General features: G+C 57.5%; 61 protein-coding genes, 1 tRNA gene and 1 pseudogene (2 of these 63 running past the window's edge). 38 read left to right on the top strand and 25 right to left on the bottom strand.

Annotated features, from left to right (window positions below; all coding sequences use genetic code 11):
* From hisB to tatC, 10 genes are all read left to right on the top strand, one after another.
* A protein-coding gene (gene hisB / locus CR159_RS09545; protein ID WP_102073780.1) for an imidazoleglycerol-phosphate dehydratase HisB crosses the window boundary here: on the top strand, positions 1-575 show its 3' portion. Its footprint begins 13 nt before the window's first position; 575 of the gene's 588 nt are visible here — the last part of the coding sequence; the start codon falls outside the window, past its left edge; the stop codon is at positions 573-575.
* A 23-nt stretch (positions 576-598) separates the two neighbouring features.
* On the top strand, positions 599-1,252 hold the full coding sequence (gene hisH, locus CR159_RS09540) for an imidazole glycerol phosphate synthase subunit HisH (RefSeq protein ID WP_102073779.1): 654 nt from the start codon (positions 599-601) through the stop codon (positions 1,250-1,252).
* A 52-nt stretch (positions 1,253-1,304) separates the two neighbouring features.
* A complete protein-coding gene (hisA, locus tag CR159_RS09535; RefSeq protein ID WP_102073778.1) occupies positions 1,305-2,048 on the top strand; it encodes a 1-(5-phosphoribosyl)-5-[(5-phosphoribosylamino)methylideneamino]imidazole-4-carboxamide isomerase in 744 nt (247 codons plus the stop codon).
* Positions 2,045-2,857 carry an imidazole glycerol phosphate synthase subunit HisF gene (hisF, locus tag CR159_RS09530; protein WP_102073777.1) on the top strand — a complete coding sequence of 271 codons (813 nt, stop codon included), beginning with the start codon at positions 2,045-2,047 and terminating at the stop codon, positions 2,855-2,857. The genes hisA and hisF overlap by 4 nt, the downstream gene beginning before the upstream one ends.
* Complete coding sequence (gene hisI / locus CR159_RS09525; protein WP_102073776.1) at positions 2,854-3,258, top strand: phosphoribosyl-AMP cyclohydrolase; 405 nt, start codon at positions 2,854-2,856, stop codon at positions 3,256-3,258. The genes hisF and hisI overlap by 4 nt, the downstream gene beginning before the upstream one ends.
* Positions 3,255-3,593 carry a phosphoribosyl-ATP diphosphatase gene (locus CR159_RS09520; protein WP_102073775.1) on the top strand — a complete coding sequence of 113 codons (339 nt, stop codon included), beginning with the start codon at positions 3,255-3,257 and terminating at the stop codon, positions 3,591-3,593. The genes hisI and CR159_RS09520 overlap by 4 nt, the downstream gene beginning before the upstream one ends.
* Before the next feature lie 80 nt (positions 3,594-3,673).
* Complete coding sequence (locus CR159_RS09515) at positions 3,674-4,042, top strand: histidine triad nucleotide-binding protein (protein WP_102073774.1); 369 nt, start codon at positions 3,674-3,676, stop codon at positions 4,040-4,042.
* Positions 4,043-4,056: 14 nt separating this feature from the next.
* Positions 4,057-4,287 (top strand): Sec-independent protein translocase subunit TatA, encoded by a 231-nt coding sequence (tatA, locus tag CR159_RS09510; protein ID WP_102073773.1) that lies wholly within the window; start codon positions 4,057-4,059, stop codon positions 4,285-4,287.
* A 3-nt stretch (positions 4,288-4,290) separates the two neighbouring features.
* Positions 4,291-4,737, top strand: a complete 447-nt coding sequence (gene tatB / locus CR159_RS09505; protein WP_102073772.1) for a Sec-independent protein translocase protein TatB — start codon at positions 4,291-4,293, stop codon at positions 4,735-4,737.
* The gene (gene tatC / locus CR159_RS09500; RefSeq protein ID WP_102073771.1) at positions 4,734-5,522 is read left to right on the top strand and encodes a twin-arginine translocase subunit TatC; all 789 of its coding nucleotides are present in this window, start codon (positions 4,734-4,736) and stop codon (positions 5,520-5,522) included. Before tatB ends, tatC begins: the two co-directional genes overlap by 4 nt.
* 23 nt (positions 5,523-5,545) lie before the next feature.
* On the opposite strand, the gene CR159_RS09495 is transcribed toward tatC, so the two are convergent.
* Positions 5,546-6,694 carry a S1C family serine protease gene (locus CR159_RS09495; protein ID WP_102073770.1) on the bottom strand — a complete coding sequence of 383 codons (1,149 nt, stop codon included), beginning with the start codon at positions 6,692-6,694 and terminating at the stop codon, positions 5,546-5,548.
* Positions 6,695-6,719: 25 nt separating this feature from the next.
* Here CR159_RS09495 and CR159_RS09490 point away from each other — a divergent pair, with 25 nt between their 5' ends.
* On the top strand, positions 6,720-7,496 hold the full coding sequence (locus CR159_RS09490; protein WP_102073769.1) for a Nif3-like dinuclear metal center hexameric protein: 777 nt from the start codon (positions 6,720-6,722) through the stop codon (positions 7,494-7,496).
* A gap of 28 nt (positions 7,497-7,524) precedes the next feature.
* Here the strand turns inward: CR159_RS09490 and mscL are convergent, their stop codons facing one another.
* Positions 7,525-7,983 carry a large conductance mechanosensitive channel protein MscL gene (gene mscL / locus CR159_RS09485; protein WP_102073768.1) on the bottom strand — a complete coding sequence of 153 codons (459 nt, stop codon included), beginning with the start codon at positions 7,981-7,983 and terminating at the stop codon, positions 7,525-7,527.
* Between the two features lie 124 nt (positions 7,984-8,107).
* On the opposite strand from mscL, the gene petA reads away from it, so the two are divergent.
* The 5 genes from petA to CR159_RS09460 all read left to right on the top strand — a co-directional run bounded on the left by petA (position 8,108) and on the right by CR159_RS09460 (position 12,322).
* A complete protein-coding gene (gene petA / locus CR159_RS09480) occupies positions 8,108-8,758 on the top strand; it encodes a ubiquinol-cytochrome c reductase iron-sulfur subunit (RefSeq protein WP_102073767.1) in 651 nt (216 codons plus the stop codon).
* 79 nt (positions 8,759-8,837) lie between these two features.
* The gene (locus CR159_RS09475; RefSeq protein WP_102073766.1) at positions 8,838-10,226 is read left to right on the top strand and encodes a cytochrome b; all 1,389 of its coding nucleotides are present in this window, start codon (positions 8,838-8,840) and stop codon (positions 10,224-10,226) included.
* A gap of 20 nt (positions 10,227-10,246) precedes the next feature.
* The gene (locus CR159_RS09470) at positions 10,247-11,101 is read left to right on the top strand and encodes a cytochrome c1 (protein ID WP_199173278.1); all 855 of its coding nucleotides are present in this window, start codon (positions 10,247-10,249) and stop codon (positions 11,099-11,101) included.
* Positions 11,102-11,243: 142 nt separating this feature from the next.
* A complete protein-coding gene (locus tag CR159_RS09465; RefSeq protein ID WP_102073764.1) occupies positions 11,244-11,852 on the top strand; it encodes a glutathione S-transferase N-terminal domain-containing protein in 609 nt (202 codons plus the stop codon).
* A 5-nt stretch (positions 11,853-11,857) separates the two neighbouring features.
* Positions 11,858-12,322, top strand: coding sequence for a ClpXP protease specificity-enhancing factor (locus tag CR159_RS09460; protein ID WP_102073763.1), 465 nt, complete (start codon positions 11,858-11,860; stop codon positions 12,320-12,322).
* Positions 12,323-12,408: 86 nt separating this feature from the next.
* Here CR159_RS09460 and hpaI read toward each other — a convergent pair whose 3' ends face one another.
* Complete coding sequence (gene hpaI / locus CR159_RS09455) at positions 12,409-13,170, bottom strand: 4-hydroxy-2-oxoheptanedioate aldolase (protein ID WP_102073762.1); 762 nt, start codon at positions 13,168-13,170, stop codon at positions 12,409-12,411.
* Between the two features lie 77 nt (positions 13,171-13,247).
* Here hpaI and CR159_RS09450 point away from each other — a divergent pair.
* From CR159_RS09450 to CR159_RS09430, 5 genes are all read left to right on the top strand, one after another.
* Positions 13,248-13,323 (top strand) — tRNA-Thr (locus CR159_RS09450).
* Between the two features lie 253 nt (positions 13,324-13,576).
* Positions 13,577-14,362 (top strand): HpcH/HpaI aldolase family protein, encoded by a 786-nt coding sequence (locus tag CR159_RS09445; RefSeq protein WP_143705455.1) that lies wholly within the window; start codon positions 13,577-13,579, stop codon positions 14,360-14,362.
* A gap of 3 nt (positions 14,363-14,365) precedes the next feature.
* Positions 14,366-15,388 (top strand): DctP family TRAP transporter solute-binding subunit, encoded by a 1,023-nt coding sequence (locus tag CR159_RS09440; RefSeq protein ID WP_102073760.1) that lies wholly within the window; start codon positions 14,366-14,368, stop codon positions 15,386-15,388.
* Between the two features lie 39 nt (positions 15,389-15,427).
* Complete coding sequence (locus CR159_RS09435; protein WP_102073759.1) at positions 15,428-15,913, top strand: TRAP transporter small permease; 486 nt, start codon at positions 15,428-15,430, stop codon at positions 15,911-15,913.
* Complete coding sequence (locus CR159_RS09430; RefSeq protein WP_102073758.1) at positions 15,910-17,184, top strand: TRAP transporter large permease; 1,275 nt, start codon at positions 15,910-15,912, stop codon at positions 17,182-17,184. The genes CR159_RS09435 and CR159_RS09430 overlap by 4 nt, the downstream gene beginning before the upstream one ends.
* A 156-nt stretch (positions 17,185-17,340) precedes the next feature.
* Here CR159_RS09430 and CR159_RS09425 read toward each other — a convergent pair whose 3' ends face one another.
* The gene (locus tag CR159_RS09425; RefSeq protein ID WP_102073757.1) at positions 17,341-18,234 is read right to left on the bottom strand and encodes a LysR family transcriptional regulator; all 894 of its coding nucleotides are present in this window, start codon (positions 18,232-18,234) and stop codon (positions 17,341-17,343) included.
* A 161-nt stretch (positions 18,235-18,395) separates the two neighbouring features.
* Here CR159_RS09425 and CR159_RS09420 point away from each other — a divergent pair, with 161 nt between their 5' ends.
* Together CR159_RS09420 and CR159_RS09415 are read left to right on the top strand one after the other, a co-directional pair.
* Positions 18,396-19,574 (top strand): CaiB/BaiF CoA transferase family protein, encoded by a 1,179-nt coding sequence (locus CR159_RS09420; RefSeq protein ID WP_102073756.1) that lies wholly within the window; start codon positions 18,396-18,398, stop codon positions 19,572-19,574.
* Positions 19,575-19,812: 238 nt separating this feature from the next.
* Positions 19,813-20,760, top strand: coding sequence for a serine hydrolase domain-containing protein (locus CR159_RS09415; protein ID WP_102073755.1), 948 nt, complete (start codon positions 19,813-19,815; stop codon positions 20,758-20,760).
* A 162-nt stretch (positions 20,761-20,922) separates the two neighbouring features.
* Here the strand turns inward: CR159_RS09415 and CR159_RS21820 are convergent.
* Positions 20,923-21,075: pseudogene (locus CR159_RS21820) on the bottom strand (IS110 family transposase); the annotation flags it as partial.
* A 98-nt stretch (positions 21,076-21,173) separates the two neighbouring features.
* Here CR159_RS21820 and CR159_RS09410 point away from each other — a divergent pair.
* Positions 21,174-21,707, top strand: coding sequence for an Xre family toxin-antitoxin system antitoxin (locus CR159_RS09410; RefSeq protein ID WP_233208241.1), 534 nt, complete (start codon positions 21,174-21,176; stop codon positions 21,705-21,707).
* Positions 21,704-22,198, top strand: a complete 495-nt coding sequence (locus CR159_RS09405) for an RES family NAD+ phosphorylase (protein ID WP_102073754.1) — start codon at positions 21,704-21,706, stop codon at positions 22,196-22,198. The genes CR159_RS09410 and CR159_RS09405 overlap by 4 nt, the downstream gene beginning before the upstream one ends.
* Positions 22,199-22,443: 245 nt before the next feature.
* Here the strand turns inward: CR159_RS09405 and lpdA are convergent, their stop codons facing one another.
* The 10 genes from lpdA to CR159_RS09355 all read right to left on the bottom strand — a co-directional run bounded on the left by lpdA (position 22,444) and on the right by CR159_RS09355 (position 33,628).
* Positions 22,444-23,835, bottom strand: a complete 1,392-nt coding sequence (gene lpdA, locus CR159_RS09400) for a dihydrolipoyl dehydrogenase (protein ID WP_102073753.1) — start codon at positions 23,833-23,835, stop codon at positions 22,444-22,446.
* A 7-nt stretch (positions 23,836-23,842) separates the two neighbouring features.
* Complete coding sequence (locus CR159_RS09395) at positions 23,843-25,126, bottom strand: pyruvate dehydrogenase complex dihydrolipoamide acetyltransferase (RefSeq protein ID WP_102073752.1); 1,284 nt, start codon at positions 25,124-25,126, stop codon at positions 23,843-23,845.
* A 1-nt stretch (position 25,127) separates the two neighbouring features.
* Positions 25,128-25,613 (bottom strand): VOC family protein, encoded by a 486-nt coding sequence (locus CR159_RS09390; protein WP_102073751.1) that lies wholly within the window; start codon positions 25,611-25,613, stop codon positions 25,128-25,130.
* Positions 25,614-25,623: 10 nt separating this feature from the next.
* Positions 25,624-27,825 (bottom strand): alpha-ketoacid dehydrogenase subunit alpha/beta, encoded by a 2,202-nt coding sequence (locus tag CR159_RS09385; RefSeq protein ID WP_102073750.1) that lies wholly within the window; start codon positions 27,823-27,825, stop codon positions 25,624-25,626.
* A gap of 31 nt (positions 27,826-27,856) precedes the next feature.
* Entirely contained in the window at positions 27,857-28,681 is an 825-nt protein-coding gene (locus CR159_RS09380) for an SDR family NAD(P)-dependent oxidoreductase (RefSeq protein WP_102073749.1), read from the bottom strand.
* A complete protein-coding gene (locus CR159_RS09375) occupies positions 28,678-29,403 on the bottom strand; it encodes an ABC transporter ATP-binding protein (protein WP_102073748.1) in 726 nt (241 codons plus the stop codon). The genes CR159_RS09380 and CR159_RS09375 overlap by 4 nt, the downstream gene beginning before the upstream one ends.
* Positions 29,400-30,179 carry an ABC transporter ATP-binding protein gene (locus tag CR159_RS09370; RefSeq protein ID WP_233208240.1) on the bottom strand — a complete coding sequence of 260 codons (780 nt, stop codon included), beginning with the start codon at positions 30,177-30,179 and terminating at the stop codon, positions 29,400-29,402. The genes CR159_RS09375 and CR159_RS09370 overlap by 4 nt, the downstream gene beginning before the upstream one ends.
* Positions 30,176-31,411: a branched-chain amino acid ABC transporter permease gene (locus CR159_RS09365; protein WP_102073747.1), complete on the bottom strand. Its 1,236-nt coding sequence runs from the start codon at positions 31,409-31,411 to the stop codon at positions 30,176-30,178. Before CR159_RS09365 ends, CR159_RS09370 begins: the two co-directional genes overlap by 4 nt.
* Positions 31,412-32,356 carry a branched-chain amino acid ABC transporter permease gene (locus CR159_RS09360; protein ID WP_102073746.1) on the bottom strand — a complete coding sequence of 315 codons (945 nt, stop codon included), beginning with the start codon at positions 32,354-32,356 and terminating at the stop codon, positions 31,412-31,414.
* A gap of 84 nt (positions 32,357-32,440) precedes the next feature.
* Complete coding sequence (locus CR159_RS09355) at positions 32,441-33,628, bottom strand: branched-chain amino acid ABC transporter substrate-binding protein (RefSeq protein ID WP_102073745.1); 1,188 nt, start codon at positions 33,626-33,628, stop codon at positions 32,441-32,443.
* A gap of 301 nt (positions 33,629-33,929) precedes the next feature.
* Between CR159_RS09355 and CR159_RS09350 the strand changes: the two genes are divergently transcribed.
* Both CR159_RS09350 and CR159_RS09345 read left to right on the top strand, forming a co-directional pair.
* On the top strand, positions 33,930-34,667 hold the full coding sequence (locus CR159_RS09350) for an SDR family NAD(P)-dependent oxidoreductase (protein WP_102073744.1): 738 nt from the start codon (positions 33,930-33,932) through the stop codon (positions 34,665-34,667).
* A 60-nt stretch (positions 34,668-34,727) separates the two neighbouring features.
* Positions 34,728-35,453: a FadR/GntR family transcriptional regulator gene (locus tag CR159_RS09345; RefSeq protein WP_102073743.1), complete on the top strand. Its 726-nt coding sequence runs from the start codon at positions 34,728-34,730 to the stop codon at positions 35,451-35,453.
* A 32-nt stretch (positions 35,454-35,485) separates the two neighbouring features.
* Here CR159_RS09345 and CR159_RS09340 read toward each other — a convergent pair whose 3' ends face one another.
* Positions 35,486-37,081, bottom strand: a complete 1,596-nt coding sequence (locus tag CR159_RS09340; RefSeq protein ID WP_102073742.1) for a GMC family oxidoreductase — start codon at positions 37,079-37,081, stop codon at positions 35,486-35,488.
* Positions 37,082-37,084: 3 nt separating this feature from the next.
* Positions 37,085-37,888, bottom strand: a complete 804-nt coding sequence (locus tag CR159_RS09335) for a shikimate dehydrogenase family protein (RefSeq protein WP_102073810.1) — start codon at positions 37,886-37,888, stop codon at positions 37,085-37,087.
* 137 nt (positions 37,889-38,025) lie between these two features.
* On the opposite strand from CR159_RS09335, the gene CR159_RS09330 reads away from it, so the two are divergent.
* The 7 genes from CR159_RS09330 (at position 38,026) to CR159_RS09300 (ending at position 45,333) form a co-directional block, all read left to right on the top strand.
* Positions 38,026-38,772, top strand: a complete 747-nt coding sequence (locus CR159_RS09330; RefSeq protein ID WP_102073741.1) for a GntR family transcriptional regulator — start codon at positions 38,026-38,028, stop codon at positions 38,770-38,772.
* A 172-nt stretch (positions 38,773-38,944) separates the two neighbouring features.
* On the top strand, positions 38,945-40,123 hold the full coding sequence (locus tag CR159_RS09325) for an ABC transporter substrate-binding protein (protein ID WP_439650514.1): 1,179 nt from the start codon (positions 38,945-38,947) through the stop codon (positions 40,121-40,123).
* A 70-nt stretch (positions 40,124-40,193) separates the two neighbouring features.
* Positions 40,194-41,060, top strand: a complete 867-nt coding sequence (locus CR159_RS09320) for a branched-chain amino acid ABC transporter permease (RefSeq protein ID WP_102073739.1) — start codon at positions 40,194-40,196, stop codon at positions 41,058-41,060.
* Between the two features lie 12 nt (positions 41,061-41,072).
* Complete coding sequence (locus CR159_RS09315; RefSeq protein WP_102073738.1) at positions 41,073-42,854, top strand: branched-chain amino acid ABC transporter ATP-binding protein/permease; 1,782 nt, start codon at positions 41,073-41,075, stop codon at positions 42,852-42,854.
* Positions 42,847-43,551 carry an ABC transporter ATP-binding protein gene (locus tag CR159_RS09310; RefSeq protein WP_102073737.1) on the top strand — a complete coding sequence of 235 codons (705 nt, stop codon included), beginning with the start codon at positions 42,847-42,849 and terminating at the stop codon, positions 43,549-43,551. The genes CR159_RS09315 and CR159_RS09310 overlap by 8 nt, the downstream gene beginning before the upstream one ends.
* Positions 43,552-43,573: 22 nt before the next feature.
* Complete coding sequence (locus CR159_RS09305; protein ID WP_102073736.1) at positions 43,574-44,572, top strand: NAD(P)H-quinone oxidoreductase; 999 nt, start codon at positions 43,574-43,576, stop codon at positions 44,570-44,572.
* Positions 44,572-45,333 (top strand): SDR family oxidoreductase, encoded by a 762-nt coding sequence (locus CR159_RS09300; protein ID WP_102073735.1) that lies wholly within the window; start codon positions 44,572-44,574, stop codon positions 45,331-45,333. Before CR159_RS09305 ends, CR159_RS09300 begins: the two co-directional genes overlap by 1 nt.
* Positions 45,334-45,783: 450 nt before the next feature.
* Here CR159_RS09300 and CR159_RS21815 read toward each other — a convergent pair whose 3' ends face one another.
* Positions 45,784-46,104 carry a transposase gene (locus CR159_RS21815; RefSeq protein WP_102073734.1) on the bottom strand — a complete coding sequence of 107 codons (321 nt, stop codon included), beginning with the start codon at positions 46,102-46,104 and terminating at the stop codon, positions 45,784-45,786.
* A gap of 241 nt (positions 46,105-46,345) precedes the next feature.
* Here CR159_RS21815 and CR159_RS22155 point away from each other — a divergent pair, with 241 nt between their 5' ends.
* Positions 46,346-47,959, top strand: coding sequence for a methyl-accepting chemotaxis protein (locus CR159_RS22155; protein ID WP_102073733.1), 1,614 nt, complete (start codon positions 46,346-46,348; stop codon positions 47,957-47,959).
* A 16-nt stretch (positions 47,960-47,975) separates the two neighbouring features.
* On the opposite strand, the gene CR159_RS09285 is transcribed toward CR159_RS22155, so the two are convergent.
* From CR159_RS09285 to CR159_RS09255, 7 genes are all read right to left on the bottom strand, one after another.
* Entirely contained in the window at positions 47,976-49,148 is a 1,173-nt protein-coding gene (locus tag CR159_RS09285) for an acyl-CoA dehydrogenase family protein (RefSeq protein ID WP_102073732.1), read from the bottom strand.
* 168 nt (positions 49,149-49,316) lie between these two features.
* Positions 49,317-49,679: a hypothetical protein gene (locus CR159_RS09280; protein WP_102073731.1), complete on the bottom strand. Its 363-nt coding sequence runs from the start codon at positions 49,677-49,679 to the stop codon at positions 49,317-49,319.
* Between the two features lie 531 nt (positions 49,680-50,210).
* Positions 50,211-50,543, bottom strand: a complete 333-nt coding sequence (locus CR159_RS21565; protein ID WP_158238528.1) for a hypothetical protein — start codon at positions 50,541-50,543, stop codon at positions 50,211-50,213.
* A 12-nt stretch (positions 50,544-50,555) separates the two neighbouring features.
* Positions 50,556-51,047, bottom strand: a complete 492-nt coding sequence (locus tag CR159_RS09270; RefSeq protein WP_102073730.1) for a GFA family protein — start codon at positions 51,045-51,047, stop codon at positions 50,556-50,558.
* Between the two features lie 7 nt (positions 51,048-51,054).
* Positions 51,055-51,240, bottom strand: coding sequence for a hypothetical protein (locus CR159_RS09265; RefSeq protein WP_102073729.1), 186 nt, complete (start codon positions 51,238-51,240; stop codon positions 51,055-51,057).
* Positions 51,241-51,279: 39 nt separating this feature from the next.
* Positions 51,280-51,834 carry an RNA 2',3'-cyclic phosphodiesterase gene (gene thpR, locus CR159_RS09260; RefSeq protein ID WP_158238527.1) on the bottom strand — a complete coding sequence of 185 codons (555 nt, stop codon included), beginning with the start codon at positions 51,832-51,834 and terminating at the stop codon, positions 51,280-51,282.
* A gap of 72 nt (positions 51,835-51,906) precedes the next feature.
* On the bottom strand, positions 51,907-53,025 hold the full coding sequence (locus CR159_RS09255; RefSeq protein WP_102073727.1) for an NADH:flavin oxidoreductase/NADH oxidase: 1,119 nt from the start codon (positions 53,023-53,025) through the stop codon (positions 51,907-51,909).
* 155 nt (positions 53,026-53,180) lie between these two features.
* Between CR159_RS09255 and argE the strand changes: the two genes are divergently transcribed.
* From argE to CR159_RS09240, 3 genes are all read left to right on the top strand, one after another.
* Positions 53,181-54,329, top strand: coding sequence for an acetylornithine deacetylase (argE, locus tag CR159_RS09250; protein ID WP_199173277.1), 1,149 nt, complete (start codon positions 53,181-53,183; stop codon positions 54,327-54,329).
* A 120-nt stretch (positions 54,330-54,449) separates the two neighbouring features.
* Positions 54,450-56,003, top strand: coding sequence for an ABC transporter substrate-binding protein (locus tag CR159_RS09245; RefSeq protein ID WP_439650513.1), 1,554 nt, complete (start codon positions 54,450-54,452; stop codon positions 56,001-56,003).
* An 85-nt stretch (positions 56,004-56,088) separates the two neighbouring features.
* On the top strand, positions 56,089-56,123 hold the 5' portion of the coding sequence (locus tag CR159_RS09240) for an ABC transporter permease (protein WP_102073724.1). The gene runs 937 nt beyond the window's last position; the window shows 35 of its 972 coding nt (coding positions 1-35); its start codon is at positions 56,089-56,091; the stop codon falls past the right edge of the window.

The following is a 56,123-nucleotide window of genomic DNA, read 5'->3' as shown; positions in this document are numbered from 1 at the left end:
ACATTACCCGCAACACCAACGAAACGCGCGTGCGCGTCACCATCAATCTTGACGGCACCGGCCGCCAGACCATCAATACCGGCGTGCCTTTCCTGGACCACATGCTGGACCAGATTGCGCGCCATGGCCTGATCGACCTGGACATCCACTGCGATGGCGATACCCATATCGATGACCACCACACGGTGGAAGATGTCGGCATCACGCTGGGCCAGGCTTTTGCGGCCGCAGTGGGCGACAAGGCGGGCCTGCGCCGCTATGGCCATTCCTACGTGCCGCTGGACGAAGCGCTGTCGCGGGTCGTCATCGACTTCTCCGGACGCCCGGGCCTTTACTACCACATCCCCTTCACCCGTTCGCATATCGGCCGCTTCGATGTCGACCTGGCGCGTGAGTTTTTCCAGGGCTTCGTCAACCACGCGCTGGTCACCATGCATATCGACAACCTGCGCGGCGAAAACTCGCATCACCAATGCGAAACCGTATTCAAGGCTTTCGGCCGCGCCCTGCGCATGGCCACTGAATTCGATCCGCGCAATGCCGGCGTGGTGCCCTCGACCAAAGGCGTCCTTTAACTCCCCTTGAACGGCTGCTATCCGTGAACACTATCGCCATCGTTGACTACGGCATGGGCAATTTCCACTCGGTCGCCCGCGCGCTGCAGGCCGCGGCACCGGATGCCGACATCCGCATCTGCAATCAGGCACGCGACATCGACCAGGCCTCGCGTGTGGTTTTCCCCGGCCAGGGCGCTATGCCCGACTGCATGCGCACACTTAACGAATCGGGGCTGCGCGAGGCCATCGTACGTGCGGCGCGCAGCAAGCCCTTGCTGGGCGTGTGCGTCGGCGAACAAATGCTTTTTACCCGAAGCGAAGAGGGCAGCGTACCATGCCTGGACGTCTTCCCCGGGCAGGTGAAACGCTTTGCCGGCCCCCAGTACTCCGTCGGCGCGCAGCCAGATCAAGAGCAAGAGCTGCTAAAAGTGCCGCATATGGGCTGGAACCGTGTGCAACACGTCAAAGACCACGCCCTGTGGGCCGGCATACCCGACAACAGCCATTTCTATTTCGTCCACAGCTACTACGTCGAGCCCGAAGATCCGGCACTCACCGTAGGGGTTAGCCACTACGGTATTGGCTTTACGTGCGCCGTCGCAGCGGCTAACATTTTTGCCGTACAGTTCCATCCGGAGAAAAGCGCCGAGCACGGCTTGCGCTTGTACCGGAATTTCGTCGACTGGCGGCCATAACGGTCGACACCCCGCCTTTTTTCACAATCTTTGTTTTTATCGGCTACCCACCATGCTACTCATCCCCGCCATCGACCTGCAAGACGGGCGTTGTGTTCGCCTTCGCCAAGGTGACCTGGACGACGCAACAATTTTCTCCGAAGACCCTTCCGCCATCGCCACCCAGTGGATAGACCAGGGCGCCCGTCGCCTGCATTTGGTTGACCTGAACGGCGCCGTGGCCGGCAAGCCCAAGAACCAATCCGCCATCAAATCCATCATCGCTGCCGTCGGTGGCGATATACCGGTACAGATAGGGGGCGGCATTCGCGACCTGGACACCATCGAACGCTACCTCGACGCCGGCATCACCTACGTCATCATTGGGACGGCTGCCGTGAAAGACCCCGGATTCCTGCACGACGCGTGCAGTGCTTTCCCTGGCAATATTATCGTCGGCCTGGATGCCCGCGACGGCAAGGTCGCGACCGATGGCTGGAGCAAGCTGACCCGCCACGACGTGCTCGACCTTGCCCGCAAGTTCGAAGACTACGGCTGCGAAGCCATTATCTACACCGATATCGGCCGCGACGGCATGCTGTCCGGCGTCAATATCGAAGCCACCGTCAAGCTGGCCCAGCACGTACGCATTCCCATCATTGCATCGGGCGGTGTCACCGACCTGCGCGACATCGAAGCGCTCTGTGCCGTTGAAGAGGAAGGCGTGCAAGGCGCCATCCTGGGCCGCAGCCTTTATGAAGGCACACTCGACTTCGCCGCGGCGCAGGAAATGGCCGACGAGCTCGGTACAGCATGACCCAGGCTACTCCTGTTGCAGCGATCGATACGGAACTGACCCGCCGTATCATTCCTTGCCTGGACGTCACGGCAGGCCGGGTCGTCAAGGGTATCAACTTCGTCGACCTGGTCGATGCCGGCGATCCGGTGGAAATTGCGCAGCGCTACAACGAGCAGGGCGCCGACGAACTCACCTTCCTGGACATCACTGCCACCAGCGATGCGCGCGACCTGATCCTGCCCATTATCGAATCGGTCGCCCGCCAGGTCTTCATTCCGCTGACCGTGGGTGGCGGCGTGCGGCAGGTTTCCGACATCCAGCGCCTGCTCAATGCCGGCGCCGACAAGGTCTCCATCAACAGCGCCGCCATCGCCAACCCGGAACTCATACGGGCCGCCGCCGATTATCACGGGTCGCAATGCATCGTGGTTGCCATCGATGCGCGCCGTGTATCGGGCGCCGACGAGCCGCCCAAGTGGGAGATCTTCACACATGGCGGGCGCAAGGCCACCGGCATCGATGCACTGGAATGGGCGCGCAAGATGGCCGACTATGGCGCCGGTGAACTGCTGCTGACCAGCATGGACCGCGATGGCACGAAGTCGGGCTTCGACCTGGAACTTACCCGTGCCGTATCGGATGCAGTGCCTGTACCCGTCATCGCCTCGGGCGGGGTGGGCAACCTGCAGCATCTGGCCGAAGGCGTCTCCACGGGGCGGGCTAGTGCCGTCCTGGCCGCCAGCATCTTCCACTATGGCGAGTACACCGTGCAGCAGGCCAAGGAATACATGGCTGCGCAAGGCATCAAGGTACGGTTGACGCAATGACAGAAAAATCCTCGTGGCTGGCCGCCGTCACCTTTGACGACCAGGGCCTGATTCCCGCCATTGCCCAGGACGCCGACACCGGCACCATCTTGATGGTGGCCTGGATGAACGCCGAATCGCTGGCAGAAACGTTCGCGACGGGCCGCGCCGTATATTGGTCGCGCTCTCGCCAGCGCCTGTGGCGCAAAGGCGAAGAATCCGGCCACGTGCAACAAGTGCGCGAGCTGCGACTTGATTGCGACGGCGACGTTCTCTTGCTAAAGGTCAAGCAAGAGGGCGGCATTGCCTGCCATACTGGACGGGAAAGCTGCTTTTTCCGACGCCTTGACGGCGATACCGATAATGCCGTCTGGACCATCACCGATCCGGTCCTGAAAGACCCTGACCTCATCTACCAATGACCCAATCCGACACCGCAACCATCCTGGCCCGCCTGGCCGATACGCTGGAATCGCGCCTGCCCCAAAATGGGGGCGACCCTTCCAGCTCCTATACCGCCAAGCTGCTGGCGCGCGGCCCCGACTCCTTCCTGAAGAAAATCGGCGAAGAAGCCACTGAGCTCGTCATGGCGGCCAAGGACAACACGCCCGAACGCATCGTCAGCGAGACCGCCGACCTGTGGTTCCACTGCCTTGTAGCGCTGGCCCACTATGGCCTCAGACCCGAACAAGTCCTGGCTGAATTGGCGCGGCGCGAAGGCATATCCGGCCTGGTCGAAAAAGCAGGCCGCCCCTAGGCCGGAGCCCTGCACCGGAAGCCCCTATTCGGGGCAACCCTGCGCCGAGCCCACCTACATTTATTATTGAGAGAACGTTCATGAGCGAGAACTGTCTATTCTGCAAGATAGCAAAGGGCACTATTCCGTCGAAAAAGGTCTACGAAGACGAGGATTTCTTCGCTTTTCACGACATAAATCCCGCGGCTCCCGTACACTTGCTACTTATACCCAAACGCCATATTGTGTCTATGCATGATGTTCAGGCAGACGATGCGCCATGGCTGGGCAAGATGATGGCCCTGGCGCCAAGGCTGGCCGCCGAAAACGGCTGCAGGCCAGGCGCCGAGGGAGGCTTCAGGGTGGTGGTGAACACAGGATCCGACGGCGGGCAGGAAATTGCCCACCTGCATTTTCATATCATAGGGGGCGAGCGCCCCTGGCATAAACGTGCGGCCCCCGCCGCATAACCGGAGATCGTATTATGGGTAGTTTCAGCATTTGGCACTGGCTTATTGTCCTCGTTATTGTTGCCCTTATTTTCGGCACAAAAAAACTGCGCAATATGGGTGAAGACCTTGGCGGTGCCGTCAAAGGGTTCAAGAAAGGCGTTGCCGACGTCAAAGACGACAAGACGCCAGACGCCGTTACACAACAGCGCATGAAAAACGACGAGACCATCGACGTACACGCCAAAGAAAAAACTGACGTATAAGCCATGTTTGATGTCAGCTTCAGTGAATTGCTGCTTATCGGCGTCATCGCGCTTATTGTCATCGGACCCGAGCGTCTGCCTAAGGTGGCCCGTACACTCGGCCACCTGGTAGGCCGCGCACAACGTTATGTGTCCGATGTCAAAACCGATATCCAGCGCGAAATCAACCTTGACGAATTAACCAGCCTTAAAGGCCAAATGGACGATGCCGCGAAGTCGGTCAAGCAGTCCATGGAGGACGCCAGCGAAAGCCTGCGCAAGCCGCTGGACGAAGCACAGCAAGCCCTGAAAGACGCCTCGGCATCGGTCGATGCCCTGGTCAAGGACACCAAGGCCGACATCGACACACCGGACGCCGTCCCCGCCGATACGGCCACCCTGCCTTTGCCCGGCATCGGTCAGGCAGAACCAACTCCAGTCAATACGCCTGCCCCGGAGACGCGCACGTGACCCAAGACGCCTCCACGCAAGACACCTTTATTTCACACCTGGTCGAACTGCGTACCCGCTTGTTGCGGGCCGTCGTCGCGGTCGTCCTGGTGTTTATCGTGCTGTTCATCTATCCCGGGCCGTCCGCCATTTACGACGTGCTGGCGCAACCCATGCTGTCGTCATTGCCGGAAGGCACCCGCATGATCGCCACGGGTGTGATTACGCCTTTCATGGTGCCCGTCAAGGTCACCATGATGGCAGCGTTCGTGCTGGCCTTGCCTGTCGTGCTGTACCAGGCCTGGGCCTTTGTGGCGCCGGGCCTTTACAAGCACGAACAACAGCTTGCCCTGCCCCTTATCGCCTCCAGCACGCTGCTCTTCATACTGGGCATGGCGTTTTGTTATTTCGTGGTGTTCCGCACGGTATTCCACTTCATTGCAGGCTTCGCGCCCCAGTCCATTACGCCCGCGCCAGACATCGAAGCCTACGTCAGCTTCGTCATGACAATGTTCCTGGCTTTCGGCGTCACGTTCGAGGTGCCCATTGCCGTCGTCTTGCTGGTAAAAAGCGGCATGGTCACCGTGCAGAAGCTCAGGGCGGCGCGTGGCTATGTGGTCGTCGGCGCGTTCGTCATTGCGGCGGTCGTGACCCCTCCCGACGTACTCAGCCAGTTCATGCTGGCCGTGCCCTTGTGCCTGCTGTACGAACTTGGAATCCTGGTGGCCAGTGCCCTCAAGAAACGGGAAGCATCTCCCGACGAAACAAGCAGCGACGACGAAATCGCCACCCGCAACGAACCATAAGCCGTATTCGCGTAATCCGCAGCTCAGGGCTTGCGGATCGGCGGGCGTGAACCGACTTCCACGGTCGTTTCACGCTTCTTGCCATCGCGCATGAACTGCAGCGTGATCTTTTCGCGTGGCGCCAAAGGCGCGATCTGGTTCAGGAAGCCGATGGAATCGTAGACTTCCTGATCATTTATTTTCCGGACGATATCGCCCACCCTCAGGCCGGCACGCCAGGCCGGACCATTCCTGAGGACGCCGGCGATGATCACACCCGATTCGCTATCCAGGTCGAACGCCTGGGCCAGGTCCGGCGTAATGTCCTGGGGTTCCACACCCAGCCAGCCGCGCGTCACGGTGCCCGTCTCAATGATCTGATCCATGATGATATGTGCAGCCTGGGCGGGGATCGCGAACCCGATGCCCAGCGACCCACCCGTTTCCGAATAAATGGCCGTATTGATGCCAACCAGGCGCCCGGTAGTATCGATAAGCGCTCCGCCCGAATTGCCTGGATTGATGGCGGCATCGGTCTGGATGAAGTTTTCGTAAATATTGATGCCCAGCCGGTTGCGCCCCAACGCCGACACGATGCCCATGGTGGTCGTCTGTCCCACGCCGAAGGGATTGCCGATGGCCAGCACGACATCGCCGATCCGCACCTGGTGTTCACCGTTGAAGGCGATGGCCGACAGATTCGGCAGGTCTATCTTCAGGACCGCCAGGTCGCTTTCCGGATCGGCGCCCACCAATTCGGCCGACGCATGCCGCCCATCGCTCAGGCCGATGTGAATGGTGTCGGCGGCTTCGATGACGTGATAGTTGGTCAAGATGTGGCCGTCGCTGCGCACGACCACGCCGGATCCCAGGGCAGTGGCCTCTTTGCGCCGGATAAAGCCCGGCATGTCGCGAAAGTAGCGCCTCAGTTCCGGGTCGGCGGGTAGCGGCACCGTTGGTACATTGATATGCTTGCTGGTGTAGACATTGACCACAGCCGGCGTGGCGACGGCCACGGCGCTGGCATACGAGACCTCAGGGCCGCGCGGCGCGTCGGCCACCACGGCTGGCGATGCCTTCGTGGGCACCGGCGGCGACGAGTGCAGCCAATCGGGGCGCAAGGTTGCCACGATGAATAGAATACCCAGGCATACCGTTACGGTTTGGGCAAAAAGCAACCACAATCGACGCATAAGGCTAAAAGGAAAAAGACGAGCAATGAAACAGGTTTCCACGCAACAGCTGGCCAACTGGCTTGATACCACTTTACAGGTGCAACGCTTCAAGGACTACTGCCCAAACGGGCTGCAAGTAGAAGGAAAAGCCTCGATCGGTCACATTATCACCGGAGTGACCGCCTCGCAGGCATTGTTGGAAGCCGCCGTGGCCCGCAACGCCGATGCCGTCCTGGTGCATCACGGCTGGTTCTGGAAGAACGAAAACCCAAGCATACGAGGACCGAAGCGCAAGCGGCTGGCGCTGGCGCTGCGCCACGATCTCAATGTATTCGCCTACCATTTGCCGCTCGATGCGCACGTTTCCCTGGGCAATAACGCCCAGCTTGCGCGTGTACTGGGACTAACGCCGGACCGGGACCATGAAGGCGCGCCGCTGACCTGCGGACCTGACGGACTGGTATGGCTGGGCCGCTGCGATCCGCCAAAGACACTGGAAGAATTGGGTAACGGTATTTGCAATAGCTTACAACGACGTCCACTGCTTGTGGGTAATACGCAACAACGCATCGAACGCATTGCGTGGTGCACCGGCGGCGCACAAAGCATGTTTGAAGCCGCCGTGACAGCCGGCGTGGACGCCTACCTGACCGGCGAAGCGTCCGAACCCAGCTTTCACTTGGCTCAGGAAACCGGCACCGCTTTCATCGGGGCCGGTCACCATGCCACTGAACGCTATGGCGTCCAGGCGTTGGGTGCCGCCATTGCCCAGGAGTTCGGCATCAAGGTGGAATTCATCGACGTCGATAACCCCATATAGGTGCTGGCTGGCGGCTCTCGCCCTGCGTTTACCGCTTCAAGGAATCGCGAATTTCACGCAGCAACAGGACGTCTTCGGGTGTCGCAGCCGGTGCGGCAGGGGTGGCCGCTTCCTCGCGGATAACGCGCTTGCGTGCCGAATTGATGGCCTTGACCAGGCAAAACACGACAAACGCCAGCAGTACGAAATTGATAAGAATGGTAAGAAAGTTGCCCCACGACAGTATCACCGCGCCGGCCTCGGTCAGTGCCTCGTAGGTTCGGGGACCGGAGTAGCCTTCGGGGGCACGCAGCACCCAGAACTGATTTGCGAAATCCACCTGGCCGCCAAGTATGAAAGAAACCACCGGCATGATGACATCCTTGACCAGGGAATCGATGATTTTGCTGAATGCCGCGCCGATTATGACACCGACCGCCAGATCGATCATGTTGCCCTTGACCGCGAACTCTTGAAATTCTTGCAAGAAACTGCGTGCTTTACTCATGTCTTCTTCCTTGGAAAATTTCACCCCGGAGCGGGCTAACGCTATAATACGCGGCTAATGCGATAGTACACAGCTAAAAACAGTGAATGGTATGCCCTGGAAGGGCATGAATAAGGATACTAGAATGAGTCAGATTACGACACAGCTCGATGATTCCCCAGCGGTTGATCCCAACCTTCCGCCCGATCCATCGCGCCGTTTCTGGGTAGCTTCGGCCTGTGCCGTCGGCGGTGTGGCAGGCGTTGCTACGGCAGTGCCTTTTGTCAGCTCCTTCGCGCCGTCGGAGAAAGCCCGCGCTGCCGGAGCGCCCGTCGAGGTCGTTGTCTCCGACATCGCGCCCGGCGAAATGCGTACGGTCGAATGGCGAGGCAAGCCTGTCTGGATCATGCACCGCACCGAAGCCCAGCTCAAAGGCCTGGTCAACGAAAAGCACGAAGCTGAACTGGCCGATCCCGATTCCGATCGCCCCGGCTACACGCCGGAGTACGCAAAAAACGATTACCGCTCACGCAAACCTGAACTTTTCGTTTGCGTCGGCATTTGCACCCACCTTGGGTGTTCGCCATCGCCGGTGTTTGCCACCGGCGCACAGCCAGGCTTGCCTTCCGACTGGGCAGGCGGGTATTTTTGCCCTTGCCACGGCTCCTACTTCGATCTCGCCGGACGCGTCTACGCCAACAAACCCGCGCCCGACAATCTCGAAGTCCCGCCGTACACGTTCTCGGCCGACGGTAGCACCATCACCATTGGTGTCGACGAAAACAACAAGGGCTGATGCCCGGGATCGGGGCGCACACGCGCCCCGGACACTGAACCCGTTACACGCTTCGTAAGATAGAAAAGGAGCCGTTTTCATGGCTGGCGATAAAACCGTCGAAACGACAGGACTCTTGGGCTGGATAGATAGGCGCTTCCCGCTTAGCTCCCTGTTCAAAGAGCATATGTCCGAATACTATGCACCCAAGAACTTCAACTTCTGGTATTTCTTTGGGTCCCTGGCGCTGCTGGTGCTGGTCCTGCAAATCGTGACCGGTATCTTCCTGGTCATGAATTACAAACCCGACGCAAAGCTTGCATTCGAATCGGTCGAATACATCATGCGTGAAGTGCCGTGGGGCTGGCTGATCCGCTATATGCACTCCACGGGTGCCTCCATGTTCTTCGTGGTGGTGTACCTGCACATGCTGCGCGGCCTGTTTTACGGTTCGTACCGCAAGCCTCGCGAACTGGTCTGGATCTTCGGCGTAGCCATCTTCCTCTGTCTCATGGGCGAAGCCTTCTTCGGCTATCTGTTGCCTTGGGGCCAGATGTCGTACTGGGGCGCACAGGTTATTGTGAACCTGTTCTCGGCCATTCCGTTCATCGGTCCCGAGCTGTCCGTATGGATCCGCGGCGACTACGTCGTCTCCGATGCCACGCTGAACCGATTCTTCGCCTTCCATGTCATTGCGATCCCGCTGGTGATTATCGGCCTGGTCGTGGCCCACATCATTGCCTTGCATGAAGTAGGCTCGAACAACCCCGACGGCGTCGAAATCAAACAGGGTCCCAAAGACCGCAATGGCCATCCCGTCGACGGCATTCCGTTCCATCCCTACTACTCGGTGCACGACATCATGGGCGTGGCCGGTTTCCTCATCATCTTTGCGGCCATCGTCTTCTTCGCACCGGAAATGGGTGGGTACTTCCTTGAGTACAACAACTTCATTCCCGCCGATTCACTGAAGACGCCGCCGCACATTGCACCGGTCTGGTACTTCACACCGTTCTACTCCATGCTGCGCGCCACCACGGCCGACTTTACCTGGGTACTGACTGCCTCCGCCCTGCTTGGCGCCGTGGCAACGCTGGTGACCAGCAAGCAAAAAGGCATCTGGCGCCTGGCCATTCCGGTCCTGCTGCTGGTAACAGCCATCCTGCTTCGCCTCATCGATGCCAAGTTCTGGGGCGTGGTCGCCATGGGCGGCGCGGTCGTGATCCTGTTTTTCCTGCCATGGCTCGACCATTCACCGGTCAAGTCGATCCGCTACCGCCCTACCTGGCACAAGTACTTCTATGGCATTTTCATCGTTAACTTCCTGGTGTTGGGCTATTTGGGCACGCAAGCACCCAATCCGACCTTCAACTTGATGAGCCAAATCGGAACCGTAATCTACCTGGGCTTCTTCTTCCTGATGCCCTTCTGGAGCCGAATCGGAACATTCAAGCCCGTGCCGGACCGCATTACTTTCCGCGCTCACTAAGGCCACCAACACGTTACGGAATGATCATGATCAAAAAGCTTATAGGGACCATTGCTTTATCACTGACCTGCGCGGTATCGTTTGCCGCCGGCGGTGGATACAAGCTGGATCAGGCACCTGACCGCATCAACGACATGGCTGCGCTGCAAAACGGCGCCAAGCTGTTCGTCAATTACTGCATGGGCTGCCATAGCGCCAACTCCATGCGCTATAACAAGCTCACCGACATCGGCCTGACTGAAGAGCAGATCAAGAAAAACCTGCTGTTCACCACCGACAAGATAGGCGATCTCATGCATATCGCCATGACGCCCGAAGACGCCAAGAAGTGGTTTGGCGTTGCGCCGCCCGACCTGTCCGTCATTGCCCGCGCAAAGTCGGCGACCATGGGTCCATCAGGCGTCGACTACGTGTATACGTTCCTGCGCACGTTCTACCGCGACACGTCCAAGGTATCCGGCTGGAACAACTTGGTATTTCCAAGTGTCGGCATGCCCAACGTACTTTGGCAACTGGAAGGACCGCGTTCTCTTGAACACGTTGTCGTCCATGAAGCTGACCGCGAAGATGGCACCAAAGCATGGGAACGCACCACGGCCAACTACGACGCCCAGGGCTTCTCCGTCATCAAGAAAGAAGAGCTGAAGGACTACAATGGTTCGCCGGTGGACAAGGCTATACTGACGCCAGCCAATGCCAGTGCCTCTGCGGCATTCGACAATAACGTCGCCGATCTCAGCAACTTCCTCGGATGGATGGCCGAACCCATGCAAATGGAACGCCGGAAGCTGGGTGCCTGGGTACTGTTGTTCCTGGCTCTGTTCATGGTCGTTGCATGGCGCCTGAACGCGGCCTTCTGGAAAGACGTCAAATAAGCAGTCCGCAGCGGCAGAGTCCTGCCGCAGCCAGGCTGCCGGTCAAGAAATAGGCGTAACGGAGACCGATACGCCTATTTCCCTTTTTTGAGTCTCACCTCGGTGGGCTCTTGTTCTTATTTCTACGATTGGAATCCGCGACATGATGGTGCTCTATTCTGGAACGACTTGCCCGTTCTCCCAACGCTGCCGCTTTGTGCTATTCGAAAAAGGCATGGATTTTGAAATCCGCGACATCGACCTGTACAACAAGCCCGAAGACATTGCGGTCATGAACCCCTACGGCCAAGTCCCCATCCTGGTCGAACGCGATCTCATCCTGTACGAATCGAACATCATCAACGAGTACATCGACGAGCGTTTCCCGCATCCCCAGCTCATGCCGGCCGATCCCGTCATGCGCGCGCGCACCCGCCTGTTCCTGTACAACTTCGAAAAAGAGTTGTTCGTGCATGTGTCGGTACTCGAAAACCGCAGCTCCACCGACACCAAGGCACAAGATTTCGCGCGCCAGAACATCCGCGACAGGCTTGCGCAATTGGCGCCCATGCTGTTAAAAAACAAATACATGCTGGGTGAAGAATTCTCGATGCTGGATGTGGCGGTCGCCCCCCTGCTGTGGCGCCTCGATCACTACGGTATCGAACTGCCCAAGAACGCCGCACCTATCCAGAAATATGCCGAACGCATTTTTTCGCGCCCGGCCTACATTGAAGCGTTGACGCCGTCCGAGAAGGTCATGCGTCGCTAACAGCCATGCAAGAATCCTCAACCAAGCCCTACCTGATACGCGCGCTGCACGAGTGGTGTACCGATAACGGCTACACCCCTCATATTGTCGTCACGGTCGACGCCAATACCATAGTGCCGCTGACGCATATCCACGATGGCCAGATCACGCTCAATATTGGTAGCCTGGCCACCAACCGCCTGACACTCGGCAACGACTATATCGAATTCCAGACCCGTTTTGGCGGGATCACGGAACAAATATTCGTGCCGGTGGCAGCGGTGTCGGCCATCTACGCCCGTGAAACCGGCGCAGGCATGGGCTTCGAGGTCGCCGAGTCAACGCCTTATCCCGGAACCGATACGGACGACGGCCAGCGCCAGGGGCTCAAGGCCGCCAGCGAAACGGCCACCGCATCCGCATCGGGCGACAAAGACGGCGTCGATGACACCGACCCGCCCAAGCCACCCAGGCTGACCATCGTCAAGTAAACAAATAACGGATCAGCTCATCGCTGATCCGTTATTTTTTCAGTGCCGTGCAGCCACCGCCTGCGGGCGGCAGCTATCGCCATGGCCTATCGGAAACGGGCTGCCAGTTTTTCTGTCTCACGCGCAAGTATGGCCAAGTCCATGCCCACCGCCGTGAACAGGCTGCCCAGCTCCATGTAGCGGCGCGCCTGGACTTCATCGAACGTCAGTATGCCGGGAGCCTTGCCGCAGGCCCGTATGCGGCGTATGGCGTCTTCGATGGCGCTTTGGACCTCGGGGTGCTTGGCGTTGCCAAGGTGCCCTAGGCTGGCCGACAAATCGGCGGGACCGATGAATACGCCGTCGACGCCATCCACTGATGCAATTTTCTCGAGGTTATCCAGGCCTTCCTGCGTTTCGACCTGTACCAGCAGACACAACTCTTGTTCGCATGTATGCGCATAGTCGGCCTGCCGTCCAAAAGCGCTGGCCCGCATTGTCCCGCCCACCCCGCGCATGCCGCGCGGCGGATAACGCATGCCAGCAACGGCCTGTGCCGCCTCCTCTTCATTCTGGACGTAGGGAATCAGCAAGGTCTGCGCCCCGATATCCAGATAGCGCTTTTGCTGTACCGGGTCATTCCAGCTGGGCCGCACGACAGGCGACACCGGAAACGGCGCCGCCGCCTGCAGCTGACCCAATACAGATCCAACGTCGTTAGGAGAATGTTCCGTGTCGAACACAAGCCAATCAAACCCTGAGCGCGCGACCACCTCCGCACTATAGGCATTGGCGAGAGAGACCCACAAGCCCAGTTGGTGCTGGCCGGCGGCAAGAGCGCGTTTGAAATGATTGACAGGTATTTGCATGGACAACGCCTTAGTAGAAATCAAGAAATTGGAGAAAGAAAAACAATAACCGAAAAATGGAGTAGAATGACGCCTTCGCCGGTTTAGCTCAGTTGGTAGAGCAGCGCACTTGTAATGCGAAGGTCGAGGGTTCAACTCCTTTAACCGGCACCAGTATAGTCAACAGAAGGCCAATTCTCCGGGATTGGCCTTCTGTGTTTTCGGCGGCCATGCTTAACAGTCCACTGCAGACGAAAACACACCTCAGGAACAATCGAAGGCCCCCTTAGAAAAAAAGCGATTGTGGCCGGACCTTGTTTGTCTCACACTTGCCGCTTCGCCACGGTCCCCGAGATAAAGGTCACTACGCCTTTTTCCGAGAAGAGCCCGCGGAGCATGGCTTATTTTGGCCAAATTCGAGGAAGACATGTCTAGACAGACCCTTAAAGAAAAGCTTGATGCCGGGAAGTTCATGTTGGGCACTTGGTCCCAAAGTGCGAGTCCGGAAGTCCTTGAGATCATCGGCTACGCAGGCTTTGACTATACGATCATAGACACGGAGCATGGCTATTTCGGTCTCGAAACGGCAGAGAACCTTGTGCGCACCGCTGAAGCGGCAGACATTTCTCCGTTGGTCCGTGTCGCACTGAACGAACAGCATCTGATCCTGAAGGCGCTAGACATCGGAGCGCAAGGCGTTGTGGTTCCGCAGGTGACCAATGCGCAGGAAGCGGCAAAGGCCGTCGCCGCAGCTCGGTATTATCCAGATGGCACCCGCGGTGCTTGTCCATGTATCCGGGCCGGCAAGCATTACGTCCCCGATTGGGCTACACACGCTACCAAAGCCAATAAAGATGTGGTTATTGTGCTGCTGGTCGAAGGTCAGGACGGCGTAGCCAACATCGAAAGCATCGTCGATACTCCGGGAGTGAACGGGATCATGGTGGGGCCTTTCGACCTATCGGTGTCTCTCGGTGTCGGTGGTCAGCTCGATCACCCGCTGGTGACGGATTTCATGCGCAACGCCATAGCACTTTGTAAACAGCGAAACGTACACATGTTTGTCCCGAATTTCGATCTCGACTTGGGCCGGGCCCGAGCCGCAATCGAAGGCTGGACCGCCTTGGGCGCAACCAATTTCACAGTGGGCACGGATAAGTTGTTTTTCGCGCATCACATGCAAAATATCAATCGGAACATTCGAGGAGCCTAGTCCGTGAACAAATATTTATCTAAATTTCTGCCCGTTATCATGATGGTATTCGCGGTCGGCTGTTCCGATGGCGGCAAGCCTGCCGATAGTGCCGGTAAAACCAAAGACACAGCAGCTGCCCCCACAAAGACCGTAAAGCTTACCGTAGCGCATGTATTGTCGGATACTCATCCTGAACATTTGGGCCTCGTTGGATTGGCCAACGATCTTAAAACGCAAACCAATGGGTCGGTCACGCTAAATGTCATTTCCGGTGGCGCGCTGGGCAGCGAAAATGACGAGATCAATCAAGTCAAGACCGGCGCCCTCGATATGGCGCTTATTCAAGGCATCTCGTTGTTCCAGGGCCTGGACAGCCGACTGTCGGTGGAGGAAGTTCCGTTCTTGTTCGACACACGCGAAGCGGCCTACAAGGCTGTGGACGGAGCTTTCGGCAATAAGGTTTCGGAGATTCTTGCCGGTAAAGGCATACACACTATTGCATACTGGGAAAACGGCTTCCGCCACTTTACCAACAGCAAGCGAGCCATCGTAAAACCAGAAGACATGCAAGGCATCAAATTCCGCAGCGCTGCCTCGGAAATTCGTTTGCAGATGTTCAATGAGCTGGGTGCCAGCGCCATTCCCATGGCCTTTACAGAATTGTTTACCGCTTTGCAACAAGGCACTGTCGACGGCCAGGAAAATCCCTTGTCGATCATTTGGAGTTCGAAGTTCTACGAAGTCCAGAAGTATCTTTCCTTGTCAGGTCATATCTGGAATACATCGGTCTTGATTATCAATCCTGGTGTGTGGGACAAGCTCAACCCTGAACAGCAGAAAGCGCTGAAAGACCTTTCGTTCAAGCACCGTGACACAGTGCGTAAACAGATCGCCGACGAGGACGCCGAGATTATTGAAGAGCTCAAAAGCAAAGGCATGCAGGTCAACGACGTTGACAAGACGGCATTCCAGACTGCCGTCAAAAACGTGAGACAGCTTTACGTGGCCAAGAACGGCGACGAGCTTCTGAAGCTTATCGACTGAACAAAGCACTAATCGGGAACACGATGCTAGAAGGTAAACATGGTCTTAGCGCTTAATAGATTTTTATCCCGACTCGTCGAGCTTCTTGTGTTCGCGGTATTCCTTATCATGGTGCTTGTGGTATTCGGCCAAGTGGTGCTGCGCTACATTTTTGGTGTTTCCCTGCCCTGGGGCTCAGAGCTTTCGCAATACGGAATGGTATGGCTCTGTTTCCTCGGCGCGGCCTTGGCCGTCAAAGAGCGGGACCACATGCGAGTTGATTATTTCATCAACCTGCTGCCCCGGTCCCTTCTGCCCTTTATCCATGTATTGTTAAACATAATTCTTTTTGCGTTTGTCGCCTATCTATCGTATAGCAGCGTTCCTATCACGCGCGCGTTCATGCAAGACATCACGCCGGGGTTGGGTATTCCGTACGGCCTGGTCAGCCTTGCCATGCCGGTGGGCGGTGTTCTTATGCTGCTGTATCTGATCACTGACTCCGTTCAGTGGCTGTCTGGCGAGACCGAAGAGGCATCACAATGAACGCAATATTCTTCGCCATACTTGCCATTACGATCATTATCGGGCTGCCCATTGGGTTTGCCATTGCCATCACCGCTTTTGTCTTTTTGATACTCAACGATTTTCCGACCTTAGGCATTGTGGCCCAACGCATGGTGGGTGGAATAGACTCTTTTCCATTATTGGCCCTGCCATTTTTCATCCTGGCAGGCGACTTGATGGCCTTCGGCACGACGCCGCGCCTCATGGCCGTCGCCAATACGTTCTTCGGGCATATTCGCGGCGGGATGGCTGTGTCGGGCGTTGCAGCGTGCGCGTTTTTCGGTGCCATCTCAGGCTCTGGCGTAGCCACTACGGCGGCGATCGGTTCATTGATGGAGCCCGAAATGGTCAAAAAGGGATACAACAAGGGATTTACCGCGTCAATATTCGCGGGGGCGGGGGCGTTAGGCATAGTCATTCCGCCAAGCCTCGCGATGGTCGTGTACGGTGTTGCCGCCAATGCATCCATCGGTGACCTGTTTCTAGCTGGCATTATTCCCGGCCTGTTTGCCACCATTGCCCTTATGGTCTATTCCGTCTGGGCCTCGCGCAAATATAACTATCCCAAAAATGACTACAGGAGCAACTGGAACGAGAAGGGCCATGCCGTAAAATTAGGCATCCTGCCGCTGTTCATGCCTGTCATAATCCTGGGCGGCGTCATATCGGGCATTTTCACGCCTACTGAGTCGGGCGTAGTAGCCGTAGTCTACGCCTTTATTCTGGCCACTTTTGTCTATAAAGAACTGCCGCTGAGGCAGTTGCCGGCGGTCATGGTGCGCTCGGCAAAGAACAGCGCCGTCATTCTGTTCATTATCGCCGCCGCTACTCCTTTCGGCTGGGTGATGGCAACACAGCAAATACCCCAGGAGGTGGCTACGTGGATGTTGTCGTTGACCTCGAATTTTATTCTGCTGGCCTTCATGCTTCTGGTGCTGCTGCTGGTGCTGGGCACGTTCATGGAAACCATCGCTATCATCGTGATTGCCACGCCCATCCTGATGCCGGTAGTGCGCCAAATCGGCATAGACCCGATTCACTTCGGCGTGGTGATGATGCTGGCGCTGGCAATTGGCGGCGCCACACCGCCGCTGGCGGTCAACCTGTTCGTCTCGACCAAGATCATTAACATCCGCATGGAGGATACTTTCCCCCATATCCTGCATGTCGTTGGCGTCCTGATCATTGCCTCTGTCATTATTCTGCTGTTTCCATCAATGTCGCTGTGGATTCCTTCGCTCGGGCGATAGCGCACCTGTGTATCACTATGGCTTAAGGAGATTCCGGTGATTTCCACGGCCATAGCCCATGGCAATATGAGCGAGGGGCGCCTCTTCGGCTAAAAAAGATTTCCGCACCAGCCTGACTTAAACCAGGCATCGGAGCCGAGGATAACGACGACCACTTTAGTATGTTGGCAGCGCACAAATGCAATCTATAAGATCACGCATATATTGAGCCACGGTGCCCGTACTTCGAACCACGATACTACGCTCTCGCACTGCCCATGGGTCATCCAACTCTACAAGGTCGATCCGCATGGCTCGCTTATGTCGTTGCGCTGCAGATTTTGGCAGAATGCCGATACCAATATCCGACTCGATCATTCGACACATGGCTTCAAAGCTGCGTACCTGTATGCGCAAGTTCAGCCGTTGACCACTTTCCGACACGATACGGTCAAGAAAATGCTGCAAGGTGCTACCTTCGTGCAAGCCGATATGTGCATACTGTAGCGTGTCCGAAAAAAGAACGGTTTCGTGGTTTGATAGAGGATGGTCCGCCGCTATGGCAAGTATCAACTGATCGGTCGAGAAGTTAATAATGTCCAGTCCTTGTGCCTGAACCGGTCCTGCAACGATGCCGATATCAGCTGCGCCATCTTGTATACCGCGGACAATTTCATTGTTGAGCCGCTCCTCCAAAGAGACGTTAACGTTCGGGTGGCTGCGCAAGAATGTGCCCAGTGCGGCAGGCATGAACTCAGTCACGGCTGTCGTATTTGCAAAGATGCGTACATGACCTTTGATTTCGTCACTGTACTGCTGCATATCACTCTTGAGCATGGTGAACTGCTGCATCATGTCGAGCGCATGTCGCAGTAAAGTTTCGCCTGCGGGGGTCAACTTGACGCCCTTCGCTTCCCGATACAGCAAACGCATTCCAAACCGTGCTTCCAGTCCCTTGATCCGACTGCTGGCAGCTGCAAGTGACAAATGCATACGTTCAGCGCTGCGTGTCAGGCTTTTTAGTTCTGCCACGTAAATGAATAAACGTAGATCATTCATATCAAATAGCATTAACGCAATACCCCTGTGGTGGAGAGAGCAACTTTCCCATCGCGGCATATTGCCGATCGGTCATATAAAAGTAAAGGGGCCCTCAAAAAATTAGCGATTGTGGAGCATGTGTTCGCTACCTAAACTGCACACACTATTAATTACTGTGTGGAAACATTCCGATGCGGCCTCTAGATGGCATCACTATAGTTACCTTGGAGCATGCAATCGCCGCTCCTTTCTGCACACGCCAACTAGCCGAGCTTGGCGCTCGTGTAATCAAAGTCGAACGTCCCGGTACCGGCGACTTTGCACGTTCGTACGATGAAAGAGTGCGTGGGCTTGCGTCGCATTTTGTCTGGGTCAATCGATCGAAAGAGAGCATGACCCTTGACTTGAAGCACCCTGACGCTAAGGATATTCTTGCGGGACTCATGGCCGAAGCCGATGTCTTCGTTCAAAACCTGGCCCCGGGTGCGGCAAGCAGGTTGGGATTGTCTTATGAAGTCCTGAACCAGAAACATCCTCGCTTGATTGTATGTGATATTTCTGGCTACGGAGCGGATGGCCCCTACCGTGACAAGAAGGCGTACGACCTCTTAATACAGAGCGAATCAGGCTTTCTTTCCGTGACAGGTACTCCTGAACAGCCAGCGAAGGCGGGGTGCTCAATTGTCGATATTGCCGCTGGAATGTACGCCTATACCAGCATCCTGGCAGCGCTTATACAACGTGGAAAGACTGGCGAGGGAAGCCATATCGATGTATCCATGCTGGAAAGTATGGTCGAATGGATGGGTTTTCCGATGTACTACGCCTTTGACGGCGCTGCTCCTCCGGAACGCTGCGGTGCTTCACATGCCGCTATCGCGCCCTACGGGCCCTTTGCTGCGGGAGATGGCACGACCGTCATGCTAGGCATACAGAACGGGCGTGAGTGGGCCCTGTTCTGCGATCGTGTGCTGCTTCAGCCAGAGTTACGTGACGATGTGCGATTTGCGTCCGTATCTGCACGCAGCCGCAACAGGCAGGAATTGGAGACCTTGATCGTTAAGGCACTGCAAGACTTGACGGGCGACCAGGTTATTGAACGGTTAGATAGTGCAAACATTGCCAACGCACGGGTCAATGACATGCACCAAGTGTGGCAGCATGGCCAATTGCGTGCACGTAACCGCTGGACAGATATTGACACTCCAGTCGGGAAAATCCCCGCCTTGCTGCCGCCCGGAACATCAAACGCCTATACGCCTCGCATGGACGCCGTTCCTGCGTTGGGCCAACAGACTGACGCGATACTACGTTCGTTGGGATATGGTGATGACGCTATCACCGAATTACATACAGACGGTGTAGTTTAGGTGTTATGCACCATCGCTTTGTATGCGCGGCCATTGTCCGATCAGCACGAACTTTCCGTCGAATGCGCAAGCCTTAGGTCATACAACTCATAGCAGTAATGGTGCCTCGCTCTCAAGTCGGATGTGCCGATGCATAGTGTGTTTAAGCTGTTATTTTTTATACGCTACTGAACGGACATTTTCTGTATTGCAGGTTCCAGTGGGATAAATATTCTTAATATCGACAACGGAAGCAAGTATGTCACTGCAATTTGAAAAGTTTATGAGGGATATGGACGCTGGTAGTTTCCATATTATCTATGCCCAGATTAGCAAAGACGGGCAGGTTATAGATGATTGGGCGAGGTTTCCAGCCAAACCAAGATTTGAATCCTATTCGACATCGAAGACTTTTACCGCTGTTGGAGTCGGTATTGCGATTGATGAAGGCTTGATTTCGTTAGATGAACGCATCAGCGATAGTTTCCGTGAAGAAAGCTTCGACGTGGTCAACCCCAATGCATTGAACATTACAGTGAAAGACATGCTGACCATGACTTCTGGTTTGAGCGAACCGATGTTCTTTCGTGACAGCTACGAAAGGGCACATGTTCGAGACTGGATCCGACATTTTTATAAGACCGGCAAATTCGACAATGCTCCGGGAACAAAGTTTTTGTATAACAATGTTAATCCTTATTTACTGGGCTGCCTAATCGAAAAGAAGGCTGGTAAAAACTTACTTGAATATTTACGATATCGTCTGTTTGAACCATTGGAAATACACAATCCTGACTGGACGATATGCCCGAAAGGCCATACGGTGGCCGCCAATGGAATGGCAATAAATATCGATGAGATGAGCCGTTTCGGACAGATGCTATTGGATGGCGGTACTTTTAAAGGCAAGAGAATCATTTCCGAGTCGTTTGTGAGAAATATGACCACAAGTCATATTGCAAGCGATGACTCCATTCCTGGTTCTCCTCCGATACAGGCAGGATATGGATACCAAACTTGGATCGACGACGTTAATAAATGTGCGTACCTATGGGGTATCTTCGGTCAATATTGCATCGTTATGCCGGAGAAAAACATGGTAATTACTATTATGGCACTGCAAGATGATGATGGTGGATCAAATGGTGACTACAACACCTCACCTCTGCGCGCGAAGATCTGGGAAGATCTAGTAACACAATTCTAGTTAGTCGGATATGAATAAATCCGTTTTTCCAGACCGGCAGTACACGGATCACGTTTTGAACCGCCGCTGCCTAAGAGCAGCGTCAGCATAAGGACGCACAAAAAGCCTCAGTAGGCGGACGTTGCGGCGAGCGGGTACTCTCGATCATGGAATGAGCAACGCTCAGATCGTTCGAGCGGTTTTATTGGCTAGCGCAACGGCGGCAATATTCCTGTTGCGACGAGTTGCCACGTTGAAGACCCAGTTGCCCGGATCGGCTTTCGGCGTTGCACGATAGATGATGGATATTGATCCGTGAATCAATAAGGTCCGCAGGCGTCAATGGCCATTACTTTTGACGCACTTGGTACCTCAAGAAATCCTGCCAACCGGCAACCATATGGGCTATCATGAACCCTCAAATGGAGGCTTCCATGAGCACTACTGAAACCGAGCATGCTGGGACGACGGGGGTCACGGACAAGTCCGTGGCGAAACGTTCGCCGAAATCAGCCAAAACTCTGCACTTTCCCGTCAGCGGTGCCTCATTCGGCGCCGTTTACCGTATGGGCGTCATAGAACGAATCCATGCCATCCAGCAAGGTATCGATGCGCGGAATGTCGGGCTTTTGGCTAAATCGATGCGACGCAGCAAAGATCGAGTTGCCGAAATGTTGGGCATGTCGGTCACCACCATTGACCGCAAGGCCAAACAGGGCGACCTGTTGTCTCAAGAACAGAGCGAGCGCCTATTCGGAGCCGCCAAGCTGATTGGGCAGGTTCAAACCATGGTGGAAGAATCCGGAGACCCGCAAGGGTTCGACGCGGCACAGTGGTTCGCAGAATGGCTCGACACACCATTGAAAGCGCTCAGCGGGAAACCTCCTGCCTGCTTCATGGACACTGCTGAAGGCCGCGATTTACTTTCAAAGTTATTGGCTACAGCGCAAAGCGGCGCCTACGTATGAGCACTAAGGGTCAAGACGTTGCGGTCTGGCGCATCGCGACCGACACGCCGAGCTACACGGCCGATGACCGTTCTGGAGCTGGAGCAAGAATCACCGGCGGCCGTTGGAACCGGCCTGGCATACCGGTGCTTTACTGTTCGGGGAGTATCGCCCTGGCGTGCCTGGAAACGGTGGCACACTTGGAATTGACAGGCCTGCCGCTGAACCGATACCTTGTCCATGTTGGAATCCCCGCTGATCTATGGCAGGCGCGCACAATAGTCCAAGCCAATGAAAATATCGGATGGGACGCGGAACCGGCCGGCAAAGTCAGTCTGGATGTGGGCGGACACTGGTGTAGGATTTGCTCCAGCGTCGTTATGGAAGTACCTTCCGTGATCGTACCCGAGGAGTCAAATTTTCTTCTCAATCCGGAACACCCTGACATGAAGCGGATAGCCCTTCGTAAGGTTCGGAAGTGGCTCTTTGACGCCCGACTGGCGCGTCGCTGACAAATCATGAACGTCGGCAATTTGGCCTGTCTCGCCGTTGCACGACAAAAAACCCGGCGCAAGGCCGGGTCGTGGTCAGCTAATCAGGACCGACCTTTCAAACTCACGAGTGCGTGATCTTCGTGCCCAGCACTTTCATGAATCGAGGCCGGCCTCAACCATCTCACAGTTGTCCTTGCACTGGGCGACCCCAAGAGTCCTGCGGGGCTTTGTATTTCGGACTTGGTTGGCAGCGTACATAGCAGTCAATAGTGCAAGGCTTTGCCGTAGGCCGACAACACGGCCTCATGCATGGCCTCCGACTGTGTAGGATGCGGAAAAATCGTGTGGATCAATTCCGCTTCGGTGGTCTCAAGTCCAATCGCTACGACATATCCCTGGATCATCTCGGTAACCTCTTCACCGACCATGTGGGCACCGATCAGTTCGCCGCTGTCTTTATCAAATACCACCTTGACGAAACCGCCGGTCTCTCCCAGCGCAATGGCTTTGCCGTTGGCCGAGAACGGGAACTTGCCCACACGAACCGAACGTCCTGCATCACGCGCCTGCTGTTCGGTCAGGCCTACATGGGCAACCTGGGGATGGCTATAAGTACATGCCGGAACACGGTCCGCATCAATGGGATGCGGCTCCAGGCCTGCAATTTTCTCGATACAGATGACCGCTTCGTGCGATGCCTTGTGCGCCAGCCACGGTGCGCCGGCTACGTCGCCGATGGCATAAACGCCGGCTTCGCCGGTTGCCCCATACCCGTCTGTCACAATGTGGCTATTCGCCACCTTGACGCCGGTGCCCTCCAGACCCAGATTTTCCACATTGCCGACGATACCGGCAGCAACCAATATGACATCGACATTCAGCGTCGTGCCGCTGGACCCTTCAAGCTCGACATCCCAGCCGGCACCGCGACGCTGCGTATGGGCAATACGACTGCCCAGATGCAAGGCGATGCCCTGGGTCTGCAATGATTGTCCGACGTAGTCTGAAATGTCGGCGTCTTCCACCGGAAGCGCGCGATCAGCCATTTCGACAACATGAACCCGCACCCCCAGCGCATGATAAAAGCTGGCAAACTCGATGCCGATGGCACCCCCGCCAATGACTAGCATGCTGTTGGGCAAGCGTGATGGCGTCAAGGCCTCGCGGTAGTACCACACGCTGTCCGCATCTGCCTCCAGGCCAGGCAAGGTTCGGGCACGCGCGCCGGTCGCCAGCACAATGTGCCTGGCAGCGACTATCGCCTCGTCCTGTTCGCCCGATACCGATAAACGCCCATTGCCTGTCAATCGGGCATGGCCCTTCAGCACAGTGACGCCGTTCTTCTTCATTAAATGTGCAACACCGCGCTGCAGCTGTGCTGCCACGCTGCGGGAGCGCGCAACCATGGCCTGCAGGTCCGGTTCAGGCTTCGTTACCTCCACACCAAACTGATGTGCCTTGCGCACGAGGCGCAACACATCGGCAGACCGAAGCAGTGCCTTGGTCGGGATGCAACCCCAGTTCAGACATATGCCGCCAAGCTCGGACTTCTCGACCAGTGCGGTGCGCAGGCCAAGCTGAGCCGCCCGAATTGCCGCTACATAGCCGCCAGGACCTCCGCCAACAACGACAACGTCAAATTGTTCTATTTTCATGACACACTTAAATAAGGGCGGACAGGGGGTTCTCGATGATCTTCTTGAACACGCCCAGCCATTTCGCTGCGAGCGCGCCGTCGATGGCCCGATGGTCCACCGACAAGGTCACCGTCATCAACGAGGCCATTCCAAGTGCTCCATCGTCGACGACTGGACGCATCTCGACGCTGCCCACTGCCAGAATGGCAGCTTGCGGAGGATTGATGATGGCCGAAAACTCCTGAACGCCATACATGCCCAGGTTGCTGACCGTGAAGCTGCCGCCCTGATATTCCTTCGGTGCCAGCTTGCCATCGCGTGCCCTTTGCGCCAGATCGGCAATGTTGCAACTAATGATCGACAATGGCTTGGCATCTACCGCCTTGACGACGGGTGTCATCAATCCCGCCGGCGTCGAAACAGCCACTGCCACGTCCACCGCCTCATAGTGACGCAGCGCCGCCTCGGTCCAGCTCACGTTCATCTCCGGCATCTGGCGCAAGGCAACCCCCACCGCCTTGACGATAATGTCGTTCACAGAGATCTTGCGCGGCGCCGCCTGGTTGATCTGTGCACGCAAGGCGAGCAATGCGTCCATGCGGCAATCTGCGCGCAGGTAGAAGTGCGGGACCGTCTGTTTGCTTTCGCTTAGCCTGCGCGCGATGGTGCGCCGCATGCTGGTATGGGGGACGTCGGTATAAGACTGATCCGATGCGTCGGACGCCACCGCGGCAGTCCCCTGGGCAACTTTCGCTGTGGATGTATCGGCGGAGCGAGTGGCGATGCTGGCGGCCTGGACATCGCGCTTGATTATGCGCCCTTGCGGACCACTGCCTTTCAATGCTGCAAGATCGATCCCGGCAGTGCGCGCAAGGCGTTTCGCCAAAGGACTTGCGAATATCCGGCCGCGGGTGGCAACGGAAGCTACTGGCGCAAGCGTATCGGTATCAGTGCCGGTGTCGGCGCGAGGCTGCTCCACCGTGACATGGGGCGTAGTCACGCCAGTTTCCAACGGCTCGTGTGCATCAGTGTTTTCGGACAGCAGCGCGCTTATATCTGCCTCTTTTTCGCCTTGTGCAAGCAGAACAGCGATGGGTGTTCCCACGGCAGTGTCCTCGCCGGCCTGGACCAGAATCCTGCCCAGTACGCCGGACTGCTCCGCATTGAACTCGATGACGGCTTTTTCGGTTTCGATTTCAGCCAGGCAATCACCCTGGGCGACGGTGTCTCCTTGCTGTTTCGTCCAGGAGACGATAACTGCGGAATCTGTATTGGCGGCCACCTCGGGCATACGTATGAGTGTTGCCATGTCAGCCATTCCTCTGTGTCAAGTCGGTACGATAGCTTGAGATATCTTCGTACTGGACCAATTCAATCACATTGCCTTCTGGATCGTGGCAAAACGCCAAATAGACGCCAGGACGCACCTCGACCCGGCTTTCGCCCGTCATGAACGTTGTGCCTTCCTGGCGCAGATGCGCGATCGCCGCGTCAATATCCTCGATGATGAAAGTGATGTACACCGCATTGGGTTTGTCCAGAATGAACGCTCCAAGTTCTTGCGCGGGCGGTGGCGACGCCGGCGCAAGCAACTTGACTCGTTCACCATTCGATGTCTGCAGTCGTACAACGGTATAGCCGCCAGCAGACAAGGCCGACTCGGTCGCTTTGCTGGCTGGCACCTGATGTTCGCTGATAAAGCTCAAACCCAAAACATCCTCGTAAAAGTGGCGCAGACGTGCAAGATCGCGGCAGGCAATACCCACTTCAAGTGGCGATGTCATGTCGAGTTTCATATTTTTCTCCTTACGCTTTATCGCTGTTTGCGCCCTGCGCGCGCATCATCTCTTGAAGACCGGCAACGACTTCTTCTGTGCGGGCGCAGGCGGCCCGTTCGAGGACCTTGCAGATACTCGGCGAGGCCTCGCCGCCGGTCACCCGCTGCACGGGCTGGTCCAGCCAGTCGAAGTAGCGGCGCTGGATTTCGTCCGACAGCCACGCCCCGTAAGAAGTCCCCTGCGACCCTTGTTCCACGATCAGCACATTATTGGTCTTCTGTATGCTGGCACCGATGGTGTCCCAATCGATGCTGGCTCGATCAAGCCAGCGAAGGTCGATGACCTCAGCGTCCACGCCAGTTTGCTCGACTGCTTCCAGACTGTGCGCGACCATCGATAGATAGGCCAGCACCGTCAGGTCGTTACCGTTGCGTCGCACGGCAGCCTTGCCAAAGGGAATCTGGTAGTCCAGGTCGTCGACAGGCACCGCGCCGCTTGATCCATAAAGATCCACGTGCTCGATCACCAGAACTGGGTCGTTCAGCTGCAGGGCTGCATTCATCAGTCCTATGTAATCGAACGGCGTGGAAGGTGCGACGATGCGCCACCCGGGACTGGTTGCAAAAATGCCTGCCGGATCCATGGAGTGTTGCGAACCGTAGCCGGTTCCCATCGCGACTTTGCTGCGCAGGACCAAGGGCATATTGATGTCGCCGCCAAACATATGGCGTGCCTTGCCGATCTGGTTAAAGACCTGGTCGGCAGCCACCCACATGAAATCAGGGTACATGAACTCGATCACCGGCTTGTAGCGGCCGTCCATGGCCACTCCGCCGCCCAGGCCCGCGAAAGCGTTCTCGCTGATTGGCGTGCCCAGCACACGGTCCGGAAACCGGTCCTTCAGCCCGCGAGTTGCACCGTTCGTGCCGCCCTTCAGGCGGTGCACGTCTTCACCCAGCACAATTACGCCGTTATCCGTTTCCATTCGGCGCGCCATGACATCGGCCACCACGTCAATGAACTTGCGTTCCTCCAGTCTGCCCTGGAACGACGCCTGTTCCTCGGTGCGCGCACCGGCCAGTTCGCTAAGGTCGCCACGAACGCCGACATCGCGGAAGTCGGCTTTGGGCCAAAGCTCAGGGCAAATGCGCTTCTTGCCAGGCTTTCCATCCGGGTCGGCCTCGGTCAGTGCTGCGACAGCCTTCTTCATGGATGCCTGCATGCACTGACGAAGCTCGGTGATTTCTTCCGCGGAAATCAGTGTGCGCGCGATCATTTGATTGCCGAGCATATCCAGCGGATCGCGTTGGCGCCATGCCTGTTCTTCTTCTTTTGTGCGATACCCGAAGGCACTACCGGGAAAACCGCCATTCTGGTGGAAAAAACGGTATACGTCGGCTTCGATGATGGCAGGACCATTGCCGGCACGCATATGCTGCAGGGCTTGCTCCATGGCCATATGCACGGCCAGCGGATCCATGCCGTCGACCTTCCAGCTTGCAATATTGAAGGCCTGCCCACGTGCTGAAAGGCGTGGCTCCGCAGTCGCTTCTTCTACAGAGGTCGACACGGCATAGCGGTTGTTCTCGATGAAGAAGCACAACGGCAGCTTCCATGCCGCAGCAAGGTTCATGGTCTCGAGCACCGAACCAATATTCACCGCGCCATCGCCAAAATAGGTGACGGCAACCGCATCCGTCCCTGCATGCTTGTGCGCCCAGGCTGCCCCGGCCGCCAATGGCACACCGCCGCCAACGATAGCGTTGGTGCCCAGCACACCGGCCTCTTCCCATCGCAAGTGCATCGATCCTCCGCGACCACGGCAGAACCCTTGCGACAGCCCCATGATTTCGGCCAGGGTGCGCTGCAACAGCGTATCGATGTCAGGACCTAACTCGCGCCCGGGGTCGATGCCGTCCGGCGTAATATAGGCCAGTGCCTTGCTCAAGAACTGGTGATGGCCGCGATGCGAGCCATTGATCTGGTCCGCGGCGGTAAGCGACACGATGGAACCGGCGGCGCCCCCCTCTTGTCCGATACTGGAGTGAGCGGGCCCGTGCACAAGCCCGTCCATGGCCAACTCGACAACGGTCTCTTCAAAAGCCCGGATAAGATGGAGGTGGGAAAGCAGTGTGCCCAATAGCTTGGGATCTGCATTCTTCCAATCTTCCTTGGTGGTACGCAGCTCGACCCATCGGGAGGACCGGGAAAGTTCGATGATTTCTGGCATGGGAGTCGTCTCCGGACGGATTAATTCGAGTTCAGATATAACTGTAGGCGGACCAGCCGCCGTCGGCCACCGCAACATGGCCGTTGATGAACGAAGCATGTTCCGACGCAAGGAAAAGTGCCAGCGTCGCAATTTCGTGAGGTTCGCCTAATCGGCCAATCGGCGTGCGCCGTGTCAGCGCATCCAGGTCCATGCGCCCGGTGTTGACCAGTTCGTCGACCAGTGCCGTCCTGACGTAGCCCGGCGCGATGGCATTGACCCTGATGCCCAGCTTGCCCCACTCTATGGCAAGCACCTTGGTCAACATGGCAACGGCGGCCTTGCTGGTGCAGTAGGCGGCACGCTCGGGCGCCGCGACGGTGCCGTACATGGATGACATGTTCACGATAACGCCGCGCCCCTGTTCCGCCATATAGCGTCCCGCTGCCTGCGCGCAATAAAAAACACCGTTTACATTGACGTCCATGGCCCTGCGCCAGTCCTCACCGGTCAGCTCAAGCGTGGGGCGGTTCATGGAAATGCCGGCGTTGTTCAACAGAATGTCGATGCCACCAAAGGCGGCATGCGCCGCCGACACGGCGTCGTTGACCGCCGTCTCGTCGTTGACGGCCGCCGCCCAGGTCCGAATCTCGACATCTGGAAACTCGGCCCGCAGCGATTCAACCGCGGCTTGCAGGCCAATGGGGTCGATATCCAGCAACGCCAGGCGCGCCTTGCATGCCGCAAACGCGCGTGCCATGGCCAGGCCGATGCCGTTGCCGGCGCCGGTAATGAAAACGACTTTGCTTGCGAGATCTTCAAAGGATTTGCCTTGCGCCAGCCGACCGAGCATTTCCGCTTTAACGGTATCAGTCATACGGCCAGCCAGTCCTTCAACAATTGCGGGTTGCCAACCAGTTCGTCAGGCTTGCCGCGGAACACGACCTTTCCGTGTCCGATCAAGCATACGTCGGTGGAAATCTTCAACGCAATGGTCAATTTTTGCTCGACCAGAATGACGGAAACGCCGCGACGATGGATATCCTGGATAGCTTCGCCAACCACCGTCACGATCTTGGGCGCCAGGCCCTCGGTCGGTTCATCGATCAATATCAATTGCGGGTTGCCCAGCAATGAACGGCATATCGTCAGCATCTGCTGTTCGCCACCCGACAGATTGCCAGCCTGGGTATTGCGCCGCTCCCTCAGTCGAGGAAAGTAATCGAACATTTCGTCCACGGTCCACGCCGGCACGCCATCACGTGCCCGCTGCATCCCCATAACAAGGTTTTCGTCGACCGTCAGGTTGGCAAATACATCCCGTTCTTCCGGGACATAAGCGACGCCGGCTCGCGCAATTGCGTGAGGCGACAGCCCCGCCATTTCGTACCCGTTCAGCAATGCTTGTCCCGACGTGGGCGGCACCAGCCCCATGATGGCCTTGATAGTGGTCGAGCGCCCCGAGCCATTGCGGCCCAGCAAGCTGACAATCTCGCCCGCCCCCACATCAAACGTAATGCCGTGAAGAATGTGACTTTTGCCATAGTGCGCATGCAGGTTCCGAACCGATAGCAAAGGCGTTGCCCCTGTCTCTTTCATGCCTTTACCTCCGTACCCAGATAAGCTTCCTGTACTTGGGCGTTGTTACGGATTTCGTCCGGCGTTCCGGTTGCGATAACTTCACCATAAACGAGTACGCTGATCCGGTCGCTGAGCGAGAACACAACGTCCATGTCGTGCTCGACGATCATCAAAGAGCGTCCCTGCGAAAGCTCGCGTATCAGTCCGACCGTGTACTCGGTTTCTTCGCGCGACATGCCGGCCATGGGCTCGTCCAGCAACAGCACTTGCGGGTCAGACGCCAGCGACATGCCAATTTCCAGCGAACGCTGCTCGGAATACGACAGCTCGCCCCCCAGCGTATCGCGACAGCGGGTCAGGCGCAGCCGCTCGAGCAGCGCCTCGGTCTCCTGCGTAACCTTTAGGGCACCCGAGATACGCCGCCAGAACGTGTACTGCATGTCATAACGACGCATGACACCAAACCGCAGATTTTCGAAGACGCTCAGCCCGGGAAAAATATTCGTGATCTGGAAGGAACGGGCCATGCCCAGGCGGTTGATTACGCGTGCGTCCAAACCTTGTATGGGCTTGCCATGCAGAAAAATTTCGCCCGAAGAAGGCCGAAACTGCCCCGAAATCAAATGAAACAGCGTCGATTTTCCCGCTCCATTGGGTCCGATAATGGCATGGCGCTCACCCTGGCGCAACTCCAGGTTGACGCCGCGAATAATGTGGGCCTCGCCAAATGACTTGTGAACGTCCCGCAATGTCAGTGCGGGCATGTCGGCTGTGCCGATAGTTGAAGTATTCATTCGGCATTTTCCTCGCGCAGCAACTGCCATTTGCGGTTTACATACAAGACAATCGAAATACCCACCACCAGCAAGACAACAGGAATCAACCAGGTCGCGACCGCACCTGGCAGCCATTGGTGCTCGAGCAGCGTCACCGCCGGCCAATCCGCGCCTTCGATAAGCTTAGACTGATAGTCCATCGCCAAAATCAACGCCAGAAATTCACACAGAAACACGAAACCAGCTGCTGCGACAGCGCATCCGACCACCCAGCCGGACAACACGCCGTAAAGACGGGCAGCGCTAAAGCGCCCACGGTTGCTGCGCCACCATTTGCCTATGCTGAACAGACCAGCAGGCATGAACATCATGACCAGCACAAAGATGACACCCTGATACAGCAGCCAGGTGCGTGTCATGTCGGACACCGCATATCCGAAAAAAGTCATGATGGCCGCGCCCACGGCCGGGCCGAAGAAGGCACCGATGCCGCCAATGTAAGAGTTGAGCACCACCTGGGTCGACAAGGTCATGTCGAACAACACGTAGTTGGCAGCTTCGTTATTCATGGCGAGCAGCGCGCCGGCGAGCCCCGAGAAGGTGGCCGAAATGGTAAAGACCATTGTCCTCAGGCGATGGACGTTGTACCCCATGAACCGGAGCCGGTTGCTGTTCTCGCGCAGGCCGAGGCACAGACGTCCAAGCGGTGTGCGTGTGAAGTAGAACAACAACGCAATACCCAGTACCACCCATGCCAGCGTCAGGTAGTACACCTCGATCGACGTGCCAAAGTCGAAGCCCCAGGCCGGCATGCGCATGGCAGATACGCCACCCTCGCCGCCGAACGCGTCCTTCAGATGAGGCGCCAAGGTATGCAACAGCTCTGCCAGAGCCAGCGTGATCATCGAAAAATAGACACCACTGCGTTTGGTGGAGAACCAGCCGGCAACAATGCCCAGCACGCAGCCCGCCAGCGCACCCAGCAACGGCATGAAGGGCGTTGGAACCAGCCCTGTGCCGTCAAGTGCATTCATTCCGTGTATCGTTGCGAAAGTACCTATGGCAAAGTAAGCGGCATGGCCGAACGACAACATGCCGCCCTGCCCTGCCAACACATTGAAAGCGCTGGCAAATAGCGCTGCGATCAACATCTGTATTGCTGCATTAACCAATGATGCCGACATGAACAATGGCAAAGCCACCAGGAATGCAGACAGCACCAACAGAATAAATAGTGGAGATAGTTTCATCTAAGCGTCCCGGTCGCCCATAAGTCCCGAAGGGCGAAGCAGCAAAATCAATAGCATCAGCAAGAACGGAATCGTCGCCGATAGCGATGACACTTTGAGGGTAAGCAGGCCACCCAGGCTTTCGGCCCATTCGCGCGCGCCGAACAGACCGAACAGGTCGGCCAGGCTGTAGTCGATGCCGACGGCAAAAGACGAAATAAGTCCTATCAGCAACGACGCGAGCATCGCGCCTTCAAGCGAGCCCAGTCCGCCAACCACCACCACCACGAACACCAGCACCCCCAGTTCAAGCGCCATATTGGGATTGGTGGTGTAGAAGGCACCTGCTACAGCACCGGCCAGACCGGCCAAGCCAGCGCCGACCGCAAAGACGCCCATGAAAACCATAGGAACGTTATGGCCCAGGGCTTCGACCATGCGAGGTTTGTAGATGGCTGAGCGCACCACAATGCCCACCCGCGTTCTGGTCAGCAGCAAGTAGATCAGCACAAACATCAGGATGGACGTGCCGCCAATGAGCAAGCGATAAAATGGGTAGTCTGCACCGAAAACCGAAAAGGCCGAGAACGACAAGGAGTCGGGAATCCGGTAGTTGACCGGATAGTTGCCGTAGAACAGCTTGATGAGCTCGGCAATAATGAACGAGACGCCGAAGGTAAGCAGCAACTGGTGCCCGTGTCCATAACGATGAACGCGGCGCAACAGATAGCGCTCGACCAGCGCGCCCAGCACGCCGACAATGAGCGGCGACACAATGATCGCCGGCCAGAAGCCGATCACCTTTTCAAGACTGTATGCCAGATATGCGCCCACCATATAGAACGACGTGTGGGCGAAGTTGAGCACACCCATCATTCCAAAGATCAGGGTCAGGCCCGCCGAGACCATGAACAGCAGCAAGCCGTACACGGTGCCGTTCAATAGCGAAACCGTAAAAAATTCCATAACTACACCTTTCTACAGCGGTGAGTCAGCCCGATAGCACTCACCGCTGCGTTCACCGGACGCAGCGGATCGCCGGCATATTCATCAGGCAGGGCGCTTCATCTTGCAAGTTTTTTCAACGGGGTTTACCGCGGCGGGGCCGGTGAAACGCTGAACGACTTCGAAACCCATGGCCGTATCGTCGGACTTGTATTTCGCTTCTTTCGTAACCTTCGACACTACGATCGGGAGCACCACTTGATGATCTTCCGCACGAATCGATGTTTCGCCCATTGGCGTGTTGATCTTTACTTTTTCAAGATTCAGTGCCAACTGCGTCACGTTGAGTTTTCCGTCTTCAGGCGGCGTGGCCTTTAGAGCCTCAGCAAGCATCTGCACCCCAAACACGGTTTGCGGCTCGATATATGTCGGATAGTGACCCGTCTTGGCCTTGTATGCCTCACCGAACTTTTCGGCCTCGGGGCTCGCTGCCATATTGAAAGCGTGCGAAATGTAGTGGCCCAGCGCCGTTTCACCCGCATTGGCCAAGTTGCCGGGCTGGTCCAGGAACACCGTACCAAAACGCACGTCCAGGCCAGCGCCGCGAGTTGCTTTCATCAGCAAGAGTAAGTCGTTGGACCAGTTACCGGTAATGACTGTCTGTGCGCCGCTTGCCTTGATCTTGCTGGCGTAGGGCGAAAAATCTTGGATGCGGTTGACATCATGCAGGGTGCTCTCCACCACTTCGTACCCACCCTCGTCTGCGAAGTTCTTGATAGAAGCTTCCATATCGCTGCCCCAGGAATAGTTCTGGTTCATCGAATATATCTTGGTGCCAAGGTCGCCCGACTCCTTCATGGCATTAACCAGCGTCTTGACGCGGATAGGGGCATTGGTCGTGAAACGGAAGTGATAGAAGTGACACTTGTTGCCTGTCAGTTCCAGCGCTTCGCCGCCCATGTTCAGGAACAAAACCTCCTTGCCCGGATTGCGAACGTTGTATTTGCGGACGTCTTCAGTAATTTGACCTGACACGGCCGACGAAGAACCCTGGATAATAATGCGCGCGCCGTCGGCAATGGCTGCCTTCACTTTATCCGATGCACCGGCAGGGCCCCCCTGGTTGTCATACTCCGCAATTTCAATGGCTTGACCGTTCCAGCCGCCTGTTTCATTCAAGCGTTCAAACCCGTAATTGGCTGCGCTGCGGTACATCAGGCCGGTTGAAGCCTGTGGCCCGGAAAGAGTTTCAACCAGTGCTATCTTCAACGGAGCGGCCTGCACCGAAGTCATAGCCACAAGACCACACGCCGAAAGCGCCACTGCTAGTTTTGTAAAGTTCACTCCAATATCTCCTCAATCGTTCTAATATGAAAACCAAGTAAGGCGGATGGATACAGCCTTTCAGATTTATGCTCATGTCTGATAACATTTCAAACTTATCAGACATGTTGGATGGAAATTCTACGCGTGGAAAAAATCAGTGTCAAAGGATGTGCCGCCGCGAGGTATCGACTTCCCAATAAATAGAAAATTTCCTTTTAAAAACAATATAGTGGAGCATCTAGGTATTATCCCTAGAGAATGAAAAAGCATGATTTCTTTCGCTGGAAACACAGTACTTATTACCGGCGCGGCGGGTGGTATTGGCCGGGCCGTGGCAGTCAGAATGAGCAAGCTGGGCGCCAATGTGGCGCTTTGCGACCTCAATCTTGAAGCCCTTGAGACCATACATAACGAATTGGACGCAAGCGGTGCGACGGTAAGCGTCCACTGCACCGATGTTTCCGACGAAGCATCCTGCGCAACCACCGTCAGCGACATCGCCGCGCGTTACGGCAACATCAGCCATCTCGTGCATTGCGCCGGTATTTATCCCGAGAAAATGGTCGCGGACATGACGCAGGCCGAGTGGCGCCGCCTGATGAGCATCAATCTGGATGGCACCTTCTATATGTGCCGCGCCGCTATTCCACACTTGGCCGTGAACAGCTCCATCGTCAACCTGGCCTCGATGGCCGGCCATCGGGGCAGCCATTCCCATGCGCACTATTCGGCTTCGAAAGGCGCGGTCGCCAGCTTAAGCAAAAGCCTGGCGCTAGAGCTTGCACCCAGGACGCGTGTCAACGTCGTGTCACCGGGCATTATCGACACGCCCATGGCGTCCGCCCTATTGCAGCAGAAAGGACAGGCCTTGCTTGACAGCACACCGCTCAAGCGTTTTGGGACTGCCGACGAGGTCGCCGGCGCCATCATCTTCCTGTGTTCCGATCTTGCCAGCTTTGTTAATGGCGAAACCTTGCATGTGAACGGCGGGCTGTACATCGTCTGACTGAACCTATAGTTCAGCCGCATACGTCACTTAGCAGATAATCGGAACCGGACCTTCCCTATGGACCAACCACATACCTTGTCACCCACGCAGTCACTTACCACGCCCATTGCCGCATGGCTGAAAGACGAGATTGAGCAGCAGCGGCTCACGCCGGGAAGCAAGCTGCCCAGCGAAAAACAGCTTTGCGAACAATTCTCCGTCAGCCGCTCGGTCATTCGCGAAGCCGTATCCCAGTTGAAGTCGGAAGGTCTTGTCAGCGCCCAGCAGGGCCGCGGCGTGTTCGTGAACGAGCGCGGCTCAAGGCAATCCTTCAGGCTGGACCCGACTCGCCTGGACGACGAGGAAGATGTCGGCTATGTCATAGAGCTACTCATTGCGATTGAAGTGGCGGCCGCGCGGCTTGCCGCGCTGCGGCACACCCTGGACGATCTGAAAAAGATAAAGCGGGCGCTGGTTGGCATGGAGTACGCCATCGTCCATGAGCAACTCGGCGACGCCGAGGACTATGCCTTCCACCAGGCCATCGTCGATGCCGCCCACAATCCGCACTTCATTACGCTCAATGAGTACCTGGAACAGCACATCAGGCGATTGATCCGCAAGGCCCGCAGCAACACCGCCCAGCAGCATCAAGGGCTGGTCGAATGTGTGCAGGAAGAACATCACGCCATTGTTCGCGCTATCGAGGCGCGCGATCCCGATGCCGCGGCCAGTGCGGCCGAAGCGCACTTGCGCAACGCCGCCCAACGCCTCAGCACCTATATGGCGGGCCCGCCGCAATAATCATGTGTTCAGCGGGACAATGAGCCAATCGTTCAAGCCTTTGCGTCCTGCAGAATCATATCGGCGCCCTTCTCTGCCACCATCATGACGGCACCCTGTGTGTTGCCCGACACCATCAGGGGCATGACGGACGCGTCGATAACACGCAGCCCCTCGATGCCACTGACCCGCAAGCGCGGATCCGTGACGGCATCGGGGCCAACGCCCATCCGGCACGTCCCTACCGGGTGATAGATGGTCTGACCCGTGCGGCGCGCGAAGTCCAGCCACTCGTCGAACGTGGTGACGTCTTCGCCCGGATTCATTTCGTGGGATACATAGTGCTGCATGGCCGGCTGCTTGACGATGCGGCGTGCCATCTGCATGCCTTTGATAAGCGATTCGCGGTCTGCCGGCGCATCAAGAAAATTGGGCCGGATGGCCGGACATTCGAACGGACTTGAAGACTTGATATGTATGGTGCCACGCGATTCCGGACGGAGCTGCGCAACACCTATCGTCATGCCGGGCTCCTTATCGAGCACCCGGTTGGCTGCATTGGCATAACTGGCATGCACGAAGAAATACTGTACGTCCGGCGTGGCAAGCTCTGGCGACGTCTTGACGAAGCCGTGCACCAGCCCCGTGCCCAAGGTCAGTATGCCTTTGCGCTGCAGGTAGTATCGGGCCACATGGCCTGCCAGCGACATCCCGCGAGACATCTCGTTTAACGTTATCGTGTTCCTGACCCGCCAGTTCATGCGCGTGGCAAAATGCTCGATGTAGTTTTCGCCCACGCCCTTCAAGGCATGAACAACCGGAATGCCGTGAGCCTGTAGAATTTCCGGATTGCCCACACCCGACAACTCGAGCAACTGCGGCGACTGAATGGCGCCCAGGCATACCAAGGTTTCGCGATTTGCCTTTACGGTGAAATCACGGCCGTCTTTGCGGTAGACCACGCCCGTGCACCGCTTGTGTTCAATGAGCAGACGGACCACATGCGCGTTCGATTCGATCGTGAGGTTCTTGCGCTTCCGGGCCGGCTTCAAATAGCCATCGGCAATGCTCCAGCGCCTGCCCTTATGCTGCAGGACCTGATAATAGCCAAAGCCCTCCTGATCCTGATCGTTGTAATCGTCGTTATACGGCTGCCCGTCTTGGGTGGCGGCTTGCAGGAACGCCTCGGCTATCGGGAAACGCTCTGCCACTTGCTCCAGATGCATGGGACCGTTCTTGCCGCGCCGGGCATTGCCGCCAGCGTAGTTTTCCAGCTTGCGGAAATAGGGCTCGACGTCGCTAAACGCCCACCCCCGCGCCCCGGCCGCCTCCCAGGCGTCATAGTCCTGCACCTGGCCTCGAACGTAGATCATGCCATTGATCAGTGACGAACCACCCAGGCCCTTGCCCCGGGGCACAGCAATGCTGCGGCCATTCACATTGTCTTCGGGTTCGGTCTGAAAGCCCCAGTTGAACCGTGGGTCTGTCATCAATTTGCTGAAGCCGGCGGGTATGGGTACCCACATCGACGACGCATCCCGTCCCGCCTCGAGCATAAGGACGCGGTATTGTCCGCCTTCGGTCAGTCGGTTGGCCAGGATGCAACCGGCTGTACCACCGCCGGCAATAATGTAGTCGTAGTCCGCCATGATTTACCTTGCGGCCGTGACGCCAAGAAATTCTGCCATCAATTCAATCTGGCATGCCAGCATGGGTGCGCCGTAATGCACCGTGCAGCCGCGTTCGCGCGCGGCGTGCAACAGTGCTGTTTCCACCGGTTGCATAATCACTTCACAGACTGTCTGGCTGGCGCTGAGCCTGGACGCATCCAGGGGCAGTGCATCGCCCTCTTTTAACCCTAAAGACGTCGCATTGACCACAATATCGTGACCCGACGGATCGGGCGTACCGATGTTGATGCGGGCTTGTGGGTAAAGGTCCAGGACACGGCTTTTCAGGTCTTCGGCCTTGGCGGCGGTACGGTTGGCAATGGTCAGGCTGCTGACACCATACTGCACCAGGGCGAACGCAATGGCGTTGGCGGCGCCGCCGGCACCCGCCATATAGGCCGTCTTGCCTTCTACATCGTGGCCGCAAGACCGCAGTCCGCGCACGAAGCCTTCGCCGTCCAGCATATGGGCAGTAAGCCGCCCGTCGGGTTCGCGTCGAACAACATTGGCCGCGCCGATCTTGCGGCTTGCCTGGGAGGCGTCGTCGCATAAAGCCAGAATGGCGGTTTTATGGGGAACCGTAACGATAATGCCGCCCAGGTTCTCAAGCCGCTTCAAGCCGTCCAGTACTGCCGCCAAATTCCCGGGCCGCGCATGAAATGGCACGAGCACACCGTCGTAACCGGCCTGGGTGAAATATTCATTCATGCGTTGCGGCGTCTTTACGTGATGAATAGGGTCGGCCAGGATTCCGAACAGCCTGGTTGCACCGGTAATTTCTTTCATGACTTGGCTTCCCATGTTCTTATACAATTTTCCTGCCGATTAATCCGCCCAGCGCGCACGTCGCCTATGGCGCAATAATATATGATATATAATATACATTGCGAATCGCAAATTGACTACAGCCAGGTAAAGCTCTCATGTCCAGCCTAAAACCTGTAAAAAAAGAAAACCTTTCCGTCAAGGTTTACAAGCAAATACGCGAAGCGCTAATCAATGGGCAATACGAACCCGGTGAACGCCTAATCATAGGCGAGCTCGCGGGCGAAATGGGCGTTTCCATCACGCCTGTGCGCGAAGCAATCTTTCGTCTTATCAGCGAGCAAGGCCTGGAAATGCAGGCGGCCACTGCCGTCTATGTGCCGTTTCTCGATTCCGAGCGACTGGCCGAAATCCAGCAGATACGTTTTCATCTGGAAGGCATGGGAGCCGCCGAAGCCGCACTCAAGATCACCACCAAAGAGCTGGACGACCTCAGCGCCCTTCAAGAAGAATTCATCGGCCTGACATCGTCCAATCCCAAACGGGCAAGCTACCTGAACCGGAAATTTCATTTCGCGATTCTTGAGGCCAGCCGGATGCCCATGCTCATCAGCACGGTGGAATCGTTCTGGGTCATCTCCGGCCCCATCCTCAAGATATTCCATGTCAAGACATCCGGACTGGACTACTCCGGCGGGCAACACCGGCACGAAGCCGTACTCGATGCGCTTAAGGCGCGCGACCCCGTCGCGGCAGCCAAAGCCATCCAGGCCGACATCACCTGGGGCGGCAAAATCATGATCGATTGGCTTGCCGAGCGTGAAAAAGAACAGGCCCTGATCCAGTCAATCAAGCCAGCGACCCGAAAAAAGCCAAGCATCTCCCAGGCATTTACGGACCGCTAGGGAAATCCCCGATTCGCTGGCCCGCAGCGATAATTAGAATGATCAGGGAGGCGGTTCCGCCTCCAAGAACATATATCATATATTTTCCCACCCGGAGACATCAGACTCATCCTCCCGATTCCTACCCAATAAAAGCAGGAGCCTATACATGTTCAAGTTGAAGAAAGTAGCCATGGCGTTCGCCGCTTGCGGTGTTCTGGTAACCAGTGCAGCATCCGCCGACGTCAAAGTTGGAGCGGTATATCCGTTTAGTGGCGCACTTGCCTTGCTGGGTCAGGAAAGTTTTCGGGGGCTGGAGCTTGCCGTCAACGAACTCAACGAAGCCGGCGGCCTCAACGGCGAAAAAATCACCGTCCTGAAAGCCGATGCGGTCGATCCGACGCAGGCCGTGTCCGAGACCAAGCGCCTCACGTCCCAAGACGTGGCCGCCGTATTCGGCAGCTATGCATCGGGCATTTCGTATGCCGCCACGCCTGTTACCGAGCTGGCGGGCATCCCTTATTTCGAGCTGGGTGCCACGGCGCACAAGATCACGACACGGAACTATAAATACTTGTTCCGCAGCAATCCCAATACCGCCCTTTATGGCGTGTCGGTCGTGAATGCGCTGCACGAAACCATTGCCCCGGGTACGGGCATGAATAAAGAAAACATCGTTATCGGGATCATCCACGAAGATGGGCCTTATGGCACGGACGTAGCCGCCACCGAGAAGCAGCGCGCCGGCGAATTGGGCTACAAGGTTGCCGAAGTGCTGCCCTATTCCGCCAAGACGGTCGACCTCTCCTCGCTCATACTCAGGCTGAAGGGCGCGGGCGTCAATGTCGTGCTGCATACGGCTTATCAGAACGACGCCATTTTGTTCTTCAGCCAGGCCAAAGCGGCCGGCTTCAATCCCGACATCATTATTGGTGCAGGCGGCGGCTATTCGCTGGCTGACACGGCCAAGGCCGTGGGTGCCGGCATGAACGGCGTCTTCGACCTGGACTTCCCGCAGTCTTCCATCAACCCCGAAGGCGCGCCAGGCCTCAAGAAATTCCTGGATGCTTATCAGGCAACCTACAACAGCGGACCGCAGTCCGGCCATAGCCTGGCCAATTATGTGGGCGCAAAGGCCTTCCTCGAGGCCATGGCCAATGCCAATTCCACCGACGCGGACAAAATCCGCGAAGCCGTGCTCGCCTACAAGAAACCCGCCGGGTCAACTGCCAACGGCTGGGCATTCGCATTCGGTGAAGACGGTCAAAACAACGCATCCACGTTCTACCTGATGCAGTGGCAAGACGGCAAGCTGGTGACGATTGCCCCCGAGAACCTCGCGCTGGGCAAGCCGATCTTCAACAAGAAGTAACGACTGCGGGCTGGAAAAAGCAGGCATCCATCCGGATGCCTACTTTTTTCCTACTTCAAGAGGTTTCAACATGGATATTTTTGTACAGCTGATCATCAACGGATTGTTGCTGGGGGGCGCCTACACCATTATCAGCCTTGGGCTTACGCTGATTTTCGGTGTCGTGCGGGTCGTCAATTTCGCGCATGGCGATTTCCTGATGGTCGGCATGTATATGGTCTACCTGCTCGCCGCCAATTTTGGGCTGCATCCCTATATCGGCCTGGTCCCCGTCGCCGTCATTTTGTTTGCACTGGGCGCACTGACGCAGAAAGTCATCATCCAGCCCTTGCTCAATTCCGATGAACATATACAGATTTTTGCCACCGTCGGCCTGTCCACCATTTTGCTGAACCTGGCCCTGGTTCTCTTCGGTGCAAATGTGTTTCGCGCTTCAGTCGAGACCGGCACCAACGCGATTACGGTAGGCGGCTACACCATGGTTACCGGCCAGATCATCACCTTCGTCATTGCAATCTGCCTGGCCATCCTGTTGCATCTGTTCATGCATCGCACCTATCTCGGCCGCGCGCTACGCGCTGTCGCGCAACATCGTTACGCAGCGATGCTGATGGGCGTCAATGTCAAGAATGTGTATATCGTCGCCTTCGGACTCGGAACGGCTTTTGTCGGCATTGCGGCCGGCTTGCTCGCGCCCCAGTACCCGGTTTTCCCGACAGTAGGCACTTACTTTGTCCTGACCGCATTTGTCATCGTGGTGCTTGGCGGCATGGGCAGCCTTTATGGCGCGGTCGCCGGCTCCATGATCATCGGCGTTGTCGACACACTGGCTGGCTACTACATCGCGCCCGACTTGAAAGAAGTCGTTTACTTCGGCATTTTCCTGCTGATACTTGTCGTGCGTCCGAACGGCCTGTTTGGCTTTGGCACAGAATAAAAGGAGTGCGCCTTGTTTCCTGATTTCCGTAGCCCTAAGGCCTATGTCAGCCTGATCCTGATGGCCATCATGCTCCTGATTCCTGTGATCATGGGCAGTTCCTTCTGGACCAATCTCTTTGTCTTGCTGTTCGTATTCTCGGCCCTGTCCGTCGCTTGGAACATCGTAGGCGGCTACGCGGGGCAGCTGTCTCTCGGTCACGCCGTCTTCTACGGGATAGGCGGCTACACCGCCACGCTGCTCACCCAGAACTTCGGCATTACGCCGTGGATCGGCATGTTCGCAGGCGCCATTATTTCCGGCCTGGTCGCGGTGGTCATCAGTTACCCGACCCTGCGCCTGAAAGGCCCGTTCTTTGCGCTGGCCACTATTGCCATCCTCGAGGTCGTGCGCTTGCTGGTCATTCATGAAGAAAGCTGGACGGGCGGTTCGAGTGGCATCAGCCTTCCACTGAACATCGGCTGGACCTGGATCGTTTTCCGGGAAAAGATCAACTACGTTTATATCGCGTTCTTCCTTTTCGTCATGGTGGTCTGGGCCTCGTGGTACGTCCGCAAGTCCCGCATGGGCCACTATTTGATTGCCATCCGCGAACGCGAGGACGCGGCCAGGGCTGTCGGTATCGCAACCGCCAAAATGAAAATACGGGCCGCGGTGATTTCCGCCATGCTTACCAGCCTGATCGGCACCTTCCACATCACCTACCTGACTTTCGTCGACCCCGCCTCTGCGTTCTCGCTTGAGCTATCGATCCAGATCGCCATGTTTGCGTTGATCGGTGGACTGGGCACGATTTCCGGTCCTATTGCCGGTGCATTCCTGGTCCTGCCCATCGCAGAGCTCGCTCGCGGGTGGCTGAGCAGCGTCGGCAACGGCATGCATGGCCTGGTCTACGGCATTATTCTGGTGGTCGTCGTACTGACTATTCCGCACGGCCTGGCCGGTGCATTCGGCCCCAGAATCGAAAAACTCCTGGCCCGGCTGCCGTATCTGGGCACCCGCCCGGCCAAGCCGACATACCAGCACGACATGGACAGCGGCCATGTCCTGCAACCCGGCAAACCCGTGTTGAAGGCAGAAGGGCTATACAAAAGCTTCGGGGGTTTGCAAGCCACCGACAATGTCTCTTTCGAGCTCTACCAAAACGAGATACTGGCCATTATCGGACCGAATGGTGCCGGCAAAACCACGGTATTCAACCAGATGTCGGGCTTTCTGGCGCCCGACAAAGGCACCGTCTCGCTGGTCGACCGGGATGGAAACTGGACCCATTGCAAGTCCCCCGACGAGTTTGCCCATAAGGGAATGGGCCGCACATTCCAGACGGCAAAGCCTTTCACGGGCTTGACCGTACTCGAAAACATCATGCTCGGCGCCTTCATCAATACGTCTGATCGCGATGAAGCCGAACAGATCGCCGTCGAGGTTGCATCCCAGACAGACCTTACCGCCTATCTGCATACGGAAGCGCGAAACTTGACGGTGGGCGGCATGAAGCGCCTGGAAATCGCTCGCGCACTCGCGATCCGCCCAAAAATCCTCCTGCTCGATGAAGTGATGGCGGGCCTGAACCCTGCCGACCTGGAGAAAGCGGTGAAGATGTTGCGCCGCATACGTGATTCCGGTGTGTCCATATTGCTGATCGAGCACATGATGCAAGCAACCATGGCGCTGTCCGACCGCATTATCGTCATCAATGAAGGCAAGGTACTGGTCAGTGGGCCGCCTAAGGAAGTGGTCGAAAACCCGGCCGTTATCGAAGCCTATCTGGGCAAGGAGTACGCCGATGCTTAAAGTTTCAAACCTGCATTCGGGCTATGGAAAAACGCAAGTCCTCGACGGCATTGACTTCGAAGTCAACAAGGGCGAAATCGTTACGCTTATCGGTGCCAATGGCGCCGGCAAGACCACTACGCTGAAGACGCTATGCGGCGTGATTCCCACCATGTCGGGAAAAATCGAGTTCGAAGGCCGGGACATGACCGGCAGCACCACGTACGACATGGTCGAAACCGGTATCAGCATGATCCCCGAAGGTCGCCAATTATTTCCGAACTTCACGGTTCGGGACAACCTGCTCATGGGCTCATTCAAGCGTAGCGCCCGTCCAATCGTCCAGCAGAAAATGGACGAAGTGCTTCAAATATTTCCCCGCGTCAAAGAACGTCTGAATCAGCTTGCCGGTTCGCTATCCGGCGGCGAACAGCAAATGGTGGCCATTGCACGCGGCATGATGGCCGACCCCAAGCTGCTGATGTTCGATGAACCTTCGCTGGGCCTGTCGCCCATACTGGTGCAGCAGATGTTCGATATTGTCCGCGACATTACCAGCCATGGCGTCACCGTCCTGCTGGTGGAGCAGAACGTGTTCCGAACCTTGCGGCTGGCCGATCGCGGCTACGTGCTCGAGAATGGCGCCATTGTCATAAGCGGGACCGGCGAAGAACTGCTGGGCAACGCCCATATCAAGAAAGCATACCTGGGTCACTGATCCACCAACGAGAAACGATACTATGACTTCTACCTTCAAATTCATCGACCATGGCAAGGGCGGCGCATCCGCCTGCATGCAAATCGCTGTTCGCGATCGACCACAGCCTGCGGGCCGGCAAGTCCTTATCGACGTGCATTATGCGGGCGTGAACCGTCCCGACGTCCTGCAGCGATCCGGCTCTTATCCGCCGCCGCCCGGGGCTTCACCCTACTTGGGGCTGGAGGTGTCCGGCATGATCGCGGCAGTCGGTCCCGACGTGCAAGACCGCAAGGTCGGTGACGCCGTTTGCGCTCTGACGCCGGGGGGTGGCTACGCCGAGTATTGCCTCGCGGACGAACGCCACTGCCTGCCTGTACCGAAAGGGATGGACATGCTCAGTGCGGCGTGTATTCCCGAAAATTACTTCACCGTCTGGACCAATGTGTTCGAGCGCGGCAAATTACGCAACGGCGAAAAATTCCTGGTTCATGGCGGTTCCAGCGGCATAGGCCTGACAGCCATCCAGCTTGCCAGCGAATTCGGCGCCGAAGTCTGGACGACCGTCGGCAATCAAGAAAAGGCCGACGCCTGCAAAAAGGCCGGTGCCGCGCATACCATTCTGTACAAGGAGCAGGACTTCCAGGATGTCATCCAGAAGGCCACCAAGAGCTACGGCGTGGATGTCGTCCTGGATATGGTCGGCGGCGACTATATCAACAAGAACATCCATACCCTGGCGCTCAATGGGCGGCTCGTGCAGATCGCATTCCTTGAAGGCAGCAAAAGCCAGATCGACGCCCTGCCCGTCATGACCAAGCGGCTGACTTTCACTGGTTCGACACTGCGTCCACGCAGTGACGAAGACAAGGAAAAAATAGCGCAAGCATTGTGCGAGCACGTTCTCCCGCTGATGGAGCAAGGCCGGTGCACGCCCATCATCCATGCCGTCTTTCCCCTGCACGAGGCGCCAAAGGCGCACGACCTTATGGAAAGCAGCCGGCATATCGGCAAGATTGCCCTGAAGATCAAGGATGCCTGATGAGACTCCATAATAAAGTGGCGCTGGTAACCGGCGCGCTGGGCGGCATCGGTTCGGCCATCGTAAGGGCGCTACTGGCCGAAGGCGCCCGCGTGGGTTTGGTCGACCTCAATGCCGAAGGAGGCAGGAACTTCGAAAAGGAACTGAAAGCAGCCGGTCATCACGTCGTGTATGTCAACGCCAATGTATCCAGCTTCGCCGAATGCGAAACCGCATTCAATACCGTCGCGGCCGAGCTCGGCGCAGTTGATATCCTGGTCAATAACGTCGGCATTTCGCCAAAGCAGGACGGCCGCGCACTGAAAGTATGGGAAATGCCCCCTGAAGAATGGGACACCGTGGTTTCCGTCAACCTGAGCAGCATGTTCTACATGACCCGCCTCGCGACTCCGGGCATGATCAAGAAACGCGAGGGCCGCATCATCAATATGTCGTCAGTCGCCGGTAAAGCGTACTGCGATATCGTCGCGGCGCATTATGCGGCCACCAAAGCGGCATTGATCGGTGCAACGCGCCACTGGGCGGGCGAGCTGGGCGACTACAACGTAACGGTCAATGCCCTGGCGCCGGGGCGCATCAGTACGCCGCTGCTGAAGATGGTGCCACAAGAGACCAACGATGCCGTCACCCAGGTTACGGCACTCAAGCGCTTGGGCACACCCGAGGAAGTTGCAGACGCCTGCGTGTTTTTCGCCTCTGACCAGGCTCGTTTTATTACCGGCCAGACCTTGGACGTTGCCGGCGGGTGGCTGATGACCTAGTGCATTTTTGGTCGAGGAGTTTACGAGGCTCGCTGCAGCGCAGAGGCGTTGGGGACGGCTTTTCGTTCTTGTGAAAGGCGGGTGTGTCGGGCTCTGTTCCGGCTTCGCGCGCTACGCCCCTGGCGTTGCCAGGGTACCCGTTCCGGTCAGCCCCATCGAGGCGACCGCGGAACTCGCCCGGTCGGGCCAGTGGCCCGACACCCGTCGGGCTCAAGCAGCCGCGGCCTTGCATCCTCGATGGGACTAACCGAAACGGCGTGCGCGAGGCGCCTGCACAGCCCCGACACACCCGCCTTTTTACATGTGCGAAGCTTGGACCAGCCCACTCACCACCGTGCACGTCAAGCCAGTAACGCATTCCGCTTCTAAGTCACGCCTGATCGCAAAGGCAAAGCGCAGACATTACTAGGGAACATCTGAATAGGTATCGCGAGGACACCGTTGGTCGCGTTATGGGCGTAACTCGGCCATCGTTCGCATCAAGGGCTTGCGCGCCCTCCACAAATTGGCCGCCGCAAATAGCGTCATCAATTCAGTCGTGTTCTTGGCCAAGCCGCGGTAGCGAACTTTTACATGGCCGAATTGACGCTTGATTACTCTGAACGGATGCTCGGCGAGTTTCCTATTGCGCAGTTGTATGGGGTGGGTGGAAGCAGTCCGGCGAGTAGGCGTGCGCCGCGTGCTGCCGAAGGGAAGCCGGGGGGTGTCGTCGGCCGCTGTCTGACCGAGGCAGACGCGGAAACAAGCACGCCGTGCCGGACTGCCCCCCATCCACCCCGTACAACGTCATCAGAACAGGACAGCGTCACTAAAGCGAACTGCCGTAAACACTTGAACCGAAAATGCTCTAGTGCGCAAGCTATGTATAGTTCAAAGGTATGTAAAGCTTACTAAATTTTACATACTAAATAGGCCAGTTAGCCGTAAACGACCTCATCTTTTCCCCGGACCCGCCGTAAACATCCGTAGAAACCCTAGCTAATCATAGCGGGGCACTCCCACGGAACTCCGGATGAACAATATCAATATCGGCACTCGCCTGATTGCCGCTTTCACCTTCATGCTGCTGCTTGTAGCCATTCTTTCCGGCATAGGGCTGTGGCGCATGCAAGCTTCCAGCGCCATGACCGACGACATCATCGAAGTCCGTTTGAAAAATGAACGGCTTATTGCCGAGTGGAACAAGGCCATTGCGCTGAACGGCGTGCGTACTGTCGCCGCTGCCAACACGACAAATGCCGCAGCGGCGCGCCGCTTCGAGGAGGATATGGCGAAGACCAGCGCGATCGTGAGCAAGCTGCAAGAAGCTGTCCATGCGAATGTCACGGATCCGCAAGGGGCCGAGCTGTTTAACGTAATCTTGCAGAAACGTGCCCAGTACCGCGATGCGCGCGCCGCGGCTTTTGACGCGCAATCCAAAGGCAACCCCCAGGCCACCGCCACTTTCATCGAGCGTGACATGCCTGTTCTACAGGGGGCTTATCTGCAAAGTGTGGATGACTTGCTCACCTTTCAAAAGACGTCGATCGACGACAACGCCGCACTGCTGGATTCCAATAATGCATTCGGACGGAATCTGCTGATAGGCGTGACTGTCCTGGCTGTATTGGCCGGCCTAGCCCTTGCCCTGCTTATCACGCGCTCCATTACCCAACCGCTGCAACGCGCACTGCGGCTGGCCCAAACCGTTTCCTCGCGCGACCTTACCGGCTCCGTCGACATTCAAGGCAAGGATGAAACCAGCCAGCTGCTGCATGCGCTCAAGCAGATGAACGACAGCCTGACCAGCGTTGTACTGGATGTGCGCAATGGCGCCAATTCCATTGCTACGGCATCGAGCCAGATCGCAGCGGGCAATCTGGACCTTTCATCGCGCACCGAAGAACAGGCCAGCTCGCTTGCCGAAACCGCGGCAACCATGGAACAGCTCACCACCACCGTCAAGCAGAACGCCGATAATGCCCAGCAAGCCTGTACGCTGGCCGAATCCGCCGCGCAGATCGCGGTCAAGGGTGGCGATGTGGTGGCTCAGGTCGTACAAACCATGGGCGACATCACAAGCTCGTCCAGGAAAGTGGCCGAAATCATCAACGTGATCGACAGCATTGCATTCCAGACCAACATCCTTGCATTGAACGCCGCGGTAGAAGCAGCGCGGGCAGGAGAACAAGGCAGGGGCTTTGCCGTGGTCGCGTCCGAAGTACGGTCACTGGCACAACGCAGTGCTTCAGCCGCCAAGGAAATCAAAGACCTGATCGACACATCGGTCTCGACGACAGAGGCCGGAAACCGGCTGGTCGCCGAAGCCGGTACGACGATGAATGAAACGGTCGCCAGCATCAAGCGTGTTACCGACATCATGGGCGAGATCACGTCAGCCAGCCATGAGCAAAGCGTAGGCATCGACGAAGTGAACAAGGCCGTAGGCCAAATGGACCAAGTTACGCAGCAAAACGCGGCGCTGGTGGAAGAAGCCGCGGCGGCATCAGCCAGCCTTCAAGAACAGGCCTCCAGCCTGGCCGATGTGGTTGCCACTTTCAAGCTTAGTACGCAGGCCGGCGCCGTGGCGGCGAAGCCGTTGCGTAAAGCCAGCGCAGGCGCCACGCAACGGTTGGGCTGGGCCTGACCCACAACCTGGAACGCTAGCTACGTACCGACTCCGCGTGGTTACGCAGCAATTGCCCGGCGATGATGAGCTTCTGGATCTCGCTGGTGCCTTCGTAAATGCGCAGAGCCCGGATCTCGCGATACAGCCGTTCAGCTGGGTTGCCGGACACAACGCCCAGGCCGCCAAACAACTGCACGGCCTTATCGATGACGCGCTGCGCCTCCTCGGTGGCGAACAGCTTGGCCATGGCGGCCACCCTGGATGTGCGGCCGCCCTCTACGTCCTTGACCCAGGCAGCCCGGTAGACAAGCAGTGCGGCCGCATCGATGGCCGTGGCCATGTCGGCCAGCTTGTCCTGCGTAAGCTGGAAACTGCTGAGGCTGGCACCGGAAATCTGGCGCTGCGTCACCCTCAGCAAGGCGTGATCCAGCGCGCGGCGCGCCATGCCGACGGCCGAGGCGCCCACACTTGAACGAAATACGTCCAGCACGCTCATGGCGATCTTGAAGCCATCCCCTTCCTGGCCGACAAGGGCGTCGGCAGGCAAGCGGCACTCGGTAAATCGCAAAGAGCCCAGGGGATGGGGTGCAATGACGTCGATGCTCGCGCTAATGGAAAAACCGGGATTGTCGGCCGCAACGATAAAGCAGGACAAGCCCTGGGCGCCTGCCCCTTCCTTCGTCCTGGCGAATACCACGTACTGGTGAGCCAGTCCGGCATTCGATATCCAGGTTTTCTCGCCATTCAAAAGCCAGTCGTTGCCGTCTTTGTGTGCCGCGGTCGACATGTCGGCGGGATTGGAGCCGGCCTCTTCCTCGGAAAGGGCGAACGCGGCGATGCGGTCACCCGCAATGACGCCCGGCAGCCAGTGTCGGCGCTGCTCATCGTTGCCGAACAGCGTAATGGCGGCACTGCCCAGGCCTTGCATTGCAAAGGTAAACTCAGCCAGGCCGGAGCGGCGTGCGAGGATATCGCGTACCAGGCACAGGCTGCGCGAGTCGAGCCGTCCGTCCAGCGACGCGGCATGTGCCAGCCAGCCTGCCGTTCCCAGTGCACTCACCATTTGCGGCGCGATCGCATACACATCGGCGCCCTCGTGCTCCTGCTGGATCAGTGACCGGAGGTCTTGCTCTGCAAACTGCTCGAGCGCCTTGAGTTCGCGATGCCGGGCATCAAAGAATGGCCATTTCAGTGTCTCGTCGAACATATTTCCTCTTTGGTTTTTTGTGGGAAGTCCTGTGCTTTGATCGCTGGACGATCATAACCCTTAGCAACGCGGCTGCCTTCTTCCTGACGCGCAGAGGTTGACGCGTCAAGAAGAAATCCTGGTATAGCGAGCGCGGCGGCAAATTACCTGGCGAGGCTGGGAGGCAATCTACTTATTGCCCTTCCCATTTTTATCCACCTTCCCGTCACCAGCACTCGTGCCCGGAGAAGTCGCATTCTTGGGCGCAATATCCACAGGCTCGCCGCCTATCTTCTTGCTGGCTTCGGTACTGTCGGTGGCACTCTGGGCTTTGGACTTATCATGCGACTTCATGCCTTCCCCCATCGTGGAGCCCGCAGTGCCCTGCCTGCCCGAACTGGCACTGGTACCGCCGAGGCTCTCCGCCTTGGGCGTCGGCGCCGTGGAAGGCGCCTGGGTGCTGGAACCACTACTCGTACTGCTCTGCGCATACACCGTCGGAACCACGGCGAACGGTATGGAACAGATCGCAATCGCTAAAAGCTTTCTCATGGAGATCTCCTGGTAGACGACCGAAAAGGTCCCGGAATCACGAGCAATTCCTGTTCCCTCGCCCACGACTTACCACCAAAAGCGATCCAGTTTCTTTGCCACTCATCTAGGCAAATCATCAACTAATCCGTTTACCCCAGTCCCGCAATCGGCCCGCCACCACAAACATCACCGCCTCAAACGACATCGCCCTAAACAACAACGCCCCAAACCGCCCATCACGAGGAGACGGGGGCTGGTGCGGGCCGGGCGAAATTTGAGCGCGCCGCGTCGGTGGGCTGGGTCAGGGGATAAAGGGCGCGCCTGTTTGAACGGCGCGCTTACGGGCAGCCAGTGGCTGCCCGTTGCCGTGAGTTCGCGCCCGCCCTGATCCAGGCCACCGACGCGGGTAGTCCTGGCGAAGCACAGGACCGCAGCGATATGGAGCCCGGCCCACACCAGCCCCCGGCGCCGGAGCAAGAATGCGTATAAGGCAATTCGAAAACGTACGTTCCTGGAGCGGAGCGAGAATGGGTATAAGCCGCAGGCCAGCTACTGGCCCGCCAGAGCCCAAACCGCCACCCCCAACGCCCCCGCCGCAACAACCACAGCCCCCACCGCCACCCGCTTCAGAAACACAATCTCCCGCTGCAACTGCGCAGCAGCCTTATCCACACTCTCCATCGTTTCCTTGAACTGCAAGGCCAGCCCTTTCACCGCTTCCGCATTCTGGCTCACCGCCCCCTGAAGCTCACGGATCTGTTGCGGCACCACCTCCTCCAGCTTTCCGCCCGGCGGCTTGGTCGTAAACATCGGCACTGCCGCGGAAACGATCTGCGTAATATAAGGAAGCGCTACCTTCAGCACTGGAAGAAAAGCTGCCATGGAAAGTCCTGTTCAACTCGATGTCAATCCCAGGCGCGCATGCCACTCGGCAATGGACTCTTGCGGAAACTCATCGAACAATTTATCGTCCGGGCCGGCCTGTACCTCGACCCACGACGCCTTGGAACCCAGCAACAAATGCGTATGTTCCGGCGGTATCGGCAGCGGCGTATCGATAGCCGAGGCAAAAGGATGAATCAGTTCAGGCCATTCGGGGCTGAATAACCAAAGCGCGCTCCCGCAACGTTTGCAGAAATGCCTTTCCGCGCTGCTGGCATGGGGCACTTTCTGCCCGGGCTCTATAAGCTTGGCATGATACACCGACACACTGGCGATACCCGTCACGTTCATCGTCTCGGCATCACCAGATAAGTTGATGGCGTAGCCGCCGCCACCCTGGGTCTTGCGGCATATGGAGCAATAGCAGCGCTGGTACGGATAGGGCGCCGAACTGGAAACCGTAAAACTTACAGCGCCGCAATGGCAGGATCCTTCGAGTTGCATCGCATCCTCATTTTTCTTTGTCGTTCTCATTACCCTCCTGCTTGCCGCTTTCCGGGCTGGGGTCTTGCAGGAACTTGCTCAGGTATTCGTCCTCGCGCTGGGGACGGTCATCCGTCGGGTCGGGCACTATCTTGTCCTTCGAATCGTCGGATTCCGGTTTTTTCTGATCTGGAGTCTTGGGCTGTTCGGGCATGAGAGGCCTCCATAAGGGTCATGTATCGCCCTGATTGAGTCAGCAAGCAAGGTGCCTGATGGGCAGCCGGACCAGTATCTCGTAGCGGGACCCGCCTTCGGCAGGACGCGACGCCACCAGTACGCACTGCTCCGGCGTCCACGACAAGGCGGGCCGCGAGAGCACGTCAAGTTCACATGGCCCGGCCTTGCGCAGCAAGGACACATGCGGCCTGAAGACGGATGCCGGACGTTCCCAACCGGCGCCTTCCAGATGCGACCACAAGCTGGCGTAGGCATCATCCAGCCACGGCACACGTTCGCCATCTTCCGAAGAGGGCCCCGCCCATACCACGCGCGGACCGGCAAAACGGCCAAAGCGCTTCAACTGCAGCGTGCCCACGGGCACCGTCCAGCCCGGTGCCGCCTGCACGAGTTCGTGTACCTTGTCCTCGGGGGTATTGCCCAGGAAGGCCAAGGTCATATGCAGGGCTTCAGCTTGCATCATGCGACCACCGCACAACGCATGCGCGTCACGCGCCCACGCCATGATCTCGTCGGCAGTTGCGGCCGAGGGCCACAAACCAAAGAACAGGCGCTGCGAAGTTTGATTCATCGTCATTCTCCATCGTATCAGTCGGTCGCTCCCGGCTCCGGCACCTGGACGCCCGTGCCGTACTTGTCGCGACTACCGCATGCCGAAGCTGGTTTCTCCAAAGACGCGATTCTTGCCAGTTGGCAATGCACGCCAGTATTGGGAAGGCCCCTCGACCTGGGCATCGAGCTCGGCGGCGGCATGCCATGCCCAGCGTGGATCATAGAGCGCTGCCCGACCCAGGGCGACCATGTCGGCCTGGCCGTGGGCGATGATGTCTTGCGCTTGCTGCGCGGTGGTGATCAGGCCGACCGCTATCGTAGGCAAGCCGACCTCGCGCTTCAGGGCCTGGGCGAGGTGAACCTGGTAGCCCGGACCCACTGGTATCTGCTGTGCGGGCGAGACCCCGCCACTGGACACATCGATCCAGTCGCAGCCCAGTTGTTTCACGCGTAATGCGAATTCGATCGTCTGATCCAGGGTCCAGCTTGGTACGGAGTCAACCCAGTCCGTGGCCGACACGCGTACGCCCAGGGCCATTCCATCCGGAATCGCAGCGCGCACGGCCTGGAAGACCTCGAGCGGAAAGCGCATGCGGTTTTCCAGGCTGCCGCCGTACTCGTCGCTACGCTGGTTTGCAATCGGGGACAGGAACTGATGCAGCAGATAACCGTGCGCGGCGTGCAGTTCTATGGCGTCCAGGCCCAGACGTACCGCGCGCTGTGCAGCGTCGACGAACGCCTGCTTGATGCCCGCCAGGTCGTCGATGGTCAGTGCGCGCGGCGGCGGCTCTCCTTCCTTGTGCGCCAGCGCGGACGGAGCCACCGGCAGCCACCCGCCCTTGTCCTGGGTGATAAGCTGGCCGCCGTCCCAGGGAGCGGCACTGGAAGCTTTGCGCCCGGCGTGCCCCAACTGGATGGCCAGCCGGACGCCCGACGTGGCGCGCAGCACCCTGACGACTTCGGCCAAAGCCGCTTCGTTATCGTCATTCCATAGTCCCAGGCATCCGGGCGTAATCCGCCCTTCTTCGGTAACCGCTGTCGCTTCAATGCACAAAAGCGCGGCGCCGCCCAGGGCAAGGCTGGAAAGATGGGCCATATGCCAGTTGCTGGCGTTTCCATCGACGGCTGAGTATTGGCACATGGGCGAAATAACGATACGGTTGGCCAGCGCGACGCCGCGCAACTTGATAGGGTCGAAAAGCTCGGACATTGATCTTCCTGAAAATTAAAAGGCTGCATAACTTGAAAAAAGCGATGGATCGTCGCAACTGTCACCCCGGGCATACCCCAACCCAAACCCATTGACGTGCAAACAGGCACTTCGCTAACATCGGCCACTACCCCCTGCCATCGGAGATCTCCGAAGTGAAGCCACAGTCCCTGGACATGATAACCAAGCTTGTCGGTTTCGATACCGTCTCACGCAACTCGAACCTGCAACTAATCCACTATATACGGGACTACCTTGCCGACCATGGCGTACAAAGTCACCTGGTCGGCAATGCCGAGGGAACCAAGGCAAATCTGTTTGCCACGGTCGGCCCGAACGTCGAGGGCGGCATTGTCCTGTCCGGCCACACCGACGTCGTACCGGTCGATGGGCAGCCCTGGACTACCGACCCGTTCGTCATCGAACAGAAAGACGGCCGCCTGTATGGCCGCGGTACCTGCGACATGAAGGCGTTTTCGGCCGTGGCCTTGTCCATGGTGCCCGACATGCTCAAGAAAGGCCTGAAGCGCCCCGTCCATTTTGCGCTCAGCTATGACGAGGAAATTGGCTGCTTCGGCGCGCCATCCATGATCGAGCGCCTGGTTACCGATATTGCCAAGCCCAGTGCAGTTATCGTGGGCGAACCCACCAGCATGCGTCCTATCGTCGCGCACAAAGGCATCGCCGCCCTGCGTACCACGGTCATCGGCCACGAAGCCCATTCCAGCCAGGTGCAGCGCGGCGTAAGCGCCGTCACCACGGCGGCACGGCTGATCACCTTCATCGACGACATGATGGCCGACAACAAGGCCAGCGCCGATCCGGATTGCCGCTTCGAGCCTCCCTATACCACGCTGCATGTTGGCGTCGTGCATGGGGGCACGGCCATCAATATTATTTCGCGCGAATGCTCATTCATCTGGGATATACGCGCCCTGCCCGGCGACGACTGGCGCACCTACCTGGACCGATTCCAGCACTATGCCGATACGCTGCTTCCCGCCATGCGGGCCATCGCCCCGGCAGCGGCCATCACGACTGAAATCATGGCCGACGCACCTCCTTTGCAAGACAAAGGCGGCGCCGCCCAGGAACTCATATTCAAGCTGTGCGGCCATACGCAGGGCGACGTGGTTCCATATGCCGCCGAAGCCGGCCAGTTCCAGGAGCGCGGCTTCTCCGTCGTGCTTTGCGGTCCCGGCTCCATCGATCAGGCGCACCAACCGGACGAATACATCGATATCTCGCAGGTGACTGCCTGCGAAAAGTTCCTGGAAGACATCACTGATCAATTATCACGGTAGTTCCATTCAACGCACGGCAGTCCTGTAACACGCGGCATTCCCATAAAAAAACCAGTGCAGGAGATCACAATGAAGTTCAAGCAACTCATCAAACACACCGCTATTGCGGCCACGCTCGCCATGAGCGTCGGCTTGACGCAATCGGTCGACGCCAAGACACTGCGATGGGCCTACCAGGGAGACATGATGTCACTGGACCCCATGGCGCTGAATGAAACGTTCACATTGGGATTCCAGAGCTGGTTTTACGAAACCCTTACCGCCTACGACAAAGACTTGAAGCTGGTTCCCATGCTGGCCGAAAAATGGGAAAACCCCGAGCCCACCAAATGGATATTCCATCTACGCAAGGGCGTGACATTTCATGACGGCACTCCTTTTACCGCCGACGATGTGATCTTTTCCTGGAAACGCAGCCAGACACCGGGCTCCGACATGAAGGCATACGGCGCCAAGGCGGCCGAAATCAAGAAAATCGACGATCACACGATCGAAGTCGTCACGCCTACGCCCAATCCCATTTTGCCCCGTGACTGGACTTTCCTGTACATCATGAGCAAGCAATGGGCCGAAAAGAACAAGACGGTTGAAGCCACCAATGTGAAGGGTGGCGAAAGCAACTACGCCAACCTGCACGAAAACGGTACCGGCCCGTTCATGGTGGTCGATCGCGCCCCCGACGTCAAAACCACGCTCAAGCGCTTTGATGGGTACTGGAACAAGAACATGCCCACCAATGTCACCGAAGTCGTATTCCAGCCTATCACCCAGGAATCGACTCGCGTTGCGGCATTGATTTCAGGCGAAATGGACATCGTTATCCCTGTGCCGGTGCAAGACTGGCCACGCCTGGAAAGTGAACCGAATGTCCAGGTCATGAACGAGCCTGAAGCACGCGCCGTCTTCATCGGCATGGATCAGCACCGCGACGAGCTGCTGTTCTCCAGCGTCAAGGGCAAGAACCCATTCAAGGACAAGCGAGTTCGCCAGGCCGTCAATCTTGCCGTCGATACCAAGGTCATCAACCAGAAAATCATGCGCGGCGCGGCGAATCCCCTGGGTACGCTCATCGCCGACAAGATCAACGGCTATGACGCATCGTTTGGCGCGCCCTACAAGACCGATGTCCAGAAAGCCAAGCAATTGTTGGTCGAAGCCGGCTACCCCGACGGCTTCAGCGTGCAGCTCGACTGCCCGAACGACCGCTATGTGAACGACGAGAAGGTGTGCCAGGCGGTAGCCAGCATGCTGGCGCGCGTCGGCATCAAGATCGATCTGCTGGCGCAAACCAAGTCCAAGTATTTTGCCAAGATACTGCTGCAGGCCGGTAACAACACCAGCATGTACATGCTGGGCTGGACGCCCAGTTCCATCGATGCGGCCAACGCATTGACCAACCTGGTCGGATGCCGCGACTCCAAGACCGCGACAGGCCAATTCAACCTGGGCGGCTATTGCAACAAAGAAATCGACGCCCTGACCGCCAAGATCGATGTTGAAACCGACCAGGCCAAGCGCAACGCCATGATCAAGGAAGCATTCACCATGCTTCACGACGACTACGGCTATCTGCCTTTGCACCAGCAACCGATGTCATGGGGCCTGCGCAAGGGAATCACGGTCGCACAGCGCGCCGACGACGTGCTGGACATCCGCAACGTGGTCATGCCTTGAGCCGTCCGTAACGAGGACACCGCCCGCAAGCTGAACAGGCTTGCGGGCAGTTCAGCGCCCCGCTCCATACTGAAAGCTCATCCACATGCTCAATTTCATTGCCCGGCGGATCCTCCAGTC

The organism is Pollutimonas subterranea, assembly GCF_002849655.1.
Lineage (GTDB): Bacteria > Pseudomonadota > Gammaproteobacteria > Burkholderiales > Burkholderiaceae_B > Pollutimonas > Pollutimonas subterranea.
Note: the sequence above shows the minus strand (reverse complement) of the source record. Positions and strands in the feature narration are given on the sequence as shown.

Coding starts and splice junctions, on each gene's coding strand:
- hisA (WP_102073778.1), top strand. CDS start 1,305: ATGCTACTCATCCCCGCCATCGACCTGCAAGACGGGCGTTGTGTTCGC.
- hisF (WP_102073777.1), top strand. CDS start 2,045: ATGACCCAGGCTACTCCTGTTGCAGCGATCGATACGGAACTGACCCGC.
- hisI (WP_102073776.1), top strand. CDS start 2,854: ATGACAGAAAAATCCTCGTGGCTGGCCGCCGTCACCTTTGACGACCAG.
- CR159_RS09520 (WP_102073775.1), top strand. CDS start 3,255: ATGACCCAATCCGACACCGCAACCATCCTGGCCCGCCTGGCCGATACG.
- CR159_RS09515 (WP_102073774.1), top strand. CDS start 3,674: ATGAGCGAGAACTGTCTATTCTGCAAGATAGCAAAGGGCACTATTCCG.
- tatA (WP_102073773.1), top strand. CDS start 4,057: ATGGGTAGTTTCAGCATTTGGCACTGGCTTATTGTCCTCGTTATTGTT.
- tatB (WP_102073772.1), top strand. CDS start 4,291: ATGTTTGATGTCAGCTTCAGTGAATTGCTGCTTATCGGCGTCATCGCG.
- CR159_RS09495 (WP_102073770.1), bottom strand. CDS start 6,694: ATGCGTCGATTGTGGTTGCTTTTTGCCCAAACCGTAACGGTATGCCTG.
- CR159_RS09490 (WP_102073769.1), top strand. CDS start 6,720: ATGAAACAGGTTTCCACGCAACAGCTGGCCAACTGGCTTGATACCACT.
- mscL (WP_102073768.1), bottom strand. CDS start 7,983: ATGAGTAAAGCACGCAGTTTCTTGCAAGAATTTCAAGAGTTCGCGGTC.
- petA (WP_102073767.1), top strand. CDS start 8,108: ATGAGTCAGATTACGACACAGCTCGATGATTCCCCAGCGGTTGATCCC.
- CR159_RS09475 (WP_102073766.1), top strand. CDS start 8,838: ATGGCTGGCGATAAAACCGTCGAAACGACAGGACTCTTGGGCTGGATA.
- CR159_RS09470 (WP_199173278.1), top strand. CDS start 10,247: ATGATCATGATCAAAAAGCTTATAGGGACCATTGCTTTATCACTGACC.
- CR159_RS09465 (WP_102073764.1), top strand. CDS start 11,244: ATGATGGTGCTCTATTCTGGAACGACTTGCCCGTTCTCCCAACGCTGC.
- CR159_RS09460 (WP_102073763.1), top strand. CDS start 11,858: ATGCAAGAATCCTCAACCAAGCCCTACCTGATACGCGCGCTGCACGAG.
- hpaI (WP_102073762.1), bottom strand. CDS start 13,170: ATGCAAATACCTGTCAATCATTTCAAACGCGCTCTTGCCGCCGGCCAG.
- CR159_RS09445 (WP_143705455.1), top strand. CDS start 13,577: ATGTCTAGACAGACCCTTAAAGAAAAGCTTGATGCCGGGAAGTTCATG.
- CR159_RS09435 (WP_102073759.1), top strand. CDS start 15,428: ATGGTCTTAGCGCTTAATAGATTTTTATCCCGACTCGTCGAGCTTCTT.
- CR159_RS09430 (WP_102073758.1), top strand. CDS start 15,910: ATGAACGCAATATTCTTCGCCATACTTGCCATTACGATCATTATCGGG.
- CR159_RS09425 (WP_102073757.1), bottom strand. CDS start 18,234: ATGCTATTTGATATGAATGATCTACGTTTATTCATTTACGTGGCAGAA.
- CR159_RS09420 (WP_102073756.1), top strand. CDS start 18,396: ATGCGGCCTCTAGATGGCATCACTATAGTTACCTTGGAGCATGCAATC.
- CR159_RS09415 (WP_102073755.1), top strand. CDS start 19,813: ATGTCACTGCAATTTGAAAAGTTTATGAGGGATATGGACGCTGGTAGT.
- CR159_RS09410 (WP_233208241.1), top strand. CDS start 21,174: ATGAGCACTACTGAAACCGAGCATGCTGGGACGACGGGGGTCACGGAC.
- CR159_RS09405 (WP_102073754.1), top strand. CDS start 21,704: ATGAGCACTAAGGGTCAAGACGTTGCGGTCTGGCGCATCGCGACCGAC.
- lpdA (WP_102073753.1), bottom strand. CDS start 23,835: ATGAAAATAGAACAATTTGACGTTGTCGTTGTTGGCGGAGGTCCTGGC.
- CR159_RS09395 (WP_102073752.1), bottom strand. CDS start 25,126: ATGGCAACACTCATACGTATGCCCGAGGTGGCCGCCAATACAGATTCC.
- CR159_RS09390 (WP_102073751.1), bottom strand. CDS start 25,613: ATGAAACTCGACATGACATCGCCACTTGAAGTGGGTATTGCCTGCCGC.
- CR159_RS09385 (WP_102073750.1), bottom strand. CDS start 27,825: ATGCCAGAAATCATCGAACTTTCCCGGTCCTCCCGATGGGTCGAGCTG.
- CR159_RS09380 (WP_102073749.1), bottom strand. CDS start 28,681: ATGACTGATACCGTTAAAGCGGAAATGCTCGGTCGGCTGGCGCAAGGC.
- CR159_RS09375 (WP_102073748.1), bottom strand. CDS start 29,403: ATGAAAGAGACAGGGGCAACGCCTTTGCTATCGGTTCGGAACCTGCAT.
- CR159_RS09370 (WP_233208240.1), bottom strand. CDS start 30,179: ATGAATACTTCAACTATCGGCACAGCCGACATGCCCGCACTGACATTG.
- CR159_RS09365 (WP_102073747.1), bottom strand. CDS start 31,411: ATGAAACTATCTCCACTATTTATTCTGTTGGTGCTGTCTGCATTCCTG.
- CR159_RS09360 (WP_102073746.1), bottom strand. CDS start 32,356: ATGGAATTTTTTACGGTTTCGCTATTGAACGGCACCGTGTACGGCTTG.
- CR159_RS09355 (WP_102073745.1), bottom strand. CDS start 33,628: ATGACTTCGGTGCAGGCCGCTCCGTTGAAGATAGCACTGGTTGAAACT.
- CR159_RS09350 (WP_102073744.1), top strand. CDS start 33,930: ATGATTTCTTTCGCTGGAAACACAGTACTTATTACCGGCGCGGCGGGT.
- CR159_RS09345 (WP_102073743.1), top strand. CDS start 34,728: ATGGACCAACCACATACCTTGTCACCCACGCAGTCACTTACCACGCCC.
- CR159_RS09340 (WP_102073742.1), bottom strand. CDS start 37,081: ATGGCGGACTACGACTACATTATTGCCGGCGGTGGTACAGCCGGTTGC.
- CR159_RS09335 (WP_102073810.1), bottom strand. CDS start 37,888: ATGAAAGAAATTACCGGTGCAACCAGGCTGTTCGGAATCCTGGCCGAC.
- CR159_RS09330 (WP_102073741.1), top strand. CDS start 38,026: ATGTCCAGCCTAAAACCTGTAAAAAAAGAAAACCTTTCCGTCAAGGTT.
- CR159_RS09325 (WP_439650514.1), top strand. CDS start 38,945: ATGGCGTTCGCCGCTTGCGGTGTTCTGGTAACCAGTGCAGCATCCGCC.
- CR159_RS09320 (WP_102073739.1), top strand. CDS start 40,194: ATGGATATTTTTGTACAGCTGATCATCAACGGATTGTTGCTGGGGGGC.
- CR159_RS09310 (WP_102073737.1), top strand. CDS start 42,847: ATGCTTAAAGTTTCAAACCTGCATTCGGGCTATGGAAAAACGCAAGTC.
- CR159_RS09305 (WP_102073736.1), top strand. CDS start 43,574: ATGACTTCTACCTTCAAATTCATCGACCATGGCAAGGGCGGCGCATCC.
- CR159_RS09300 (WP_102073735.1), top strand. CDS start 44,572: ATGAGACTCCATAATAAAGTGGCGCTGGTAACCGGCGCGCTGGGCGGC.
- CR159_RS21815 (WP_102073734.1), bottom strand. CDS start 46,104: ATGGGGGGCAGTCCGGCACGGCGTGCTTGTTTCCGCGTCTGCCTCGGT.
- CR159_RS22155 (WP_102073733.1), top strand. CDS start 46,346: ATGAACAATATCAATATCGGCACTCGCCTGATTGCCGCTTTCACCTTC.
- CR159_RS09285 (WP_102073732.1), bottom strand. CDS start 49,148: ATGTTCGACGAGACACTGAAATGGCCATTCTTTGATGCCCGGCATCGC.
- CR159_RS09280 (WP_102073731.1), bottom strand. CDS start 49,679: ATGAGAAAGCTTTTAGCGATTGCGATCTGTTCCATACCGTTCGCCGTG.
- CR159_RS21565 (WP_158238528.1), bottom strand. CDS start 50,543: ATGGCAGCTTTTCTTCCAGTGCTGAAGGTAGCGCTTCCTTATATTACG.
- CR159_RS09270 (WP_102073730.1), bottom strand. CDS start 51,047: ATGCAACTCGAAGGATCCTGCCATTGCGGCGCTGTAAGTTTTACGGTT.
- CR159_RS09265 (WP_102073729.1), bottom strand. CDS start 51,240: ATGCCCGAACAGCCCAAGACTCCAGATCAGAAAAAACCGGAATCCGAC.
- thpR (WP_158238527.1), bottom strand. CDS start 51,834: ATGAATCAAACTTCGCAGCGCCTGTTCTTTGGTTTGTGGCCCTCGGCC.
- CR159_RS09255 (WP_102073727.1), bottom strand. CDS start 53,025: ATGTCCGAGCTTTTCGACCCTATCAAGTTGCGCGGCGTCGCGCTGGCC.
- CR159_RS09245 (WP_439650513.1), top strand. CDS start 54,450: ATGAGCGTCGGCTTGACGCAATCGGTCGACGCCAAGACACTGCGATGG.